General features: G+C 69.3%; 42 protein-coding genes and 2 tRNA genes (1 of these 44 only partly in view). 35 read left to right on the top strand and 9 right to left on the bottom strand.

The window, feature by feature from the left end:
• From ABVF28_RS06170 to ABVF28_RS06200, 7 genes are all read left to right on the top strand, one after another.
• On the top strand, positions 1-585 hold the end of the coding sequence (locus ABVF28_RS06170; protein ID WP_371029836.1) for a proline dehydrogenase family protein. It extends 4,002 nt beyond the left edge of the window; the window shows 585 of its 4,587 coding nt (coding positions 4,003-4,587); its start codon lies off the left edge, out of view; it ends in the stop codon at positions 583-585.
• A 410-nt stretch (positions 586-995) separates the two neighbouring features.
• On the top strand, positions 996-2,411 hold the full coding sequence (locus ABVF28_RS06175) for an FAD-binding oxidoreductase (RefSeq protein WP_371029837.1): 1,416 nt from the start codon (positions 996-998) through the stop codon (positions 2,409-2,411).
• A 120-nt stretch (positions 2,412-2,531) separates the two neighbouring features.
• Entirely contained in the window at positions 2,532-4,322 is a 1,791-nt protein-coding gene (locus ABVF28_RS06180; RefSeq protein WP_371029838.1) for a circularly permuted type 2 ATP-grasp protein, read from the top strand.
• Positions 4,316-5,257: an alpha-E domain-containing protein gene (locus ABVF28_RS06185; RefSeq protein ID WP_068478330.1), complete on the top strand. Its 942-nt coding sequence runs from the start codon at positions 4,316-4,318 to the stop codon at positions 5,255-5,257. The genes ABVF28_RS06180 and ABVF28_RS06185 overlap by 7 nt, the downstream gene beginning before the upstream one ends.
• Entirely contained in the window at positions 5,254-6,102 is an 849-nt protein-coding gene (locus ABVF28_RS06190; protein ID WP_104254567.1) for a transglutaminase family protein, read from the top strand. The genes ABVF28_RS06185 and ABVF28_RS06190 overlap by 4 nt, the downstream gene beginning before the upstream one ends.
• A 2-nt stretch (positions 6,103-6,104) precedes the next feature.
• A complete protein-coding gene (locus ABVF28_RS06195) occupies positions 6,105-7,070 on the top strand; it encodes an alpha/beta fold hydrolase (RefSeq protein ID WP_371029839.1) in 966 nt (321 codons plus the stop codon).
• A gap of 77 nt (positions 7,071-7,147) precedes the next feature.
• Positions 7,148-8,197, top strand: coding sequence for a lipoate--protein ligase family protein (locus ABVF28_RS06200; RefSeq protein WP_371029840.1), 1,050 nt, complete (start codon positions 7,148-7,150; stop codon positions 8,195-8,197).
• 66 nt (positions 8,198-8,263) lie between these two features.
• Here ABVF28_RS06200 and ABVF28_RS06205 read toward each other — a convergent pair whose 3' ends face one another.
• The gene (locus ABVF28_RS06205) at positions 8,264-8,695 is read right to left on the bottom strand and encodes a hypothetical protein (RefSeq protein ID WP_371029841.1); all 432 of its coding nucleotides are present in this window, start codon (positions 8,693-8,695) and stop codon (positions 8,264-8,266) included.
• A gap of 275 nt (positions 8,696-8,970) precedes the next feature.
• On the opposite strand from ABVF28_RS06205, the gene ABVF28_RS06210 reads away from it, so the two are divergent.
• The 10 genes from ABVF28_RS06210 (at position 8,971) to ABVF28_RS06255 (ending at position 17,065) form a co-directional block, all read left to right on the top strand.
• Positions 8,971-9,915 (top strand): DUF6177 family protein, encoded by a 945-nt coding sequence (locus tag ABVF28_RS06210; protein WP_371029842.1) that lies wholly within the window; start codon positions 8,971-8,973, stop codon positions 9,913-9,915.
• Between the two features lie 186 nt (positions 9,916-10,101).
• The gene (locus ABVF28_RS06215) at positions 10,102-10,338 is read left to right on the top strand and encodes a hypothetical protein (protein ID WP_371029843.1); all 237 of its coding nucleotides are present in this window, start codon (positions 10,102-10,104) and stop codon (positions 10,336-10,338) included.
• A gap of 163 nt (positions 10,339-10,501) precedes the next feature.
• Positions 10,502-11,029: a DUF6301 family protein gene (locus ABVF28_RS06220; protein WP_371029844.1), complete on the top strand. Its 528-nt coding sequence runs from the start codon at positions 10,502-10,504 to the stop codon at positions 11,027-11,029.
• A gap of 85 nt (positions 11,030-11,114) precedes the next feature.
• Positions 11,115-11,507 (top strand): DUF6301 family protein, encoded by a 393-nt coding sequence (locus tag ABVF28_RS06225; protein WP_371029845.1) that lies wholly within the window; start codon positions 11,115-11,117, stop codon positions 11,505-11,507.
• 173 nt (positions 11,508-11,680) lie between these two features.
• Positions 11,681-12,778 (top strand): DUF6177 family protein, encoded by a 1,098-nt coding sequence (locus ABVF28_RS06230; protein WP_371029846.1) that lies wholly within the window; start codon positions 11,681-11,683, stop codon positions 12,776-12,778.
• Positions 12,779-12,780: 2 nt separating this feature from the next.
• Positions 12,781-13,116 carry a hypothetical protein gene (locus ABVF28_RS06235; protein WP_371029847.1) on the top strand — a complete coding sequence of 112 codons (336 nt, stop codon included), beginning with the start codon at positions 12,781-12,783 and terminating at the stop codon, positions 13,114-13,116.
• A gap of 1 nt (position 13,117) precedes the next feature.
• A complete protein-coding gene (locus ABVF28_RS06240; protein WP_104254572.1) occupies positions 13,118-13,486 on the top strand; it encodes a DUF6507 family protein in 369 nt (122 codons plus the stop codon).
• Entirely contained in the window at positions 13,483-15,942 is a 2,460-nt protein-coding gene (locus ABVF28_RS06245) for a hypothetical protein (protein ID WP_371029848.1), read from the top strand. The genes ABVF28_RS06240 and ABVF28_RS06245 overlap by 4 nt, the downstream gene beginning before the upstream one ends.
• Before the next feature lie 8 nt (positions 15,943-15,950).
• The gene (locus ABVF28_RS06250; RefSeq protein ID WP_371029849.1) at positions 15,951-16,460 is read left to right on the top strand and encodes a DUF6301 family protein; all 510 of its coding nucleotides are present in this window, start codon (positions 15,951-15,953) and stop codon (positions 16,458-16,460) included.
• Positions 16,461-16,597: 137 nt separating this feature from the next.
• The gene (locus ABVF28_RS06255; RefSeq protein ID WP_371029850.1) at positions 16,598-17,065 is read left to right on the top strand and encodes a hypothetical protein; all 468 of its coding nucleotides are present in this window, start codon (positions 16,598-16,600) and stop codon (positions 17,063-17,065) included.
• 185 nt (positions 17,066-17,250) lie between these two features.
• Here the strand turns inward: ABVF28_RS06255 and ABVF28_RS06260 are convergent, their stop codons facing one another.
• Positions 17,251-17,559, bottom strand: a complete 309-nt coding sequence (locus ABVF28_RS06260) for a hypothetical protein (RefSeq protein ID WP_104310929.1) — start codon at positions 17,557-17,559, stop codon at positions 17,251-17,253.
• A gap of 39 nt (positions 17,560-17,598) precedes the next feature.
• A complete protein-coding gene (locus ABVF28_RS06265) occupies positions 17,599-17,946 on the bottom strand; it encodes a hypothetical protein (RefSeq protein WP_371029851.1) in 348 nt (115 codons plus the stop codon).
• A gap of 141 nt (positions 17,947-18,087) precedes the next feature.
• Between ABVF28_RS06265 and ABVF28_RS06270 the strand changes: the two genes are divergently transcribed.
• The 5 genes from ABVF28_RS06270 to eccCa all read left to right on the top strand — a co-directional run bounded on the left by ABVF28_RS06270 (position 18,088) and on the right by eccCa (position 25,541).
• Positions 18,088-18,819 (top strand): hypothetical protein, encoded by a 732-nt coding sequence (locus tag ABVF28_RS06270; RefSeq protein WP_371029852.1) that lies wholly within the window; start codon positions 18,088-18,090, stop codon positions 18,817-18,819.
• On the top strand, positions 18,816-19,316 hold the full coding sequence (locus ABVF28_RS06275; protein WP_104310931.1) for an OCRE domain-containing protein: 501 nt from the start codon (positions 18,816-18,818) through the stop codon (positions 19,314-19,316). Before ABVF28_RS06270 ends, ABVF28_RS06275 begins: the two co-directional genes overlap by 4 nt.
• Before the next feature lie 68 nt (positions 19,317-19,384).
• Positions 19,385-20,719 carry an EsaB/YukD family protein gene (locus ABVF28_RS06280; protein WP_371029853.1) on the top strand — a complete coding sequence of 445 codons (1,335 nt, stop codon included), beginning with the start codon at positions 19,385-19,387 and terminating at the stop codon, positions 20,717-20,719.
• Positions 20,716-21,567 (top strand): hypothetical protein, encoded by an 852-nt coding sequence (locus ABVF28_RS06285; protein WP_371029854.1) that lies wholly within the window; start codon positions 20,716-20,718, stop codon positions 21,565-21,567. The genes ABVF28_RS06280 and ABVF28_RS06285 overlap by 4 nt, the downstream gene beginning before the upstream one ends.
• A complete protein-coding gene (gene eccCa / locus ABVF28_RS06290; RefSeq protein WP_371029855.1) occupies positions 21,564-25,541 on the top strand; it encodes a type VII secretion protein EccCa in 3,978 nt (1,325 codons plus the stop codon). Before ABVF28_RS06285 ends, eccCa begins: the two co-directional genes overlap by 4 nt.
• A 43-nt stretch (positions 25,542-25,584) precedes the next feature.
• On the opposite strand, the gene ABVF28_RS06295 is transcribed toward eccCa, so the two are convergent.
• Complete coding sequence (locus tag ABVF28_RS06295; RefSeq protein ID WP_371029856.1) at positions 25,585-25,872, bottom strand: GNAT family N-acetyltransferase; 288 nt, start codon at positions 25,870-25,872, stop codon at positions 25,585-25,587.
• Between the two features lie 131 nt (positions 25,873-26,003).
• Here ABVF28_RS06295 and ABVF28_RS06300 point away from each other — a divergent pair, with 131 nt between their 5' ends.
• Together ABVF28_RS06300 and ABVF28_RS06305 are read left to right on the top strand one after the other, a co-directional pair.
• Positions 26,004-26,963 (top strand): D-alanyl-D-alanine carboxypeptidase family protein, encoded by a 960-nt coding sequence (locus ABVF28_RS06300; RefSeq protein ID WP_371029857.1) that lies wholly within the window; start codon positions 26,004-26,006, stop codon positions 26,961-26,963.
• Between the two features lie 150 nt (positions 26,964-27,113).
• The gene (locus ABVF28_RS06305; RefSeq protein ID WP_371029858.1) at positions 27,114-29,636 is read left to right on the top strand and encodes a hypothetical protein; all 2,523 of its coding nucleotides are present in this window, start codon (positions 27,114-27,116) and stop codon (positions 29,634-29,636) included.
• A gap of 130 nt (positions 29,637-29,766) precedes the next feature.
• Here the strand turns inward: ABVF28_RS06305 and pgm are convergent, their stop codons facing one another.
• Entirely contained in the window at positions 29,767-31,395 is a 1,629-nt protein-coding gene (pgm, locus tag ABVF28_RS06310; protein ID WP_271986437.1) for a phosphoglucomutase (alpha-D-glucose-1,6-bisphosphate-dependent), read from the bottom strand.
• A 67-nt stretch (positions 31,396-31,462) separates the two neighbouring features.
• Here pgm and pheA point away from each other — a divergent pair, with 67 nt between their 5' ends.
• Positions 31,463-32,410 (top strand): prephenate dehydratase, encoded by a 948-nt coding sequence (gene pheA / locus ABVF28_RS06315; RefSeq protein ID WP_179555376.1) that lies wholly within the window; start codon positions 31,463-31,465, stop codon positions 32,408-32,410.
• 3 nt (positions 32,411-32,413) lie between these two features.
• On the opposite strand, the gene ABVF28_RS06320 is transcribed toward pheA, so the two are convergent.
• Entirely contained in the window at positions 32,414-32,716 is a 303-nt protein-coding gene (locus tag ABVF28_RS06320) for a hypothetical protein (protein WP_371029859.1), read from the bottom strand.
• A gap of 438 nt (positions 32,717-33,154) precedes the next feature.
• Between ABVF28_RS06320 and ABVF28_RS06325 the strand changes: the two genes are divergently transcribed.
• The gene (locus ABVF28_RS06325) at positions 33,155-34,588 is read left to right on the top strand and encodes a hypothetical protein (RefSeq protein WP_371029860.1); all 1,434 of its coding nucleotides are present in this window, start codon (positions 33,155-33,157) and stop codon (positions 34,586-34,588) included.
• A 159-nt stretch (positions 34,589-34,747) separates the two neighbouring features.
• Positions 34,748-35,059: a hypothetical protein gene (locus ABVF28_RS06330; RefSeq protein ID WP_371029861.1), complete on the top strand. Its 312-nt coding sequence runs from the start codon at positions 34,748-34,750 to the stop codon at positions 35,057-35,059.
• 24 nt (positions 35,060-35,083) lie between these two features.
• Here ABVF28_RS06330 and ABVF28_RS06335 read toward each other — a convergent pair whose 3' ends face one another.
• From ABVF28_RS06335 to ABVF28_RS06345, 3 genes are all read right to left on the bottom strand, one after another.
• Complete coding sequence (locus tag ABVF28_RS06335) at positions 35,084-35,398, bottom strand: hypothetical protein (RefSeq protein ID WP_371029862.1); 315 nt, start codon at positions 35,396-35,398, stop codon at positions 35,084-35,086.
• 125 nt (positions 35,399-35,523) lie between these two features.
• Positions 35,524-35,772, bottom strand: coding sequence for a helix-turn-helix domain-containing protein (locus ABVF28_RS06340; protein WP_179555371.1), 249 nt, complete (start codon positions 35,770-35,772; stop codon positions 35,524-35,526).
• A gap of 166 nt (positions 35,773-35,938) precedes the next feature.
• Positions 35,939-37,108 (bottom strand): diacylglycerol kinase family protein, encoded by a 1,170-nt coding sequence (locus ABVF28_RS06345; RefSeq protein WP_104310946.1) that lies wholly within the window; start codon positions 37,106-37,108, stop codon positions 35,939-35,941.
• 84 nt (positions 37,109-37,192) lie between these two features.
• Between ABVF28_RS06345 and serS the strand changes: the two genes are divergently transcribed.
• The 8 genes from serS (at position 37,193) to ABVF28_RS06385 (ending at position 44,975) form a co-directional block, all read left to right on the top strand.
• Entirely contained in the window at positions 37,193-38,458 is a 1,266-nt protein-coding gene (serS, locus tag ABVF28_RS06350) for a serine--tRNA ligase (protein WP_104310947.1), read from the top strand.
• Positions 38,455-39,309 carry an HAD family hydrolase gene (locus tag ABVF28_RS06355; RefSeq protein WP_371029863.1) on the top strand — a complete coding sequence of 285 codons (855 nt, stop codon included), beginning with the start codon at positions 38,455-38,457 and terminating at the stop codon, positions 39,307-39,309. Before serS ends, ABVF28_RS06355 begins: the two co-directional genes overlap by 4 nt.
• 8 nt (positions 39,310-39,317) lie before the next feature.
• Positions 39,318-40,799: an LssY C-terminal domain-containing protein gene (locus tag ABVF28_RS06360; RefSeq protein WP_371029864.1), complete on the top strand. Its 1,482-nt coding sequence runs from the start codon at positions 39,318-39,320 to the stop codon at positions 40,797-40,799.
• 98 nt (positions 40,800-40,897) lie between these two features.
• A tRNA-Ser gene (locus ABVF28_RS06365) sits at positions 40,898-40,985 on the top strand.
• A 29-nt stretch (positions 40,986-41,014) separates the two neighbouring features.
• A complete protein-coding gene (locus ABVF28_RS06370) occupies positions 41,015-42,361 on the top strand; it encodes an LCP family protein (RefSeq protein ID WP_371029865.1) in 1,347 nt (448 codons plus the stop codon).
• Positions 42,362-42,466: 105 nt separating this feature from the next.
• Positions 42,467-43,762, top strand: a complete 1,296-nt coding sequence (locus ABVF28_RS06375) for an LCP family protein (protein ID WP_371029866.1) — start codon at positions 42,467-42,469, stop codon at positions 43,760-43,762.
• 102 nt (positions 43,763-43,864) lie between these two features.
• Positions 43,865-43,954: transfer RNA gene (locus ABVF28_RS06380), tRNA-Ser, on the top strand.
• A gap of 172 nt (positions 43,955-44,126) precedes the next feature.
• On the top strand, positions 44,127-44,975 hold the full coding sequence (locus tag ABVF28_RS06385; RefSeq protein WP_371029867.1) for a Cof-type HAD-IIB family hydrolase: 849 nt from the start codon (positions 44,127-44,129) through the stop codon (positions 44,973-44,975).
• The last annotated feature ends 495 nt before the right edge of the window (positions 44,976-45,470 follow it).

A 45,470-nucleotide genomic window follows, 5' to 3' on the forward strand; every position in this document is an offset into this window, starting at 1 on the left:
CTCCGCCGCGCCTCCCTCAGCGACCAGATCGCGTTCAACGAGGAGTTCGGCGAGGTCTCCGACGTCTCGAACCTGAAGTTCGAGCGCAACCTCATGCGATACATCCCGGCGCGCGCCACGGTCCGCGCGGCCGAGGACGCGACGCTCGCCGACCTCATCCGCGTCATCGTCGCCGCCCGCATCGTGCGCTCGAAGCCCGTCATCACGTCGGGCATCGAGGTGCCGGATGCGGTGCTCGCAGAGCTGCACGCGCAGGGCCTGGCCGTGCAGCGCGAGACCGACGCCGAGTTCGCCGAGCGCGCCCGCACGGGTGGCATCGAGACGCTGCGCGTGCGCCTCATCGGCGGCAGGCGGCGAGAGTTCTGCGACGCCCTCCAAGGCGACCCGGACATCTCCATCTGGTCGGACGCGGTCACGCCCGCCGGCCGCATCGAGGCGCTCCCGTTCCTCCGCGAGCAGGCGATCTCCATCACCGCGCACCGGAACGGGCACCCCGACGCGCGCATGCAGCAGCTGTTCCCGTACGAGCAGACCATCGACCCGGACGCGCCCATCACGCAGGGCCCCATCAAGTCCCGCGGGTAATGCGCTCAGGTGTCCCGCGAGCGCTGTCCAACATCAGTGCGATTTCGAGCTGAAATCGCGGTTGGAAGGTTTCAGTCGAGGATTTCGCACTGATGCTGGTCAGGCGTGGGGCGGATGTCGCAGAAGCCGCGCCGAGGCAGCGCTTCGTGTGATGAGGGCACGCCGATCAGCTGGGATGTGCCGAGCGCGTCCATCCGAGGACCGTGCGGACTTTTTGCGAGCGTGATGGGTTTTTGCCCATCATCGGTCGGAGAAACCCCGCACGCGCATCCGTAGAACCCATCACAGTCGGAGAAATCCCGCACGCGGCGGCAGACCGCGCGTGGGAGGGCCGCCACGACCTCGCTCATCAAAGGACTGAGCGAGCGGATAGGGGGTGTCCTCCGTGCCGGTCGCCTACGATCGAACGCATGACTGTCGACGCCGACGGACCCCCCGACTCCCCGCGAACGCCTGACCCTGCGCGAGCCTTAGAGGCCCTGTCCCGCGAGCTGCCTGGCCGAGTGGTGACTGACCTGGCGGCGCTTGAGTTTCTGCGCGTCGACCGCTCCGGCGTGGTCGCGGCCGGAGTCCCGCTCGCGCTGGTCGAGGCGGAGTCGGTTGAGGATGTGCAGGCGGCGTGCCGCATCGCGAGCGAGCTCGGCGTCCCCATCGTCACGCGCGGAGCCGGCACGGGCCTCGCGGGAGGTGGGGCTGGCGGCGAGGGGGAGATCGTGCTCTCGACCCTGCGCATGAACCGGATCCTCGAGGTCTCGCCCGCCAACCAGCTTGCGGTCGTGCAGCCGGGCATCCTGAACGGCGCGCTCAACGAGCAGCTCGAGGGGCACGGCTTCTGGTGGGCGCCCGACCCGGCTTCCAAGCACATCTCGACGGTGGGCGGCAACATCGCGACGAACGCGGGTGGCCTGCTGTGCGCGAAGTACGGGGTGACGCGGGAGGCCGTGCTCGGGCTCAAGGTCGTGCTCATCGACGGCTCGGTCATCGAGGTCGGCCACCGAACGGTCAAGGGCGTCACGGGCCTCGACCTGTGCGCGCTCATGGTCGGTTCGGAGGGCACGCTCGGCGTGATCGTCGAGTGCACGCTCAAGCTGCGTCCGCTCGTGCCCGGGGTCGTGCCGACGATCGGCGCGTACTTCACCGACGTGGGGAGCGCGGCCCGTGCATCCGCCGCCGTCACCGCGTCCGGCATCCAGCCGGCCATCATGGAGCTCATGGACAGGGGCGTGCTGGCCGCCGTCTCCGCCTACACGGGTGTCGATCTCGCCTCGCACGGTGACTCGTACCTGCTGATCCAGACCGACGGCGCGAACGCGGTCGCCGAGGCCGAGGGCATCGTCGAGGTGCTGCGAGCCAGCGGCGGCACGGTCGAGATGACCACGGATGCGCAGTCGGCGCTGACGCTCGTGGATGTGCGGCGCCAGGCGTATGCGGCGAAGGAGGCGCTCGGGAAGGTGCTGGTCGAGGACGTGTCCGTGCCCCGCGACCGGCTGCCGGACATGTTCGCGAAGATCGACGAGGTCGCGGCGCGCACCGGCACGACGATCGTCACGGTCGCGCACGCCGGCGACGGCAACCTGCATCCGACGTTCATCTACGACCGGGCGGAGACTGTCGTCCCGCAGGCGGTGTGGGATGCGGCCGACGAGCTCTTCACATACGCCATCTCGATCGGAGGCACGCTCACGGGGGAGCACGGGGTCGGTCTCCTCAAGCGCCAGTGGCTGGGTGAGGAGCTCGGCGAGCGCCAGTACGAGCTGCAGCGCGGCATCAAGCGTCTCTTCGACCCGCAGGGGCTTCTCAACCCGGGCAAGGTCTTCGCCGAGTAGTCCGCGCCGCCGCTCGGTCGCCTCCCAATTGACGGGAAATTTTGCGGGACCTCGGGCGTGCCGTCCAGGAGGATCGTCCGCGAAACAAGGGCGTCACATTCCGTCCACTAGTCTCGGGACATGGGTGACCTCTTCGACGGCTACAGCCAGGCTCTGACCAGGCAATCCCAAGCGGCGCTGTCGCCGCCATTCGACGAGATGTTCATGGGGGAGGCGCCCGAGGGCGAGCTGGATCCGCGGCGCACGTACCGAGATCTCTACGACGTCCTCTCGGGGATGACGCAGGAGCAGATCCGGCACCGCTCCGATTCGCTCGCCGACTCGTACCTCGCGCAGGGCGTCACGTTCGACTTCGCGGGCGAGGAGCGTCCGTTCCCGCTCGACGTGGTCCCCCGCGTCATCGAGCGCGCCGAGTGGCAGAAGACCGAAGCCGGCATCAAGCAGCGCGTCCGCGCCCTCGAGGCGTTCCTCGACGACGTGTACGGCGACCAGCGGGCCATCGCCGACGGCGTGATCCCGGCGAGCCTCATCGCCTCCTCGGTGCACTACCACCGCGTCGCGAAGGGCATCCGCACGGCGAACGGGGTGCGCATCCACGTCTCGGGCATCGACCTGATCCGGGATGAGCACGGCGAGATGCGCGTGCTGGAAGACAACGTGCGTGTCCCGTCGGGCGTCTCGTACGTCATCTCGAACCGCCGCGCCATGGCGCAGACGCTCCCGGAGCTCTTCTCCCGCATGCGCGTCCGCCCCGTCGGCGACTACCCGAACCGCCTGCTCGGCGCGCTGCGTGCATCCGCGCCGGACGGCATCGAGGACCCGACCGTGGTCGTCCTCACGCCCGGCGTCTACAACTCCGCGTACTTCGAGCACACGCTGCTCGCCCGCCTCATGGGCGTCGAGCTCGTCGAGGGCCGCGACCTCTTCTGCTCCGGCGGCAGGGTGTGGATGCGCACGACGGCCGGCCCCCAGCGCGTGGACGTCATCTACCGCCGCGTCGACGACGACTACCTCGACCCGCTCCAGTTCCGCCGCGACTCGATGCTCGGCTCGCCCGGCCTCATGATGGCGGCGCGGCTCGGCAACGTGACGATCGCGAACGCGGTCGGCAACGGTGTCGCCGACGACAAGCTCGTCTACACGTACATGCCCGACCTCATCCGCTACTACCTGTCGGAGGAGGCGATCCTGCCGAACGTCGACACGTGGCGTCTGGAGGAGCCGGACGCGCTCGAGGAGGTGCTCGATCGCCTCGACGAGCTCGTCGTGAAACCGGTCGACGGCTCGGGCGGCAAGGGCCTCATGATCGGCCCGAGCGCCAGCAAGCAGGAGCTCGACGAGATGCGCGTGCGCCTGCTCGCCGATCCGCGCGGCTGGATCGCGCAGCCCGTGGTGCAGCTCTCGACCATCCCGACGCTCGTGGAAGACGGGATGCGGCCGCGTCACGCCGACCTGCGCCCGTTCGCCATCAACGACGGCCACGACGTGTGGGTGCTGCCCGGCGGCCTCACCCGCGTCGCGCTGCCGGAGGGGCAGCTCGTCGTGAACTCGAGCCAGGGCGGCGGCTCCAAGGACACGTGGGTGGTCGGCGCCGAGCGCAGCTTCTCCAAGCCCCAGCCTCACGGCGTCGAGGAGCTGCTCGACGACCAGGCCGACATGTCGGAGACGCCGCACCCCGTGACGGGTGTGCTTCGCGTCATCCCGCACCGCCAGGACCACATGCCGCAGGACGCCCCCAAGCGCGGCGACCAGCAGCAGACGCAGCAGCAGACGCAGGGGCGGGCCTCCCCGGCCCAGTCGCATTCGCACGCTCAGTCAGAGCAGATCCAGCAACAGCAGCAGGCGCGCTCGGAAGCGCCCGTCGCGGCTGGGCCTGCCGACACGAACCAGAAGGGAACGGACGCATGCTGAGCCGTATCGCCGAGTCGCTCTTCTGGATCGGCCGCTATGTCGAGCGGGCCGACGGCACCGCGCGCATCCTGGACGTGCACCTGCAGCTGCTGCTCGAGGACCCGTGGGTCGACGAGGCTACGGCCTGCCGCTCGCTCCTGAGCGTCATGGGCGCTGCGGATGTGCAGCCGGATGCCGAGCTGACCCGCTCTGACGTGCTGAACCTCATGGCCGTCGACCGCTCGCAGCCCGCCTCGATCGCCTACTCGGTGAACGCGGCCCGCGAGAACGCTCGCCGCGCCCGTGAGATCGTGTCGACGGAGCTGTGGGAGTGCCTCAACGCCACCTACTCGCGCATGCCGTTCAGCGTGCGCCAGGAGAAGGTGCACGACCTGTTCGCGTGGGTTCGCGAGCGCTCGGCGCTCGCGGTGGGTGTCGTCAACTCGGCGGCGAGCCGCGACGACGCGTACCAGTTCATGATGCTCGGCCGCTCGCTCGAGCGCGCCGACATGACGGCACGCCTCCTCGCGACGCGTTCGCTCACGGAGGCGTCCGGCGCATCCTGGACGACGATCCTCCGCTCGTGCGGCGCGTATGAGTCGTACCTGCGCACCTATCACGGCATGCCCTCCGCGGCGAACGCGGCGGAGTTCCTGCTCCTCGACCGTCTCTTCCCACGGTCGATCCAGTACTCGGTGTCGACGGCGCTCTCCTGCCTCTACGACATCCAGCCCCGCCACGAGCGCGGCGGCCGCGTCGGAGTCACCGACCAGGCCCAGCGCCTGCTCGGCCAGATCTCGTCCGACCTCGAGTACCGGCCCATCCACGACACCCTGGCCGACCTGCCCCGCTACATGGATGGCGTGCAGGACGCGGTGTCTCGGGCCTCCGAGGCCATCCGCCAGCGCTACTTCCCGTCGATCACAGCCCCGAGCTGGGTGGGAGACAACTCATGAGCCGCATCCGCATCCGCCACTCCACCGGCTTCCGGTACGAGGGCGACGTCACGACCTCGTACAACGAGGCCCGCATGCTGCCGATGGCCAACAACGGCCAGTTCGTGCTGTTCGGGCACCTCGACGTCACGCCGCACTCGTCGACGCACAACTACTCCGACTACTGGGGTACGAAGGTGACGGCGTTCGAGGTGCTGAACCCGCACTCGGAGCTGTCGCTGACGGCGTCGAGCCTCGTCGAGGTGCGGCAGCGTCCCGAGGCCGGGCAGCTGTCGCTGAGCTGGGATGAGCTCGCGCGCGAGCGGCTCCGCAGCGTCGAGCTCGTCGAGCAGACGGCGCAGACGCGCCTCACGATGCCGCCGGAGGATGTCAAGGCGCTCGCGGCTGAGGTCAAGGGCGCGAACACCGGACCGGCATCCACGGCGATGGAGATCCTGCACCTCGTCTACGAGGCTGTCGCCTACGAGGGCGGAGTGACGGGCGTTCGCACGACGGCCGCCGAGGCGTGGGAGCACAAGCGCGGCGTCTGCCAGGACATCTCGCACATCGCGCTCGGAGCGCTTCGAGCAGCCGGCATCCCCGCGATCTACGTGTCCGGCTACCTGCACCCCCGGCCGAACGCCGAGATCGGCGAGACCGTCAGCGGCGAGTCGCACGCGTGGATCGAGTACTGGGACGGCGAGTGGCGCGGCTGGGACCCCACCAACGACATCCCGATCGGCGAGCGCCACGTGCTCGTCGGCCGCGGCCGCGACTACAACGACGTGCCTCCACTGCGCGGCGTGTACGCGGGCCCGTTCTCCTCGCAGCTGTTCGTGAAGGTCGACATCACGCGGGAGGCCTAGTCATGCCGGGCTCGGGCACTGGCCCGCAGGGCGGATCTGCCGGAGGTTCGCCCGGCGGCTCGCAGGGTCGTGCGGATGCGCGCGGTCCGGCTGCCCCGGAGCCCGACCGGACCGGTGCGCCGGCGACGTTCGTGGTCCCGACGGGTCATGGCGTGGACGTGCACGTCTACGAGTGGGCCTGCGTGTCGCCGCGCGGCGTGGTCCACCTGTCGCACGGCTCGGGTGAGCACGCGAAGCGCTACGACGCGTATGCGCGCGACCTGGTAGCTGCGGGTTACGCGGTTGTCGCGCACGACCAGCTCGGGCACGGGCGGACGGGCCTCGGCTCTCTTGGGCTCTCAGTGCTGCCGGCGACCGAGAATCGGGCCGCGCTCGAGGCGCTCGAGGACATCTCCGCCTGGGTTCGGGACCGCTACCCGCAGCTCCCGCTGATCCTGCAGGGCCACTCGTGGGGCTCGTTGCTCGCGCAGCAGCTCCTGGTGCGCGATTCGGCGTTCTTCTCGGCGTGCATCCTGACCGGCACGGCCCTCGCGTTGCCCGGTTTCACGAACCCGGGCAACCTCAACAAGCGGTTCGAGCCCGACGAGACCGGCCTCATGTGGCTGAGCCGCAACCCGGAGGCGCGGCGAGCGTTCGCCTACGACGAGCTGTGCTTCGACATCGCGAAGACGCCCGTGTGGTCCACTCGAGGCGCGTTGCAGCTCATTCACGTCCCACCCCGTGCCGCCTCGGGGACGCTCGACGACGTGCCCGTGCTGATCCTCGCCGGCTCGGAGGATTCGGTCGGTTACGGCGAGCGTGGGCCTCGTGCCCTCGCGCGGTTGTATCGGAAGCGTTCGAAGCTCAGCGACGTGACGCTCAAGATCTACCCGGAGGCGCGGCACGAGCTGCTCAACGAGCTGAACCGTGACGAGGTCATCGCCGACATCGTCGCGTGGCTGGATGCGCGCATCCCGCCGCTTCTGTAGCTCGGCTGCGGCGTAGCGCCAGGGCCGCGAGGATGTGCGTGCGCCTGGGTGGCGTCCGCTCGCCGTAGAGTGCTTTCATGCACGGTGAGTACAAGGTTCCTGGCGGGAAGCTCGTCACAGTCGACCTCGAGGTGGAGGGTGGGCGCATCGTCGACGCGCACCTCGCCGGTGATTTCTTCCTCGAGCCCGACGAGGCGCTCGATGACATCAACGGTGCGCTGAACGGGCTACCGGCGGAGGCGAGCGCTGAGGAGATCACGGCCGCGGTGCGCGATGGCCTGCGCGCCGACGCGCAGCTGCTCGGCGTCACGCCGGAGGCGGTCGGCGTCGTCGTCCGCCGGGCCGTGCTCGGTGCCCGCGACTGGCGCGCGTACGACTGGCAGATCCTGCATCCGGGCCCCCTGACGCCTCGCGAGCACGTCGCGCTCGACCAGGTGCTGACCGAGGAGGTCGGCGCGGGCCGTCGCCCGGCCACGCTGCGCCTGTGGGAGTGGGAGGAGACGGCCGTGGTGCTCGGCTCGTTCCAGTCGGTGAAGAACGAGGTCGACCAGGAGAACCTCGACAAGTACGGCGTGCAGCTTGTGCGGCGCATCACGGGTGGCGGCGCGATGTTCATGGAGGCTGGCTCGGTGGTGACGTACTCGCTGTACGTGCCGAGCGATCTTGTGCACGGCATGTCGTTCGCTGAGTCGTACGCGTTCCTCGACTCGTGGGTGCTGGATGCGCTGCACGGCCTCGGCATCAACGCCAGGTACGAGCCGCTCAACGACATCGCGAGTCCGTCCGGCAAGATCGGCGGGGCCGCGCAGAAGCGCCTGGGTTCCGGCGCGGTGCTGCACCACGCGACCCTCAGCTACGACATCGACGGCGACCGCATGACGGAGGTGCTGCGCATCGGCCGCGAGAAGCTGAGCGACAAGGGCACGCAGTCCGCCAACAAGCGTGTGAGCCCCCTGCGGTCGCAGACGGGCATGGAGCGCTCGGCGATCATCGACCACTTCAAGACGACGTTTGTGGAGCACTACGGCGGTACGCCGGGCGAGGTCTCCGACGAGGAGATGGCGCGGGCTCGTGAGCTGGCGCAGTCGAAGTTCGCGTCGAGGGAGTGGACGCACCGGGTTCCGTAGATTCGGACGCTGCGGTGGTCGCGTGCAGTACCGTCATGCGCAGCTGATTCGCCGTGCTGGCGCGAATCAGCGTGAGCGGGTCTCGATAGGAGATGTCCCGTATCGAGCCATGAGCAGGAGGACAAGCGCGCTCCCGGCGAGGAGCCCGTCGGCGATTCCGGCCGGGAGCATGAACATCATGAGCGTCAGCGTGATGACGCAATTCAGGAGGGTGAGCGCGAAGCCCCACATGCGGTTCCGCAGAAGACCGATCGCGCCGACGATGCGCAGGGCCGCGAAGACTCCGCTCATGGCCATCATCAGGTACAGGTGCTCGTCGAAGAACGGCACGATGAACGAGAAGCCGCGCTCCATGACGGATGCGTCGGCATCGACGGCGAGCAGGACGATCAGGCCGAGGAACGGGATGCCCTCCATCAGGACTCCCTGCACGAGCTGAAGGATCGCCGCCCACTTCAGGTGCGGGCCGGTGCTGGATTCCGTGCGGCGTTCTCTCACGGGGCGAGTCTAGACGCGAGCGAACGACGGGGTGCTCGTCGGGCGAAGAACGCGAATTCACTCCTGTGGTCTGCTTTCAGGCTTACAGGCGGGTAGAAGTCCCCATCGCGCGGATCCGCCAAGGCCCGTAGCCTGTCCAGGCGATTCACTTGGGGGCCGATGGGCGCAAGATTTTGGGTTTTCGCGCGTCCGCGCGCCGTGGGGGTTGCTCGGCATCCGCTGCCACGTGGACGATCAGGTGAACGTGGGCAAGTCGCCTCGGCCGGGGGCCCGCGATGAAGCAGTCGCATCCGATCGCTGACGAGTTCACGGCTGAGTGCAACGTCTTCCGGGCGTCGTCGTCGAGGGTGACGTTGTCGATGCCGCTGTGGGCGTTCATCATGGACAGCCGTTCGGCGAGCCTGCGGCCGGTGCTGGTCACGAGAGTCGACGCGCACGTCTCCCGCTTCGTGTTGGAGGAACTGCGCGCCGCGAACGGCCAGTGGGCAGTCGATACCGGCTCGGGGGTGTACGACACGCGTTCGGGGTATCGGCTGCGCGGGTTCTCGGAGCTCTGGATGGGGGTGCCTGCTGGTCGACACCGTCTCGAGGGTTTCGAGGCGACTCGGTCGAGCGGGCTTGGGGCGCTGAGTTTCGATGTGCATGTGCGCACACGGGCGGAGAAGCAGGCTCGGGTGGGGGCGGTGTTGCACCATCTGTTTGCTGGCCTGGGTGGCGAGACCCCTGAGCGGTGGGGGCGCTATGACCCGCTGACGCAGCCGTGGTCGGAGGACGCGCTCACGGAGGAGCTGCGTCGCGAGATGCCGGTAGCTCGGCGGCGATACGTCGCCGGGAGTGGCGGTGCGGCGGGCAGTGTGTCGGCCGCGCGTTCCCGCGACGGTGTTCTGGTGCAGGCGCGCGGCGTGGTGCCGATCGGCACGTGCGAGCGGCCTGGAGACGGTGCGGGGTTGTCGTTGGAGGCGGTGCCTACAGTTCTGCCGACGCTGGTGGAGCTGGCTGAGCGCTTCGTGCCGAACGTCGTGCTGGTCTCCTACGTGCAGGTGGAGGAGCGGCTGGGCTCAGTCGGGCAGTCCGTGGGTCTTCGGCCTGCGGATGTGCCGGTCGCGGCCCTGCTGGGCGCGAGGGCGGTGCGCGACCTTCGCATCGACGTGGATCGGGTTCGCGAGGAGTTCGGTGCGGTGCCGGTTGGTTCGCGGCGTGCTCCGTCGTTGATTGTCTGACGGTGTACGAGACGGTTCCGGTGTTCGATTCGGTGGGGGCGCGGGCGTCGATTCGTGGTGCTCCGGCGTCGTTGTCGTTGTAGACGGAGATGACGGTGCCAGCGGGGGAGCTGGCGCGGGGGCGCGAGTTGGCGGAGCGGATCGCTGCGGCGACTGCAGGTGTGATCAGAGAGCGAGTGTGACGCGATGGCGGAGTGGCAGATCAACCCGGGCGGTGTGAAGACAGTGCTGACCGCGGTGATCGGGGCAGAGTCTGAGGTGCTCCCCGCGGTGAGCGCGGAGAACGTGGCCGGGGTGCTGAGCGCGCTGGCGTGGGGCGGCGAGTGGACGGCGTGCGTGGCCTCGGCCGTGCAGGGGCTCGTGACAGACCAGCAGGCGAGTGCGGACAATTGCAACAGCACCTTGCCGAAAACTCAGCGCTAGCTGATGGGCTCGCGAGCGCGGAGATCAAGGTGTCTTACCAGCTTGTCAAGGCGAAGGCAGACCCAGCTTGTCAAGGCGAAGGCAGACGGGACCGTGACCGTGCAGGAAATCGTATTGAACCCGAGCGTGCTCGACCTCGGACTCGGAAAGTAGGAGAGAACACGTGGCGGAACTGGTGGTGGCCGATGAGGCCCGTGTGCAGGAGATCGTCTCGGCGTTTCGTGAGGTTGCCTGGCCGCTGGCCATTGAGGACGGCAAGCGCCTGGCGGATGGTCTCGGGTGGCGGATGAAGCGAGACCTGAGCAATGGTGCAGACTACTTTTCGGGCATGCTCGACGCTGCTGGTGGCACGTCGGACGTGAATGTCTCGTACTTGGATGCCCATGTCGCCGAGGTCCAGGTCGAACTATGCAATTACTCGAAAGAGCACACGCGGAAGGACCTGCTCGCCGTCCGCAAGCAAATGACCGCATGCGTGAAGGCAACTCTTGGCGAGCCGTCGGGCAAGCAGGACGGGAATGCATACTGGGAGTTGGGGAACCGGGGGCGTGTCTGGGTCAAGACACTCAAGTCCACGGTGCTCCTCAAAGTGCTGCACCCGCGTTACGCGGACATCGAGCGGGCCGAGCAACACTTCGGCATTCCGGAGGACCGCATCCCGGGGACCGGTGACGAGAACGATTACTTGTAGGAACAGGCAATAGTGGAACTCGTTGTCGCGGACGTTGCCGCGGTCGGGCGGATTGCCGCTGCGTATCGAGACGTCGAATGGCCGCTTGAGCAATGGCGCTCAGTATTATTCGGGTTTGCTCGACGCTGCCGGTGGCACGTCGGACGTGCTCGTCGCCTACTCGGAGGGTGACGTCGCCGAGGTCGACGTGCGGCTGTGCAAGTTCTCGAAGCAGCACGGGCGGAAGAACATGCTCGCGGTGCGCAAGCAAATGACGGCGTGCGTGAAGTCGGTGCTCGGGGAGCCGTCGGGCAAGCAGGACGGGAATGCCTACTGGGAGCTTGGGACCCGAGGGCGTGTGTGGGTCAAGTTGCTGCAATTCACCGTGCTCCTCAACGTGCTCCACCCGCGCTACGCGGACATCGAACGGACTGAGGAACGCCTCGGCATTCCGAACGACCGCATCCCAGGAACCGGAGACGAGAGCAACTACCTGTAGGCGCCCCTCCCCGTTCCTCGGCACGCGCCGTATTCAACGACCCGGTGAGGGGAGAAGTCCCCATCGCGTAACGCTGGAAGCGTGGTTACGCTGGCGATTCATCCGAGAATTCTCCGGAGGATCCCCGTGCCGCACATGTGCAATCCTGCTCCCGTCTCCCAGGACACAGTTTCGTGACCGCGTTCATCGACCCGCTCTCCGACGAGCGCGGCCCTGACGGCGCGGGCGGCGGTTACACCGTCTACTGGGCATCCGCTGAGCGGGTCACCCTCTCGAAGCCCCTGCAGCGCTTCCTCATCGACGCGCAGTTCTCGCGCCTCCGCCCGATCCTCGTGACGACCGACCAGGCGCACGTGTCGAGCTTCGTCGCGGATGCGTTCCAGGCTGCTGGCGGCTACTGGGCCGTGTCGCACGGCAGCGCGATGTTCGACGCGTTCCGGGGAACGCGCATCCGCAGCTTCGGGGACTTCTGGGCACCCAAGCCCGGCGTCCTGCCCGAACCGCACCCCACGCTCTCGCGCCTGCGCGAGCAGACGACGCCGTCGTTCGTCTTCGACGTGTACGTGCGCGACCGCGCGGACGACCGCACGCTCATCGGCGGCACGGCCGACCTCCTCGTAGCGGGACTGGGCGGGGACGCCCTCGAGCGCTGGGGCCTCGTCGAGCCGCTCGCGCAGCGCTGGTCGCACACCGCTGTCACCGAGTCCATGCGCCGGCAGATGCCCGTCACCGAACGCCACTACGCGGCGGGCGGCGACGGCTCGGCCGTCAGCTTCGCGGTCTCGCGCACGAAGTCGGGGATCCTTGAGCACGTGCGCGGCGCCGTGCCCATCCGCGGCGCCGAGCTCACGGCGCTGGCCCGCGACCCCCGCGGTTCCCTCGCCGCGCACCCGCGCGTGCTCGACACGCTGCGCGAGCTCGCCGAGACGAGCCGCGTCAACGTCGCGCTCCTCTCCTGCGGCGAGGTCGAGGAGCGCGACGGCTCGTTCGGCCGCCTGCCCGGTGTGCGCCGCCCCGAGCAGCCGCTCGCCGTGCTCCTCGGCGCACGCGCCGTGCGCGACCTCGCGATCGACGTGGACGCGCTGGCCGAGCACCACGACGTCACCACCGTCGGCCTCCGCCGGGCGCCAGCGCTCATCGTGCGGCTCTCCGGCGGCGACCCGCTCTGGTACCAGCTGCGCGCGTTCGCGACGGACCTCGACCAGGAGCGCCTCGCATCCGCCCTCGCCGTGGAGTTCGCCACGGGCGACGCGAACGTCGGAAGGAGCTGACCGTGCCCATCGAACTGGTCCTGCTGAGCGAGGTCGCACCGAGCGACGAGGCCATCGCGCGCGCCATCGCCGAGACCCACCCGGAGGGGCAGCTCGTCTCCTTCGAGGACGGCGCCGTGCGCCACGCGGTCGACGGGACCGGAGCGTCCCTGCTGACGGTGTTCGAGAGCCAGCCGATCGTCGACCCGACGAATGCGGTCGCCGCCATCGCGCATCCGCCCACAGCGTTCGGGTTGTGGACAGACGTGACCGTGCCGAGGGGCGAGCCGCAGCGCGGCCGTGCTCTGGCCGAGCAGATCGCCGCCGCTGTCGGCGGAACCGTGACAGAGAGGGTGTGACGTGTCGGATTGGAAGATCGACCCCACCGGGGTGCAGACGGTGCTCACGAGCGTGCAGACCACGCAGGGCGAGCTCGCGACCGTCATCACGGAAGCGGGCATGAACGGCGTCATGGCGGGCGTCGCCTGGGGCGGCGGCATCACCGCTGGCGTCTCCGAGGCCCTCGCTGGCCTGCTCACCGAGCAGCAGTCGAACGTCACGGCCGTCGGCAACACCGTCAACGCGAGCGTCACGGGCGTCGCCAACGCCGTCTACGCCTACAACAACGGGCAGGAGCAGATGGCGCTCGAGTTCCAGGGCGCCATCGCGGACGGCTCCGACGGCGACTTCAGCTTCTTCGAGCAGCACGGCTACCGGGGGGACGCATGACCATCGAAGTCTGCACGGGAGACGGTCTCATCGACCCGTCGGCGTTCGCCCTGAAGAGCGCCGATCTGGACACGTCGCTGATCGAAGGATCTGCCACGGCCCTCCAGGGCATGGGGTCTGGTCTTGTCGAGAAGGTGTCGACCATCAGCACGACGTGGTCTGGCATCGGCGCCTCCTATCAGGCGCCGGAGCAGGAGTCCGTCTATGCGGCGATCACGCCCGCGACGAACGCGGCGGCGGATGTGGAGACCAGCTTCTCCAGCGCGGCCGGTTACCTGAACACCTACGCGGAGGCGCTGGAAGCGGTGAAACCGACGCTCAAGGACCTCGAGGACCGCGCGGTGGCGTTCCGTCAGGAGGCGCTGGCCGGTTACAACGTGACGGTGTGGGATGCGCACGGCCTGTCGATGGAGTGGATGACCACTTCTTTCAGCGACATGGATGAGAAGTCCGAGCACATCCCTTGGACAGAGCACGGCCCGGCGAAGGAGAAGAACACGGAGCTGCTCGCCGAGTATGCGGCGATCATCGAAACGGTCTCGGCGGCCGCGACGACCTGCGCCGCTGGCCTCGAGACGCTCAGCACCGGAAGCTACGTCACCGAGGACGAGGCCATCACCGCCGAGGCGATCATGGCGTCGACGGAGCTGCCGTGGGGCTACCCGTCTGAGGAGGACCGCAACTGCTCGGAGTCGGTCGCGCACGGCGCCGGGAACTTCTGGCACGGCACGTGGACGGGGGCGGCGTCGCTCATCGGCCGCGACCCCGTCACCGGCGACTGGGGCTGGGACAAGGCAGGAGCCGCCTGGGGTGGGCTCGGCAACTTCGCCCTCTCGACGGCCGTCGTGCTGTCCCCGACGACCTGGGCCGTGAAGGTCGTCGCACCCGGCTCGGAGGCAGACCAGTGGTTCGACGACCGCGTCAACGTCGCCGCGACCGGCTGGGGCAGCCTCATCGGCTACGACCACCAGGCCGCGCTCGCGGGCGAGAACGGCTTCCACGCGTGGGAGGAGGACGCGGTCGCGACGGGCACCGAGACGCTTGCGAACATCGGCACCTTCTTCATCCCAGGCGCGAACGTCGCGAAGGGCGTGTCGACGGCCGGCAAGGTCGGTTCGATCGTGACGCGTGTCGGCGGTGTCGCCGCCGACTTCGCGATTCCGGGCGGCTCCCTCGCGGTCGGCCTCGTGACAAAAGGCATCAAGTTCTCGCCAGAAGGCCTGAAGATCACGCCGTACGTGGGCGCGACGGGGGTTGTGGATGCGCTCTCGCCGTCCGGCGGGGTGCCTCCCGTCTCGAACGCCTTCGGACTGGACGCGCCGGGCGGTGTTCCCGGCGGGCCGAAGGGCGGAACGCCGGAGCTGCCGACGGAGACCAGTACACCGGGAACCGGGCAGACGCATCCGGGCGCAGGGGAACCGGCGCAGCCGGGGGGACAGGGCCAGCCGGGTGGCCAGGGCCAGCCGGGTGGCCAGGGCCAGCCAGGGCCGTCGTCCGCAGGTGCGACGCCCGGCGCGGGCTCTGGAGGTTCGCCCGGAGGTCCCTCGACGTCGCCGACCGGTGTCCCCGAGGTCCGGGAGCCGGGTTCGGCCCCGGAAGGTGCTGGCGGCCAGGAGCCTTCAGGCGACGATCGGTCGCCGGATGCGACGGGCAAGCCCGCATCCACCGGCGGCGTGGACGACCCCTCGAGCATCGATCCGAAGGGCGTGACGAAGGGGACCAACGACACGGTCCCCGTGCTCTCCGAGGACTACCACGGTGCGGTCGCGGATCGCGTCGAGGCGGTCGCGGCCCACCAGGAGGCCGTCGGGGCGCAGCAGTCGGTCATCGAGAAGCTCGGGGAGCAGGGTGTCGATGTGGATCCCAAGGGGTTGACGAAGGGGAAGATCGACAGCACCATCGACGCGCTCCTCGAAGAGGCCGAACTCGACACTTCGCTGACGGACGCGCAGTTCGAAGCTCGCGTCGATGCCCTCGAAGAGCTGAGGGACACGTCCTGGGATGAGCGCGATACGGCGGTCACACAGGTGGAGAAGTCGGAGGCGATGGGCGATCAGGCTGCGCTTGACGTCATCGCCTCGCAAGACGCGACGGTCGTCGTCGACGGGTCTGGGGGAGGGAAGGGCACCTTCGACCAGGTCGGACTCACGAACGACGGCAGTACGCTCATCGTCACCGAGGCCAAAGGTGGCACCGCCACGCTCAGCAAGGACGGGCGTCTGCTGCCAGACGGGACTCGCGCGCCGCAGGGATCGACCCACTATTTCAACGACGTGTTCCAGAACGATCCGAACCTGGCTGCGTATCTCCGGGACAACCCCCACATCGCGCAGGGACTCGCGGACGGTTCCGTGACCGTCTCCTATCAGCTGGTGAAGGCGACTCCCACGGGAATGGTTAAGATCAACGAGCTGGTATTGAACCCGAATGAGCTCGACCTCGGGCTTGGGAAGTAGACGACGCCATGACGACGCAGAACATCGCGGACCGAAGCAGCGTTGCCCGCCTGAGTGAGGTGTTGACGGGGCTCAGCTGGCCGGTTTCGAAGCAAGAGCTGACCGGGGTAGCCGCAGAGCTGGGATGGTCGGAAGCGCGGTCGACGAGCCGCAGCGCCCGCTACCGGACCGGATACATCGAGTCGCCCGAACGCGTCTCGAACGCCTCAGCGTCCGTCAAGGACGAGTCGGTCACCGAGATCCAGGTGAAGCTCAGCGGCGCGGACGCCCGTGGTGCAGTCGATGTCGCAGGTGCCCGGCGCCAACTCGGCGCGGAGCTTGCGGAGATCCTCGGTGAGGGATCCGCACGCCAGGGCAGCGACATCGCCTGGGACCTCGACAACGGCGGGCGCCTGTGGCTGAAGTCGCTCGACACGAGCGTGGCGCTCATCGCGCTCCAGCCGGCATACGCTGAAATCGAGCGCCGCGAGGAGCGGACGGGCATCAGCCCGGACCGGGTACCGGGCGAGGCCATCTGATTCCGGGCACAGCACCGGTCGAGGTCACCGCAGTCGACGACGAGCGGTCGGTGGGGACGACGAGCACAGCGGCGTCGGCGCACGGGTGGTGGAGGACTCGATCAATGGCGATCTGCCAGCGGAAGTGGAGTTCAGCAATGTCAGATGGTGGCGGAATCATTGCAGAGAAGGCGGCCTTCGACGCGCTCGGGCGTCAGTTGCTCGCGCTGCTTGCCCCGGGGGACGTTGATGTGCGCCTCGACGCCTCGGTGCTGGCGCCGGTCGCGCTTCTCCAGGTTCGGGCGAGGAACCCGCGAGGCAAGTACAAGACCGACGAGGGTAGCTTCAACGCACCCCGCCTGAACTCGCAGGTCAGTGATGCCGTCACGGCTCTTCGCGCTGCCGCGTACCGCGAGGGGGCGGGCACGTGGTTCAGCGCACGTATCGCCGTGACTGCTGACGGTGCCGCTTCGGCCGAGTACAACTACGACGATGAGCCGCACTGGGATGCTCCGGTCGACTCGGTCGCCTACGTGACCGACTTCAAGCACTTCCCACGAGATGAAGCGCACCAGCCAGATTGGTTGAGAGCCAAGCTCGCAGAGGGGCGCGCGAAACACACTTGACCCGAGAGGTGCCGAGCACTGGGATCGACGTGCTTGCCACAGCCGGACCACGGTATTCGGTCTCATCGATCTCGGCAGCGGAGCCCGATCTCGGATTCGGACTGATCCCATGGTCCGACGAAGCGACGGCGAGCATCCAGTGCCGGATGCTCGCCGCCGCTCATGTCGGTGCGTTGAGTCGCTGCCTAGCTCGGGATCGACGCCCGTGCCGCGGACAGGGCGCGGCGGGCGACGTCGTCGTTCTCGACCAGCGAGTTGCGGATGGCGGCGATGACGTCGCGCACCTGCTGTCCGGCTGAGTTCCACTGCTGCTCGAGGTGCGCGTACTCATCCGAGACGCCGTCGGCCTGGTAGTCGGCCATAGCCGACTTGACGTCGGCGTCGCGGCGGTCGAGCGCCGACTCGAGACGGGCGGCGACCTGCTCGAAGTTCGCCTGCGTCGCCTCGGACGAGCCGATGTTGTAGTCGTTGCGATCCATCTGGTTCGTGAACATGCGTGTTCTCCTCGTTCTCGTCGCGTCGGTGTCTGAGCGCTAGGCCTGCGGGCGGATGCGTGTCAGGAAGGACTCAGAGCTGAAGTCGGTCGAGCCGGTCGCGGCCTCGTGCGTCGCGGCTCCGTCGTCGGCGGCGGCGACGAAGGCCTTGTTCTGGCCGCTGATGGAGGTGACGATGCCGACGAGCGCCGAGTTGAGGGCGTTCGAGATCTCGTCGGTCTTCGACTTGAAGTTGTTGAAGCTGGCCTTCGCGGGCCCGTTGAAGGTCGAGGAGAGCGGCTCGGCCGCGTCGAAGAGCTGCTTCACGAGCTCGCCGAGGTCGTCCGATTCGGTCTGCGACTTGTTGCCGAGCGTGACCAGTGTCTGGTCTTCCATTGCGAACTTCATGGCATCCTCTCCAGCACCGCGATCGGCGCGCGTTCTTATCGGGAGACGTCAGTCCAGCACGGGATGCCCGCCGTCGTCCAACTTTTCACCGGGGAGTTCTCCCCTCCCGGCGTCAGGTTTGGCCGACTAGCCTTGCGACTCGTGTGGAAAACGGCCGATCTCCCAGCGGCGACCGCCCAGCTCGCCTGGTCGATCGCGCTCGACGTGGCGCTCGGGCTCGCGGTGGTCGCTGGCTTCTCGCTGCTGGCCGCGGCCCACAGTCTCGCGTTCGCGGTGCTCGTCGGAGTGGTCGTGTCGCTCGTCCTGCTCGCGGTCTGGTGGTGGATGCGCGCTGCGCTCGGCACGAGCGCGGGCCACGCCCTGCTGGGGCTCCGCACCGTCGCCCGGTCGACGGGCATGCCTGCGCATCCGCTCACGGGCGCACGCGCGACGATGAACGTCCGCACGGGGCGTGATCCGCTGCATCTGGTGCCGGCCGCGATCGAGCTCGCCCCGCCGACTCGCGTGCCCCAGCGTTTCTCGAGCCCGGACCTCGAGCTGCACTTCGATGACGGCTCGCGTCACGTCGTCCGCGGCGTGATCGTCGTGGGCCGCGCCCCGCAGGTCTCGTCGAGGAGCCAGCGGCCGGTCGCCGTGCCCGACTTCTCACGGAGCCTCGCCCCGACCCACGTGCGCCTCGAGCCGAACTTCGAGGGCGTGCTCGTCACCGACCTCGGCAGCGTCTCCGGCACGTGGGCGTTCGCGGGCGGCGACCCGCAGCGGTTGCAGGCGGAGACGGCCGTCACCGTTCCGTTCGGCACGGTGCTGGCCCTCGGCTCGAGGCGCGTGCGCCTCGGTCGGCCCGGCGTGCCAGGAACGGGGGTGGCCGCGTGAGTGAGACGGACCGCACGCTCATCGACACGACGCGCGCGCACCGCGAGCGGATGCTCGGCGCGCTCGCGCACGGGCCGCAGGCGACGAGGCGCACCGTCAACACGAACGTGGGTCGTCTGCTCGGCTCGGTGATCCTCGGCGCCGTCATCTGCTGCGCGTGCCTCGGCACGAGCTTCGTCGTGAACCTGCTCGAGGATCGCAAGCAGCAGGAGGCGATCTCCGCGTTCCAGGCGGCGGCCGCGGCGAACCCCGTCCAGCCAGGCGGCACGGTCGTGCAGGACGAGGCGACCGGCTTCCTGCTCGACCAGGCGACGGGCCAGTACACCGACCCGCGCACGGGTTTCGTTGTCGACCCCGCCACCGGTTACGCGACGGACCCGGCCGGCAAGCTCATCGACACGAGGATCGGCTGGTACATCGACCCGGCCACCGGGTACTACACGAACCCGACGAGCGGCATCACGATCGACCCGCAGACGCTGACGGTGGTCGAGTGAGCAGCGACAGCCCTGGCATCCGGCAAGCGAACCCCGACGTCCGGCGACCGAACCCTGAGGAGCACTGAGTGTCGTACACGCGACTCACCGTCATCGGCAGCGAGCGGAAGGCAGAGCTCGCGCTGCCGAGCACCGAGCCCGTCGGGGCGCTCCTCCCTCACGTCCTCGAGCTGCTCGACGAGCACCCGCACGGCGGTGACGTGCTGATCCTGACGACACTCACCGGTTCATCCCTCGATTTCGACGCGACCCTCGAGGAGCAGGGGGTGCGGCCGGGCGCGATGCTGCGCGTGACGACCGCCGACGACGCCCCGCAGGCGCCAGAGGTCATCGACATCACCGACGCCATCACGGAGGCCGGGGCCAGGAGGCGGGACGCCTGGGGGGAGGGGCACACGCGCACGACGCTGGCCGTCGTCGCCGGGGTCGCCGCCGCGGGTGCCGCCATGTGGGCCATGGGCGCGTTCGCGCTTCCGGGGCAGTGGATGCTCGCCGCCGTGGCACTGCTCGCTGCCGTTGGCGCGGGACTGGCTCGGTCGGGCCAGCGGTTCGCGGCGGTCGCCGTCGCGAGCACAGCGATCGGGGTCTCCCTGCCCGCCGCGTTCGGGCTCGCTGCGGAAGTCGGCAGGGACGGTGGCGCCGGCGGCGTCGCGGGTCTCCTGCCGAACACGGTGCTCGTCGCCGCCATGTCTGCCTGGTTCGTGCTCGGACTCGTGTGGGGCATCGGGTTCCAACGGGGGTCTGCGAGGTACGGCGCCGCAGTCGGGCTGCTCGCCAGCAGCATCCTCTTCTTCCTGAGCCTTGCTGGCTTCGATCGCGGCGGCGTGGCGGTCCTCGTGTCCGTGCTGAGCGTCGCGGCCCTCGGCGTGCTTCCTGGCGCCGCTCTCTCCCTCAGCGGCCTCACGTCCTACGACGACCGCATCATGCGTGGTGAGCGCGCCTCGACGGTTGACGTGCGCGCTGCCATCAGCGAGTCGTTCGCGCAGCTCACCTGGACGGTCATCGCCGTGTCGGTCGTCGCCGCGCTGTCGCTCACCGAGCTGCTGCTCTCGGCCGACCCGTGGCGGCAGGGGCTCGCGGGGGCCCTCGCCATCGTCGCGCTCCTGCGCATGCGCACGTTCCCACTCGCGCCTCCCCGTCTCGCGCTGCTGGCCGCCGCCGTCGTGCCCGGCATCCTGTGGCTGGTCTCGACGCCGCTCCTCGGCGACGGTGAGAAGGCCCTCGCCGCGGGCGTCGCGGCGCTGGTCGCGGTCGCCGCCGCCGCGTGGAGCCCGAGCGGGGTCGTCGCCGCCAAGCTCAGGCACTGGGCCGACATCGTCGAGCTGCTCGTGGTGCTCACTGTTGTGCCCCTCGCGCTCGGTTCGTTCGGGATCTTCGCCGACCTTCTCGAGGCGTTCCGTTGAGCCGACCGAGCGCCCTGAACCTCGCCTGGCCCCACGCGCTCACGGCGCGCGGGGCGGCCGAGCTGCGCGACCTTCGAGAGCACGCCACCGTGCCGCTGGCGCTCCGCCGTCGTGTCGGCGTCGCCTCGCTCGCGGTCGGCGCCGGATGCACGACGGTCGCCGTGGAGCTCGCCAGGTTCCTGTCGTCAGTGCGGCGCGACCGGGTGCGCTTCGTCAGCGCGCAGGGCGGCAGCGCCCGCCCGGAACGCGGCCTCGATGGCACGGCCGTCGAAGCGCTCGAGCTGTCGCCGGCGGAGTGGCCCGCCGACGTCGACGCCTGGTGGCGGCTGCACCGCGCGTCCAGCGACGCCTACGACCTCACGGTCACGGACTGGGGCGCGACTCCGCTGGAGCGCATCCGCGACCTCGCGGAGCACTCGCACGTGCTCTGCCTCGTGACCCCGGCGGACCGGTCGAGCGTCCAGCAGGCGCTCGACGTCGCCGCCGCCATCGGCGCGCACACCAGGGTCGTCCTCGTCGCGGTCGACGTGCAGCGCGTCGCCGGCCTCGCGACCGAGATGCTCGTCGACAACCTGCCCTTCGCGTCTGTGCTCCTGCGACACGACCGGAAGCTGCGCGAGAGCGCGCGGCGGGGCCTCGACGGCGTGCGCATGCTGCGCCTCGGCGCCAGGGTCATCGATGCGGCAGCGGGGGTGGCGGCACCGCCGGTGCCCACCCCGGTCGCGCCCTCGGCTCCGGTCCCGCACGCGCCGCCGGCACCCGTCGTGCCGCCCGCGCAGGCGCCCGTGTTTCCCCCAGCGCCCAACCGACCCGCATCCACCTCCGACCGATCAGGGAGGCGACCGTGAGCATCCGCGACGCCCACCGGCCCACCCGAACTGTCTTCCCGGCCCAGAGGCCCGCGCCCCGCCAGCTCGCCTCGCCGCCCACGCTGAGCGACGAGGCCAGCGCGACACCATTCCAGTTCCTGCTGCCGGTCGTCGGCGCGCTCACGTCCGTCACGATGATGGTCGTCATGCGCAACGGGCAGCCGCTGTTCCTCTTCATCGCCGGCATCGTGTTCGTCGTCGCCATCGTCTCGGGCGTCGGCTTCGCGATCTCGGCCAGGGGTCGCGCCGGCCGGGCGCTGCGCATCCGCCGCAAGCGCTACCTCGATTACCTCGAGCGGCAGCGCACCGAGCTGCGCGACGAGGCGGCCGGGGCGGCGCGGGCCGCGAGGCTCGTGCATCCCGACCGCAGCGGCCTTGCCTCCCTGGTGCAGGATCCCGCTCGCCTCTGGGACAGGCGCCGCGGCGACCCCGACCACCTGCAGGCCCGCGTGGGCACGGCGACCGTGCCGTGGTTCCAACTCGGGGTCTCCGCTGAGGACTCGCCGACCGAGCCCGCCGACCCCATCCTGCTTCGCGAGGCGCAGCTGCTCGCCGAGACGCACAGCGAGGTGCCGGGGATGCCCGCCGTCGCGGAGCTTCGGGGCGCATCCGTCGTCGCGATCATCGGACCGCGGGCGCGCACCGTGCCCCTCGTGAGGGGGCTCGTCGCCCAGCTGGCCAGTCACCAGCTCCCGGACGACGTGCAGCTCGCCGCCGCCTTCGCTCCGGACCGCGGAGACGACTGGCGTGGCTTCGACCTGCTCCCGCACGCGCAGAACCCGCGCCTTTTCGACGGTCCGATGCCGGCGCGCCGCGTCGCGCCGGACCTCCGCCAGCTCGCCGCCGTCATCGGGAGCGAGCTCCTCGACCGCACCCAGACGGCCGCCGCCGCGAGGCGCCGCGGTGGCACGGCGACGACGCTGGCCAGTCTCGTCGTGGTCGACGACCGCCACGGCGAGCCCGCCCGCCCGCTGCAGCTCCCCGACCGTAGCTACACGCCGAGCGAGATCGGCGTGACCATCGTCCACCTCGTCGACGATCGCCTCCACGAGCCGGACGACGTCGACGTGCGCATCGAGCTCGACGCCGACGGCGGCGCGGCGATCACGCACAACGCGGGCGGCAGCGAGCAGCGCACGCTCTCATTCGAAGCCGACGAGGTGACATCGACCGCGTTCGAGGGCCTCGCCCGCACCCTGGCCGCGCGGCGCACCTTCGCCACCGCGGGGGCCGGAGACGACGAGGGACCCGCGGCCGACATCGCCGAGATCCTCGGCGTCCCCCTCGACAAGCCAGTCGCACTCGAGCGCGTCTGGGCGCCGCGACAGCCCTCGGAGTTCCTCCGTGTCGCGTTCGGCGTCAACGATCAGGGCCGCCCGGTGCACCTCGACCTCAAGGAGAGCGCCCAGCAGGGCATGGGCCCGCACGGCATCTGCATCGGCGCGACCGGCTCCGGGAAGTCGGAGATGCTGCGCACGCTCATCCTGTCGCTCGCCGTCTCCCACCCGCCGGAAGACCTCGCGATGATCCTCGTCGACTACAAGGGCGGGGCGGCCTTCGCGCCGTTCGAGGGACTCCCGCATCTCGCGGGCCTCATCGACAACCTCGCCGACGACCCGCAGCTGACGGTGCGAGCGAAGGCCTCGCTCCAGGGCGAGGTCGTGCGCCGACAGCAGCTCCTGAAGGCCGCGGACTCGTCACCGTCCATCTCGCACTACCGCGAGCTGCGCCGCACTCGCCCCGAGCTCGCGCCCATGCCGCACCTCTTCGTCGTCATCGACGAGTTCGGCGAGCTGCTCACGGCGGAACCCGACTTCATCGACCTGTTCCTGCAGATCGGCCGCATCGGCCGGTCCATCGGCGTGCACCTGCTGCTCTCGAGCCAGCGCATCGAGGGCGGCAAGCTGCGCGGGCTCGACACCTACCTGTCCTACCGTCTCGGTCTGCGCACGTTCAGCGAGGCGGAGTCGCAGGTTGTGCTCGGCTCCGGCGACGCCTTCCACCTGCCGCCGATCCCCGGCTACGGCTACCTGAAGGTCGACACGAGCGTCTACCAGCGCTTCCACGCCGGCTACGTCTCCGGTCCCATCGACGAGGTGGCTGAGGCGCGCCCGGTCACGGACCACGAGCAACCGCGCATCGTCGAGGTGCCCCTCTTCAACGGCATCGACAGCGGGGGAGACCCTGACGCACCGCTCGTGCTGCGCGCCCCGGAGACCCGCCGTACCCTCATCGACGACCTCGTCGCCCAGCTCGACCGGCCGGAGAAGGTCAGACCGGTCTGGCTGCCCCCGCTCGCCGAGCGCATCTCGCTCGGCGAGGCGTTCGCGGCCGGCGCGGACAGCTCAGCAGACCCCAGCGATTCCGGCGAACACCCCCACGGCCCCGCCAACCCCGGGGGAGCGCATCCGCTTCGCTTCGTCATCGGGGTCGAGGACGAACCCGGGAACCAGCGGCAGGAGCCGTGGGTGCTCGACCTCACCAAATCGGGTGGCCACGTCGCCATCATCGGTGGCCCGCAGTCTGGGCGGAGCACGGCCCTGCGCACGATCGCGGCATCGCTGGCCCTCAGCGGCGCACCGGGCGCCGTCGGCATCTACGGCATGGACCTGACAGGCGGCGGCCTCCGCAGGCTGGAGGCGTTCCCGCACGTCGGCGGCGTCGCCACGCGAGGAGACGACTCCAGACTCGTGCGTCTCGTCGAGGAGCTCACCGCGATGCTGCGGATGCGCGAGGAGCTCTTCAAACGGCACAGCATCGACAGCACGGCGCAGCTTCGCGCCATGCACGCCGCGGGGAAGCTGCCCGGACTGCCGAACGCCGACATCGTCCTCCTCGTCGACGGCTACGGCGCCCTCCGCCAGGACTTCGAGCACCTCGACGGGCCGTTCGCGAAGCTCATGCTGCAGGCATCGAGCTACGGCATCCACCTCATCGTGACGCTCGGCCGCTGGAGCGAGCTGCGCATGGCGCACCAGTCGCTGTTCGGGACGCGCATCGAGCTGCGCCTCAATGACCCGTCCGACTCGGCCATAGACCGCAAGCTCGCCAAATCGGTGCCAGCCGACTCCAGGGGGCGCGCGCTCACCGACGCGAAGACCCTGGCGCAGTTCGCGCTCCCGACGCTGGAAGCCGTCGACCCCGACCAGGTCGGCGACGCCCTCGAGGAACTCGCGGCCAGAGCGGCGGAATCCTGGAGCGGGCCGGCCGCAGCGCCCATCCGCCTCCTGCCGAATGTCGTCGACCCGTCGAGCCTGCCCGACGCGGCCGACGAACCCGCCGCCGTGCCCCTCGGCCTCCGCCAGGACACCATGGACACCGCGCTGTGGGACTTCCTCGACTCCGACCAGCACCTGGTCGTGCTCGGGGATGCGAAGAGCGGCAAGTCGACGGCGCTGCGCGTCATCGCGAAGGGCCTCGTCGAGCGGTTCACTCCAGACGAGCTCGCGATCGCCGTCGTCGACCCGCGCGGCAAGGTGCCCGGCGTGATCCCCGAGGAGTACCTCGCAGCCCACGCCAAGTCGGCGGCGCAGGCGAGCGGGCTCGCCGCGTCCATCGCAAGCGAACTCGCCGAGCGGCCAGGCCGCACCGCCGAGGAGCTCAGGAAGACGCCGAGAGTCGTGCTCCTCGTCGACGACTACGACATCGTCGCGGCCGGCGGCACCGACCCGCTCGGGGCGCTGGTCCCTCACCTGCCGGCGGCTCGCGACCTCGGCATCCACATCGTCGTCACGAGGCCCGTCGCCGGGTCGACGAGGGCCATGTACGCGCCGTTCCTGCAGAGCACGCGGGACACGGGCGGGGCGCTGCTGCTGCTCTCCGGCGATCGCAGCGAGGGGCAGATCGCGCCGCGCCTCTACGCCGAGCGGATGCCCCCGGGCCGAGGCAAGTACGTGCGACGCGGAGAGGCTCCCGCGGTCGTGCAGCTCGCGAACCTCCCCGAGCGCGCCTGACGGGTCGGCGGCTGCTCGGTGGGTGTCTGGCCTGCTGCGTCGCTCAGCGGGTGGTCAGCGGCTGGTACTCGGGATGCTTGCGGATGAACGTCGCCACGTACGGGCACTGCGGGACGATGGTGAGCGCCGACTGCTCGCCGAGCGTCGTCAGCGCCGCATCCGTCAGGACCGCGGCGAGTCCCTGCCCCTGATAGGCGGGGTCGACGACCGTGTGATCGATGACGATCGCGTCGGCCGTCGTGACGTAGCTCAGGAACCCGATCTCGGTGCCGTCGCCGTCGTTGAGGGCGAAGCGCGAACGATCCTGCTGGTGCTGGACGGAATTTGACATGCGCAGAGGCTACGCCGTCCCACCGGCAGAAGACTCAGTGATTCCGCCGACGATGCCGAGTGCGAGCATCAGTGTCCGCACCCTCGGCCAGTCCCGGACGACCCCGCCAGCGCCTGTGCGAGGGTTGACCGGTGACTGAGGAGCAGCAGAACCATACGCCGGACGGCCGAGCGTCGGAGGCTCAGGCGCCGGATGATCAGGGGCGGCGCGCCGAACGTGCCGTGCGGAGCAAGCGCAAGGCCTCAGCGCGTGTGCGCCGGAACCGGAAGATCGCGGCGGCGGGTCTCGCGGTTGTCGTGCTCCTGGGAGGCGGCTTCATCTACTGGGCCGTGACCGCCGCATCGAACGGTGACGCGAGCGTGCCGACCATCGCATCCACCTCGGCCCCCGCGACGCCGACGGCCACCCCGACTCCCACCGCCACACCGACCCCGGAGCCGACCGCGACGGCCGAGCCGACTCCGACCGAGACGCAGCCACCGGCCTCGGCGCTCGACATCACGGACCCAAACAGCATCACGGTGCTCGTGAACAAGCAGACACCGCTGGTTCCCGCCGACTACGCGCCCGCCGACCTCGTCGCCATGTCGGAGATCGGCGTCCCCTCCGCCAACGGGCACTCGCTCCGCTCGGAGGCGGCGACCGCGGTGCAGACGATGTTCGCAGCGGCCAGCGCCGAGGCGGGGCTCACCCTGGACATGACCAGCGGGTACCGCGACTACGGGCTGCAGACCGAGCTCTACACCGGGTACGTCGCCGACCTCGGCCAGGAGGCAGCCGACCTCACGTCGGCTCGTCCCGGGTACAGCGAGCATCAGACCGGGCTCGCCGCCGACATCTCGTCGCAGGGCGAGGGATGCGTGCTGGAGCAGTGCTTCTCGACGACGGCGGGTGGTCAGTGGCTCGCCGCGAATGCCCACCGCTTCGGCTTCATCCTGCGCTTCCCGGACGGGGCGACCGCCACCACCGGGTACGAGTTCGAACCCTGGCACTACCGCTACGTCGGCGCGGAGACGTCCACCGCGATGCAGGCGGCTGGCACCAGCACGTACGAAGAATTCCTGGGCGCTCCCGCGGCGCCAGGCTACTGAAGAGGCCGGGCTCGGTAGAGTTCTGCCAGAGCTTTGGAAGCAGAAGCACTCCAAGACCAGGAGGTCGAGATGGCAACGTGCCCCACGTGTGGTGCCGAAGCGCAGGTCGGACAGAGATTCTGCGCCGAGTGCGGTACCAAGCTGACGGCCGTGCGCCCTCGCGCCGCCGAAAGCGACGGCAGCAACGCTGCTCCGCGCCGACCGGCTGATATCGGTGCGGGCGGGTTCCGCTGGAACGCCTCGGCACCCACTCCTCCGTCGGAGGTCGTGGGCCGCGCTCGCGAAGAGGCGGAGCAGAAGACGGCGCCCACTGACGGCGACGACTTCTTCGCACGGTACCGCCCGAAGGCCTCGTCGCCGAGCGCGCCGGAGACGGACGACGCCGGCAGCGAACCGGAGCCCGTTGTTCCGGAGCCCCCGTCGTTCCTCCGCTCGCGCCGCCGCTTCAACCCCGACCTGCGCGCGACGGGTGAGCGAGGAATCGTCACGCCCGAGACGGTCATCCCTCCCACTCCGGCGCGCCCACGCACCCCCGCGCCAGCTGAGCCGCCCGTCGAGGCGCCGACCGCTGAAGAAGCTGCGAGCGCTGAGGAAGCTGCGAGCGCTGAAGCTCCGCAGGCTCCTGCAGCGTCCACGCCGAACACGACGGGGCCGGTGCGGGACGCGTTCGCGTTCGAGCCGCCGACAACCGAGTTCGACGTGCTCCCCATGAACACCCCGCCGGCACGTTCGTCCCAGCCCGGCATGCCCGACGCAGACGACAGCGAGCCGCGCGGACAGGTGCCGAGCTGGTTCTCCGACCTCAAGGGCACGGGCGACCCCGCACCCGTGGAGCAGGCGGCATCCGCCGTGAACGCCCCGTCCGCGCCCGCACCGCGCCGTGAGTCGCCATCGGAGACCGCTGCTCCGGAGAGCTCTGCACCAGCCAGCGCCGCGCCGCAGTTCGGGAGGCCCCCCGAGCGGGCAGCAGCGGCGCCGACAGCCGACTCCGACCAGCGGGCAGCCGCTCCCAGCTCATCAGCTGACTCTGCGGCGCCGGTTTCGACCGATTCGGGTCTCGAGGGTGCCGGTGCGCAGCCGGGCGCCACCAACGATGCCCCGCGTATCCCCTCGTTCCGCGCCGAGCCGCCAGCGCTCCCGACGCCGCGCGTGGTCCCCTCACCGCCGCCGATGCCCGCCACGGGCGACCCGTTCCGCGGCGCATCCGCTGCCCCCGTCTTCCCGAGCGGTCCAGCGGTCGTGCCCGGCGAGCCGCCCCGCGCGGCACCTGCCGGGAAGAGCGCCTTCGATGAGCTCCTCGCCGGTGAGCGCAGCGACGGCAGCGTCCTCGACGACTCCGATCGCCCGATCGTGTCGCGCGACTTCGAGCAGACCGGCATCGTGCCGCTCCCGTCTCGCAAGCGCGAGAGCTTCGGTGAAGCGCGCGACTCCGAGCGACAGGATGCGGCCGAGCTGTTCGGTGCCTCCGACGCCCCGGCAGCGCAGACCCCGCAGATGCCCGAGCCCGCAGCCCAGGTCCCGAGTGCAGCGCAGGCACCGAGTGCGCCGGAGGCTGAGCCGCCGACGCGTGCGCTGCCGAAGCAGCACACCGGGGCCGCCTACGGCGAGGACGTCGACCAAGGCCAGGGTGTCAGCCACGGCCGGGGCTTCGCGCAGGATCAGGATTCCGCGCAGGATCAGGACTTCGCGCAGGATCGTGACAGCGACCGGGATGCGCGCTTCGCTCCGCCTGAGACGCCTCAGGGAGGCCAGCGCGAGCAGGACCCTGCCAAGGAGCTGCTCTCCAGCTGGTTCGACGAGGACGACGCGGACGAGTCGTCGTCCGCCCCGACGTCCGCTGGCGTGCGAGCGCCTCGTGCGCCTCGCCGTCCCGGGCCCGCGCCGCGTGGGGCCGGTGCGCCTGCTGCCGCCCCGCCGCGGTCCACGGGGCCTGTCTCCTCGGGACCGGTCAGTGACGAGCCCGACGTCCAGCCGTCCGATCGGAATCCGTTCGACCGAGTGGGTGCCGCGCTCGGCGGCGGGAGCGGCGGAGGCGGTGGACGCGTCGGTGCGGCCGTGCGTGGCCTCGACAACCGCAACCGTCGACGACTCGGCATCATCGCCCTCTCGGTGGTCGGCTCGATCCTGCTGATCCTCTCGGCCATCATGATCGGCAACGTCGTCGGAGCGAACCGAGACGACCCCATCGCTGGCGGCGACCCCTCCGCGAGCGAGACCGCCGCTGAGCAGCCCGCGACGGAGGAACCGGCACCGCCCGCCGGACCGGCCGCCGTCGCCGACCCCAACTTCGCGCCGGTCACCTTCACGAGCGAGACCGGCAACATCCGCTGCCAGATCACCCCGGAGACGGGCGTCGCCTGCCAGCAGTACACGGTCGACTTCCCGGTTCCGGAACAGGCGTGCGAGGCTGGCGCGACGGGCGTCGTCGTTGGGCTCGACTCCAACGGCTACACGTTCCCGTGCCTCACGGCCGACATTCCGCTCGAGGGTGCCGTCGTGCAGCCCTACAACTCGCCCGTGGTGCTTGGCGAGTTCGTGTGCGAGATCACCTTCGAAACCGGCGTGACCTGCTTCAACGCGTCGGGGGACATCGTGAGCGTCGAGTTCTCGGCCGGTGTCGGACAGGCCGGCCGCCTCAGCGCGACCAACCCAACGCCCGCCGAAGGTCAGTAGCCGCGCGTCAGCGCAGCGCGAAGACTTCGACGAAGCAGAACGCTGCCTGCGTTTCCAACCTCTCGAGTTCGTCGAGGAGCTGGAAACGCAGGCAGCGTCGCTGCGGCGGGTGGTGCGCTGCGGTGCGCGGTCAGGAACCGAGCGCCGCGTCGACGATCGCCTTGGCCTCCGCCTGCACGAGCTTCAGGTGCTCGGGGCCCTTGAACGACTCGGCGTAGATCTTGTAGACGTCCTCGGTGCCGGACGGGCGGGCGGCGAACCATGCGTTCTCGGTGGTGACCTTCACTCCGCCGATCGCCGCACCGTTGCCAGGTGCGTGGCTGAGGCGAGCCGTGATGGGGTCGCCGGCGACCTCGACCGCGGAGATCGCGTCGCCGTCGAGCTTGCCGAGCACCGCCTTCTGGGCGGGGGTGGCCGGCGCGTCGACGCGCTCGTAGGCGGGGCGACCGAACTCGGCGACGAGCTCCTCGTACCGCTGCGACGGCGTCTTGCCGGTGACGGCGATAATCTCCGCGGCGAGGAGGGCGAGGAGTATGCCGTCCTTGTCGGTGGTCCAGACGGTGCCGTCCTTGCGGAGGAACGAGGCTCCTGCGGATTCTTCGCCGCCGAACACGATGGAGCCGTCGATGAGGCCCGGCACGAACCACTTGAAGCCGACGGGCACCTCGACGAGCGTGCGGCCGAGCGATGCTGCGACGAAGTCGATCATGGTGCTCGACACGAGCGTCTTGCCGATACCGGCCGACTCGGACCACTCAGGGCGGTTCGCGCACAGGTAGTCGATGGCGACGGCGAGGTAGTGGTTGGGGTTCATGAGCCCCGCGTCAGGGGTGACGATGCCGTGGCGGTCGGCGTCGGCGTCGTTGCCCGTGAGGATGTCGTAGTCGTGGCGGCGTGCGAGCACGGAGGCCATAGCGGACTGCGACGACGGGTCCATGCGGATCTTGCCGTCCCAGTCGAGCGTCATGAACGGCCAGCGCGCGTCCACGTCCGGGTTCACGACCGTGAGGTCGAGGCCGTACTCGTCGGCGATGGCCTGCCAGTAGCGCACGCTGGCGCCTCCGAGCGGGTCGGCGCCGATGCGCACACCCTCGCGCTTGATGGCGTCGACGTCGATGATGTTCTTCAGGTCGCGCACGTAGTCGCCCTTGAAGTCGTGGCGGCCGACGTTGCTCGTGTCCGGGGTGCCGCGCTTCACGCCTTCGAGGCCGGCCTCGATGAGCTCGTTGGCGCGGTTCGCGATCCAACCGGTCGCGTCGCTGTCCGCCGGCCCGCCGTGAGGGGGGTTGTACTTGAAGCCGCCGTCTTGCGGGGGGTTGTGGCTCGGGGTGACGACGATGCCGTCTGCCTGCTCGGTGTTGGCCGGGTCGGCGTTGTAGCGGATGATCGCGTGCGAGAGCGCGGGGGTCGGCACCCATTCGTCGTCGAGGTCGGCGAGCACGGTGACGCCGTTGCCGACGAGCACCTCGAGGGCGCTGCGCTCGGCCGGCTCGCTGAGTCCGTGCGTGTCACGTCCGATGAAGAGCGGGCCGGTGATGCCCTGAGCCGCTCGGTACTCGACGATGGCCTGCGTGATGGCGAGGATGTGCGTCTCGTTGAACGAGGAGTTCAGGCTCGAGCCGCGGTGGCCGCTCGTGCCGAACGCGACGCGCTGCGTCGAGACGGCGGGGTCGGGGATCTTCTCGGCGTACGCAGCGATGAGTGCGTCGAGATCGATGAGGTCAGTTTCAAGGGCGAGGCTGCCAGCGCGATCGTGCATGCCCTCAGTCTGGCACCGCGCGGTGTCTCGTGGGGAGGAACTCATGCATCGGCATAGGCTGAACCCCATGACCGATGCCAGCACCGTGCCAGATGAGCGAGAGACGTACTCCTACCTCGGGCCGGCTGGCACGTTCACGGAGGCGGCGCTCGGCCAGGTCGCCGCCGCCGAGGGTCAGATCTGGCGTCCCGTGAGCAACGTCGGCGAGGCGCTCGCCGATGTCACCTCCGGGCGCAGCGTGGCAGCCATGATCGCGATCGAGAACAGCATCGAGGGCGGCGTCACGGCGTCTCAGGATGCGCTCGCGACGATCCCGGGGCTTCGTATCGCGGGCGAGTACGAGGTGGCGATCTCGTTCAGCCTCGTCGTCCGGCCCGGAACGCGTCTCGAGGATGTGCGCACGGTGTCGGCGCATCCGGTTGCGTACGGCCAGTGCCGCAGGTGGCTGCACGGCAACATCCCGGGGCACGAGCACGTCGTCGCGAACTCGAACATCTCGAGCGTCAACGCGCTGTTCGACGAGCGCGGCGACATCGACGCCGCGATAGCGCCGCGCGGGGTCGAGGATCGCTTCGACGTGTCGGTGCTGGGCGAGGGCATCCAGGACAACAAGACGGCGCGCACACGGTTCGCGCTCGTGAGCCTCAGTCGTGAGCTTCCGGCTCGGACGGGAGCCGACAAGACGAGCCTCATCGTCGAGCTTCCTGAGGAGTTCCCGGGGTCCCTCATGGTGATGCTCGAGCAGTTCGCGACTCGCGGCGTGAACCTCTCGATGATCACGTCTCGCCCTCTACCTGACCGCATCGGCTCGTATCGCTTCGTGCTCGACCTCGATGGCCACATCGACGACGCGAGGGTTGCGGATGCGCTGCTCGGCCTTCGCCGCTTCAGCCCGCACGTCATCTTCCTCGGCTCGTACCCGCGGGCGGATCGCAAGCCGGTCGTCGTCGACCCCAAGTGGGGTGACGAGCACTTCGGTGAAGCGGTCGACTGGCTGAGCTCGCTGCGCGGCTGAGGTTCATCGCGCGCTGGCCTCGGTGAGGTTCGCGCCGAGACGGCGTGCGCTGTCGACCGTGAGATCGAGCACCGGGCCGCCTCGCAAGAGGACCGCGAGCCAGGGAACACGTTCGTGGCGTTCTTGATGCTGGACGAGCACCAGCGTGTCGATGGCGAACGCATGCTGACGTTCGCGGTGGGACGCCGGCGCTCGCGTCACCACGGAGACCTCTCTGCTTGCGCCGTAGTGCAGGGTCTCATCGGCCTCGAGATGCAGGGCGATGCACCATGCTGGGCAGAGCGGGGTGCCGGATCGCGTGATCATGCGCGTTCTCCTCTGGTGTGCACGCGGCAGGCTGCCCCGGTCCGGCACAGCCGGGGCGGCTGCCGCGCGAAGCGGATGCTGGGCTGTTCGGACAACGTAGAAGTGACCGCCGACATTCTGTGTCGTCTGCCACTCGGCCGGTCTCACACGCCGCCACCGTGCACCACGTAGCGCACCGCACACCCCAGCGCCAGGGGGAGAAGTACCCGAAATTCGCCCCTTGAAAAAAGTCACGTTCCTGTTACGGTGGACAAGCACTTTGCTGGCTCCCATCTTCGCGTGCTAACCAACCCCGGTTTCGGGACGGCGACGGTGGGTTGGCGGGACACCGCCTCAGCGCCGCAGAGCCGGAGTGCGATCACCACGCGGCTGGTCGCCTCTTGCGAAGCAGTGCCTCGCAGCACCGACACGACCCGCAACCAACGAAGGGGCCCACGCTTGAAGAAGCAGCTCGAACAGCTTGAGTCGGAGACGGGCTCGCGCTCGATGTCGGCTCGCGGCGGCGTCCGCAAGACGCTCGCATCCATCGGACTCATCGGCGGAATCGTCGCCATCTCTGCCGGTCTCGGCTCGGCCCCTGCGCTCGCAGACACCCCGAGCGAAGACCTCACCGGATCTCGGACGGAGCCGGTCGCGGCACCGTCGCGCCACGGCGACGACACCCGCTCGCACCTCTCGCGCTCGACGGAGCCCGTGCGCAACTACGTCATCCAGCCGGGAGCGGAGCTCCCAGCGGGTGTCACGCCCGACGAGGCCGCGATCTGGGAGATCTACGTCAAGATCGCGACGCCGTCGTTCATCAACGAGCACATGTCGACGTACGAGACCTACAACAACCCGAGCAGCAACACCGCCGCTTCGGTCAACCAGGACAGCACCGACCCCTCCAAGTGGCAGCTGAAGGTCAACCTCGCCTACGCGGACGACCAGGCGATCCTCACCGAGACCCTCATCCACGAGTTCGCCCACGTGCTCTCGCTCAACACGGACGAGGTCGACCTCACCTACGCGTCCTGCGAGAAGCTCGAGCTCTGGGAAGGCTGCCCGCAGCCCGACTCGCAGATCCTCGGCTTCCACGAGAACTTCTGGGAGCCCTACGGCGACGCGGCTCCGCCGCAGGACAACTACGACTGGAACGTTGCCAACGCCTGGTACGCGACCCACGAGTCGGACTACGTCAGCAACTACGCGGCGATGAACATCGTCGAGGACTACGCCGAGACCTGGGCGGCGTTCGTCGTCACCGACGTCCAGCCCACGGGTGACACGGTGCTCGCCGACAAGTTCGAGTTCCTGTGGAGCGACGCAGAACAGCTCGAGTTGCGCAAGAACATCCGCATCGCCCTCGGCTTCGACGTGGCCCCGACCCCGACGGCGACGCCGACGGCAACCTCCACGGCTACGGCGACGCCGACCGCGACGGCAACCCCGACGCCCACGGCAACCGCAACGACGGAGCCCACGGCGACGGCGACGACCGAGCCGACGGCAACCACGGAGCCCACGGCCACCGCGACGACCGAGCCCACGGCTACCGCGACGACGGAGCCCACGGCTACGGCAACGACGGAGCCCACGGCTACGGCAACGACGGAGCCGACGGCAACCGCGACGACCGAGCCCACGGCTACGGCAACCACCGAGCCGACCGCGACGCCCGGCACGACCATCACGGTCACGCCTTCGCCTTCGGCATCCGCGTCGACGTCGGCGACCCCGACTGAGACTGCGGTGGCCGCTGGCAGCGACGACACGCTCGCAACCACGGGTGGAGAGTTCGACGCCGCGCTCGCGTTCGGCATCGCCGGTTCGGTGCTGCTCGCCGGTACCGTGCTCCTCCTCGCGCAGAAGAAGCGCAAGCAGGACGCCTAAGCGCCAGCAGATCCAGGTCCGGCGCACGCCGGTCTGAGAGACTGGGCGGCCTACCCCGACACGGGGTGGGCCGCCCTTTTTCGCGCGCGGAAGGACGCAGCTGTGTTTCCGGATGCGCGTGTCCTTGCGTCCGCAGTCGTACCCGGAGAAGAGACAGACGTGTCGTCAGCTATTCGCCACAGCCCTCGCCAGACCCCACGTCAACGCGTTCGTCGCGTCGGGCTCGCCGTCATCGCCGTCCTCCTCGCTGCAGCGCTGCTCCTCTGGGGGGCCATGCAGGCGCAGGCCGTCGAGGTCGCCTCGGCTGCTGCGGAGCAGTCCGTTCCCCGCGCTGCGGTGGTCACGATCGCCGTGCTCTCCGGGGTGATCGTCGTGCTGCTCGTCGCCTTCGTCGTGTGGATGCGGCGGCGTGCGCGCTCGGAGCGGGATGAGATCGATGAGTCGGGTGGGGGAGCGGCCCGTTCCGACTGACACCCTCGGGTGTCTTCGCGACGTTCAGCGACGCGCGTCGGCTGCGAGGTCGCGGAGTGCGGCGGCGAGGTGCTCGGCGCTCAGTGTCGTGAGGTCGAGGACGGCCGCGCCCTCGTGGAGAATCGCGATCCACGGCGCAGGCTCACCCGTCTCCTGGTGGGCGACGAGCTCGAGCGTCATCGGCGTCGCGGACAGCTCTGGGCGGAACAGGCGCTCGCCGGGGCTGGGGCGCCGCATGACCGCGAGCTCGATGCTCGCTCCGTGGTGCAGGGTGTCGCCGTCGAGGTGCAACGCGATGCACCAGGTCGGGCAGGTGTTCGTGCCGGTGGTGTGCGTCATCGATCGCTCCAGGTGTCGGCGGATCAGCGGGAGGGAAGCGAGGGGACCCGGCACAGTCTGTTCTCGCTGCCCTGCACCGACAAGCTACGGCTTGCCACCGACATTGGTGAGGTGAGGCCGCGAGGTCAGGCGCTGGGGGTCGCATCCGTTCGCGCTGAGGTGTCGTCGTCTAGGAGTTCCATGGGGGCCACGCCGAGGAGCTCCGCCATGCCCTCGAGCGTCTGAAGGGTGATGTTCCGCTCGCCTCGTTCGACGGAGCCGATGTAGGTGCGGTGCAGTCCCACGACCGCGCCGAGGGCCTCTTGGCTGATGCCGCGCGAGAGCCGGATTCGACGGATGTTCTTGCCCACACTTCGCTGGAGTTCACCGACCATGTCCCAAATGATGGAGGAATGCTACTCATGAGTCTACAGAGTTATAAGTAGCATTCTTGCGCCCGATTCCGTGAGGATGCAAGCATTCCCGGCGGCGTCGGCGTAAAAGTGAGCCGCGCGACCGCGGCGCGCGCCCGACTCGAGCGTGCTCCCCGGGCGCGCCGCCTCAGCTGAGCGCGGGCTTCTTCGGCGAGTTCTCTTCTGCAGCCAGGCCGAGCCGTCGTGCGAGCGTGCGCAGGCCCTCGTTCTCGGGGATGGGCTTCGGGGTGCGCACGGTGAGGCTCGCGGGCTCGATCCAGATGCGCGCAGCCGTGATCCGGCCGGCCGCATCCCCGTCGACCTCGAACTCCTCCGGGCCCGAGTCGAGGCGGAAGGTGACTTCCTCGACCTGGGCGTACGTGAGCGCGCGCACGTGTTTGCGGCCTTCCAGCAGGATGCGCCGGCCGACGTCGGTGCGACGCATGATGCCGGACTGCACGACGATGCGCCCGTAGATCTGCAGCCAGCCGAGGAGCCCGTTCGGGCGCATGATGGCAAGGTCGAGTCGCCCGTCGTCGATCTCGGCGTCCGGGAGCAGGTGGAGCCCGCCGGGCATCAGTCCGCAGTTGCCGACCATCACGGTGGCGGCCCGCAGCGTGCTGGCGTGCGACTTGCCGTCGACCCGCAGCCGCAGGTGGAAGTTGGGCCCGTTGGCCACGGAGCGGATGATGCCCCCGAGGTACGCCACCCACCCGACCTTTTTCTTGAGGTCCTCTGAGGTGTTCGCGATCATGCCTGCGTCGATCCCGACGCCGCCCATGACGGTGAAGGCCATGCGCTCGCGGGTCTTGTCCTCGCGTTCGACGGCGGCCCAGCCGAGGTCGATGCGAGCATCCACTCCGCCGAAGGCCACTTCCACGGCACGCGCGACCGTGGTCATGGGCAGCGAGGAGGGCTTTGCGCCCGGCAGGATGGTGGAGGCGCTCTGCACCATCTCCGAGACCGTGTCGGTCACACCCCCGGCCACCTCGATGCCGATGTTGCGGGCGAGCAGGTTGCCGGTTCCGCCTGGCACAACGCCGAGGGCGACATCGGTGCCCGCGAGCGTCTCGGCGACGAGCCGGACGGTTCCGTCGCCTCCGGCGGCGATGACCATGGTCGCGCCGGCGGCGATGGCTTCCTTCGTCTGCCCTGCACCAGGATCCTCGACGGTCGTCTCGAACCAGAGCGGCTCCGGCCAGTCGTACCGCTCGGCGCTCTCGGCGGCAGCTGCGCGCAGCGCTTTCGTGTCGACTTTCACTGGGTTGACGACGATGGCGGCGAGCTTGTCTGAACCCTGTCGGGCGGTATGCGGCATGCAGTGAGCTTAAGTCAGCCATGGTGTGTGTCAGCGCCGAGCTCTGCTCGTGCCCGTGTCACCTGCGCCAGCTAGGCTTGGCCCGTGATCGACGCCCAGCTTCTCCGTGACCAGCCCGACCTTCTCAAGCGCTCGCAGCTCTCGCGCGGCAACGACCCGGCGACGGTCGACGCGGCCCTCGAGGCGGATGCGGCTCGCCGGTCGGCGATCTCCGAGTTCGAGCGTCTGCGTGCTGAGCAGAACGCGGCGTCCAAGCTGGTCGCGAAGGCCAGCAAGGAGGAGAAGCCGGCGATCCTCGCCTCGGTCAAGGAGCTCGCTGCGAGCGTCAAGGCCGCGAGCCAGGCCGCCAACGAGGCCAGCGCCGCCGCGGACGTCGCGATCGGGCGCATCCAGAACCTCGTCATCGAGGGGGTCCCCGCCGGTGGCGAGGAGAACTTCGAGGTGCTCAAGACCGTCGGGGAGCGGCCGAGCTTCGACTTCGAGGCGCGCGACCACCTCGAGCTGGGCGAGCTGCTCGGCGCGATCGACATGCAGCGCGGCGCGAAGGTCTCCGGTGCACGTTTCTACTTCCTCCGCGGCATCGGCGCGCGCCTGGAGCTGGCCCTCATGTCGTACGCCCTCGACGTCGCGATCCGCAACGGCTTCGTGATGCTCACGACGCCGACGCTCGTGAAGCCCGAGATCATGCGCGGCACCGGGTTCCTCGGCGAGCACGCCGACGAGGTCTATCACCTGCAGGACGACGACCTGTACCTGACGGGCACCAGCGAGGTCGCGCTCGCGGGCTACCACTCGGATGAGATCCTCGACCTCGAGGCCGGCCCGCTTCGCTACGCCGGCTGGTCGACCTGCTACCGCCGCGAGGCCGGCTCGCACGGCAAGGACACTCGCGGCATCATCCGCGTGCACCAGTTCAACAAGCTCGAGATGTTCGTCTACGCGAAGCCGGAGGAGGCGGAGGCGGAGCATGAGCGGCTCCTCGGCTGGCAGGAGGAGGTGCTGCAGTCGCTCGGCTTGAGCTACCGCGTCATCGACACCGCCGCTGGAGATCTCGGCTCTTCGGCTGCTCGCAAGTTCGACGTGGAGGCGTGGGTGCCGACGCAGGACGCGTACCGCGAGCTCACCTCGACGTCGAACTGCACGACCTACCAGGCGCGGCGCCTGTCGACGCGCCACCGCACCGAGTCGGGGAAGACGACGCCGGTCGCGACGCTCAACGGAACGCTCGCGACGACTCGCTGGCTCGTCGCCCTGTTCGAGACGCATCAGCGCGCGGACGGCTCGGTGCTCATCCCCGAGCCCCTGCGCCCGTACCTCGGTGGCCTCGAGGTCATGGAGCCCGTCGCGTGAGCGCGGAGAGCCTGACGGGCCTGGGCACCTCGAACGAGGCGGATGCCGCAGGCGAGCGGATGCTCGTGGCGCTCGACATCGACGGAACGATCCTCGGCATCGACGGCGCGATCCCAGACGCCACGTTCGAGCAGGTTCGCCGCCTGCAGGCGGCAGGTCACGAGGTCATGCTCGCGACGGGCCGCAGCTGGGCGGACACGCGCCCCATCGCGGAGCGGCTCGGCCTCGACTCCCGGTTCCACGTCTCCGCCAACGGGGCCATGACGCTCGAGCAAGATGCCGTCGCCCAGGGCGGATACGCGACCCGGTGGATCGAGACCTTCGACCCCACCGAGGTGCTCGTGAGCCTGCGCGGCGCACTCGAGAACGCCATGTTCGCGGTCGAGGATCCGCACGGCGTGTTCAAGTACAGCGGGCACTTCCCCGACGGCAGCTTCGAGGCTCGGGGCCAGGAAGTCCCCTTCGAGCAGCTGCTCAACGCCGAGGCGACGCGTCTGGTCGTCATCTCGCCCGACCATTCGATCGAGGAGTTCACGGCGGTCATCGAGCGGCTCGGGTTGCACGAGGTCAGCTACTCGGTTGGGTGGACGGCGTGGCTCGACATCGCGCCGGACGGCGTCAACAAGGGCACCGCGCTCGAGCGTGTGCGTCGCGAGCTGGGCATCCCGATGGAGCGGGTCGTCGTCGCTGGCGACGGCCGCAACGACATCGAGATGCTGCAGTGGGCGGCCAACGGGGGAACGGCCATCGCGATGGGCGACGCGCCTCAGGAGGTCATCGACGCCGGCAACGTGCTGGCGCCGGACTTCGCCCACGACGGCCTCGGCGTGGCGCTGAGCAAGCTCAGCTAGGCACGAGCGTGACCGTCGACGTGCCACGGAGGCGGAAGCGGCCGCTCGCCGCCATCGGGCAGGGGCTCGACGGCTTCTTCTTCGTGTTCGCCGGGCTCGCCGCGATCTGGCTCGCGTTCCTCGTCGCCGACGACTCCTTGCAGGTCGGCTGGTGGGGGATCCTGCTCCTGGTCATCTTCTGGGCGCTCCTCGCGTACCTGGTGCTGCCGCGCATGCACCGCATCCTGACGACCGTGTACGTGCCCGACTACTTCATCGGCAGGGCCCGCACGAGCGACGGCCTGCTTGGCGACCCCATCAACCTTGGGCTGCTCGGTCACGAGGCCGAGCTGCATGAGGCCATGCGGGCTGCGGGCTGGACTCGGGCCGATGACATCTCGCTGCGCACGAGCCTCGGGATCATCTCCTCGACCGTCACTCGGCGCAGCTACGACGAGGCGCCGGTGAGCCCGCTCTTCCTCTTCGGTCGGCAGCAGGACTTCGCCTACCAGCAGGAAGTCGCCGGGAATCCCGCGAAGCGGCACCACGTGCGGTTCTGGAAGTGTCCGGAAGGCTGGCTCCTCCCAGGCGGCACGCGCGTCGACTGGCTCGCGGCCGGCACCTTCGATCGTGCCGTCGGCTTCTCGCTCTTCACGCTGCAGGTCACGCACAAGATCGATGCGGACACCGATGTCGAGCGGGACCACATCGTCGCGACCGTGCTCCAGGGCACGCCGCGGGCGTCGGTCGCGATCCTGAAGGACTTCTCCACCGGGTACCACTCGCGCAACGGGGGTGGTGACTCGATCCGCACCGACGGCAACCTCCCGGTGCTGCAGCTGCCGAGCGCCGTGGATGCTGCGACGGGCGTCTCGTCCCCGGTGCTCGAGCCGCTGACGAACGCCGCGTTCGAGCTCCAGCCCACGGTCGCCCCTGCCCCTGCCCCCCCCCCCGTGACCCCCGGCCCCGCAGTCGCTCCGGCTCGTCCGGAGCGCTCGGCGAGGAAGCGGGCGGCGTTCGAGCCCCTCAGCTCGTCGAATCCGGTCGAGGCCTCCGTCGGCGAGGCCGTGCGACGGCACGGCCGGCCGATCACGACGACCTTTGGTGCCATCGTCGTCTTCGGGCGAGGGGTGCTCGCCCTGCTCTTCTTCGGGGCGCTGGCCCTTCTCGGGCCCGACGGCATGCGTGAGGTGCTCACGGATGCCGACCTCTCCGGCACCGATGCGGCGACGCTCGCGGAGCCCGCCTGGATCGTGGCGATGATCGCGGGCGCCATCATCGTCCTCACCTCGCTGCTGCTTGGTGTGCTCGTGCTGCGCGGCGTCAACTGGGCCCGCATCACGCTGCTGCTCTACGCGGCGGCGTCGATCGCACTGCAGTTCGGCAGCTGGTGGGCCGGCGACGAGGAAATCAGGTTCAGCACTACCCTCGCGTTCACGGCTCTGGATATCCTGTCCCTGCTGGCTCTGTCAGGGAAGCCGGCGCGTCATTACTCGCGGCAGCGTCCGTGAGGTCGCGGGTCCTGCCCGGGTAACCAGACATTCCACTTTCGGTTACCATGGACACGCGACAAGCTCGAAAACGATACTGAATCGTTGTGAGCAATCCTGGAGGGCTGTCCGAGCGGCCGATGGAGCTGGTCTTGAAAACCAGTGGGCAGCAATGTCTCGTGGGTTCGAATCCCACGCCCTCCGCCACCAAGCCCCTGACGTGAGGAACCCCGCCTGTGACGCACTCCGGACCTTCCCGCGCACGGCGCGGCTTCGTCCCGGGCCAGGGCGTCAAGGACGAAGCGCCGAAGGTCACCTCGGCACGCCACGGCAAGCTGCACGTGACGACGCCGACGAACTCCGTGGTGAAGACGGGGACGATCGCCCTGTGCGTCGCGCTCGTCAGCGTCATGTTCGTCGGGGCGCTCGCCTGGATCAACCTGCAGTCGAAGGTCACGACCTTCGACATCGCCGACCCGTCAGGTTCGGAGGAGCCCGCGAGCTTCGCCGAGATCGAGGGCGGCATCAACGTGCTGCTGGTCGGCAGCGATGACCGCACGGGGCAGGGTGCCGAGTTCGGCGAGGGCGAAGCGGATGCGGACGGCGTGCTCAACGACGTCAACATGCTCCTCCACATCGCGGAGGACCGCTCGAGCGCATCCGTCGTCAGCATCCCGCGAGACACGATCGTGAACAAGCCGGCTTGCACCAACGACCAGGGCGTCGCCATGGAAGAGGCCTACGAGGTCCCCATGAACAGCATCCTCGGCGAGGGCGGCATGAACTGCGTCGTCTCCACGGTCGAAGCGATGAGCGGCATCGAGATCCCCTACGCCGCGATGGTGAAGTTCCGCGGCGTCATCGAGATGTCCAACGCCGTCGGCGGCGTCGACGTCTGCGTGGCGAACGAGATCAACGACGACTACGTCGGCCTGTACCTCCAGCCGGGTGACTACACGCTGCAGGGCGAGGACGCGCTGAAGTTCCTCCGCACCCGCCACGGCGTCGGTGACGGCAGCGACCTCACCCGCATCGCGAACCAGCAGGTGTTCCTGTCCTCCCTCATCCGCGAGGTGAAGAGCGCGGGCACGCTCACGAACCCCGTCAAGCTCTACGGTCTGGGTGTCGCGGCGACGCAGAACATGACCATGTCGAGCTCGCTCACCGACCCGAACACGCTCGTCAGCATGGCGATGGCGCTCTCGCAGGTGCCGCTCGACAAGATCACGTTCGTGCAGCTGCCGACGGCCGACTACGACTCGGCGCGAGTGCAGCCGCTCGAACCGGACGCGACGGCCATGTGGGAGCTGCTGCGCACCGACCAGTCGCTCGAGGTCGCCGGTGCTCCAGAGGCGACGGAGACACCGGACCCGAACGCGACGGTCAATATCGATCCGGAGACGGGCTGGGTGATCGACCCGACGACGGGCTTCCCGATCGACCCGACCACGGGCATCCCGGTCGACCCGGCAACCGGCCTTCCGGTTGAGACGGCGCCAACGACGGCCGTGCCGCAGCCGACGCTCGCCGGTCAGCGCGCCGATGAGGAGTCGTGCTCCAACGCGAGCACGTCGCTCTTCTGAGCTCGGTGAACAGCGGCGAGCGCTGCTCGGGCGTGGTCAGGTGATCCACGTTCGCGAAGCCTATGCTGACGAACTCCACGTACGCTTCGGGGGAGGCCCGCACCTGTGACGACTTCTCGACGACGGGGGAGCAGCGCTCAGCGCTTCGACCGGGCCGGCGACGACGGCATCCTGCACCCGGATGCGCGCGGCGGGGTCGCCCAGCACGGCCGGCTGCCCGTGACGTCAGCGGCTCGCTCGCTTGGCAAGGGGCTGCTCATCGCGTTGTCGGTGGCGCTCGTGAGCGTGCTCGCCATCGGCGGCATCGCTGTCGCCGGCCTCTGGGGGCGGCTCGACGTGCTGCCGAATCCCGGCGGAGACGACGAGGACACCGTGGCGTTCGATGAGATCGAGGGCGGCTTCAACATCCTCCTTGTCGGCAGCGATGACCGCACGGGTCAGGGCGCCGAGTACGGGGAGGGCGACGAGGACGCGTCCGGCGTGCTCAACGACGTGAACATGCTGCTGCACGTCTCTGCCGACCGCACGCACGCATCCGTCGTCAGCATCCCCCGCGACACGATCGTCGACCAGCCGGCGTGCACCAATGACCAGGGTGTTGCTCAGGAGGAGCGCTTCGAGGTGCCCATGAACAGCATCCTCGGCGAGGGTGGCATGGGCTGCGTCGTCGAGACGGTCGAGGCGATGAGCGGCCTCGACATTCCGTACGCGGCGATGGTGCAGTTCCTCGGGGTCATCGAGATGTCGAACGCGGTGGGCGGTGTCGACGTGTGCGTCGCGAACGAGATCAGCGACGACTACGTGGGCCTCTACCTGCAACCCGGCAACTACACGCTGCAGGGCGAGGATGCGCTGAAGTTCCTCCGCACCCGCCACGGCGTGGGCGGTAGCGACCTGCAGCGCATCGCGAACCAGCAGGTGTTCCTCTCATCGCTCATCCGTGAGGTGAAGAGCGCTGGCACCCTCGCGAACCCGACGAAGCTGTACGGCCTCGGGGTCGCGGCCACGCAGAACATGAAGATGACGAAATCGCTCGCCGACGTGCCGACGCTCATGGGCATGGCGTCAGCGCTCAACCAGGTCGATCTGTCGAAGATCGCGTTCGTGCAGCTGCCGACGGCCGACTACGACGGTGCTCGGGTCATGCCGCTCGAGCCCGACGCGACCGCCATGTGGGAGCTGCTAGCGGCCGACCAGCCGCTGTCGGTCGCTGGTGCGCCGACCGGTGAGGACGGCGCGGCCGGTGAGGATGGCGCGGCCGGCGACGGCACGACCGGTGAGGACACGGCCACGGATGCGCCCGTCGACCCGAACGCGCCGGTCGCGACCCCGGCGCCGACCTTCGCAGGCCAGGCAGCCGACCAGGAGTCGTGCTCCAACCCGACGACGCTCTTCGGATAGTCGCTCGACTCGGCTTGGCCGGCGCGTGCCACGAGCAGTCCCACGCCAATTTCCCGCTCGGTTCGGAACTTGGCTCGCGACCCGCTACGATAGGTGAGTCTTGGAGACGTCGCATAGTCCGGCCGAGTGCACCACCCTGCTAAGGTGGAGTCCCCTTTGAGGGGACCAGGGGTTCAAATCCCCTCGTCTCCGCTCTGCAGAGAACACCAAGATGAAGCCCCGGTCCGAGCCCAGCTCGGAGCCGGGGTTTCGTGTTTCCAGCGGCGGCACCTGTGGTGCGACCACCCGCCGGTCTTGGAGAGTCGCGCACGGCATAGGGTTGGTTGGTCAGTGCCCCTGCACTCCCGAACCAACGTGAGGTCACATGCCGCCAGAACGCTCGAGCAGTCCCAAGATCGCCTTCCTCGATGTCGACGGCACGATCCTCGACCACGGGCGTCGGATCGCTCCTTCGACGGTGCGCGCGGTGCGTGAGGCACGTGCCGCGGGGCGCCTCGTCTACCTCTGCACCGGCCGAGCGGCCGGGCACATCCCGCAGGCGGTGCTCGATATCGGGTTCGACGGGGCTGTCACCAACGGCGGGGCCTTCGCGGACGCGGGAGACGTTCGCGTGCACCAGGAGACGATGCCGCGGGCCGAGCTCGACGCCCTCATCGCGCACTTCGAGAAGCACGACCTCCACTACTTGCTGCAGAGCGACAAGCGCGTCTACGCACCTGCAGCCACCCGGGCGGCGCTCGTGCAGCACCTGCAGGCCGCGCGGGTCGGCAAGGTCGAACCGCAGACGTCGCCGCAAGAGGGGTTCTCTGCCGAGCCCATCGAGGACGCCCCGCTCACCGAGATCGCGAAGGCGGTGTTCTTCACGGAGCAGCCCGGCGCCGTCGACCGGGCGAAGGCCGAGTTCGGCGGGCGCTTCCACATCGTGCGCGGGAGCATGCCGCTGCCTGGTGGTTCCGACGGGGAGGTCGGTCTTCCGGGCACCACGAAGGGTGCCGCCATCGAGAAGGTGCTCGAGCACCTCGGGCTGGACCGTGCTGATGCCATCGGCATCGGCGACAGCTGGAACGACATCGAGATGTTCGACGTGTGTGGCGTCGGGATCGCGATGGGGAACGCCGACCCCGAACTGCAGAAGCTTGCTGATGAGGTCACCACCACCGTGCTGGAAGACGGCATCTCCACGGCCTTCGCCCGCCACGGCCTGGTGGAATAGCGCCCGGAGCCGCCCGCAGGCGCTAGGTCCGCGAGCCCGACCACGGGCGCGACACGCCCGGGTTCAAGGGTGGTTTGACCTCTGGATCAAAACGCGGGTAAGTTACACAGGTTGCTTCCGAGCGGCAGGGAAACCGGCCAGGAAGAAGCGCACATAACTCAACATCAGGACCAGGAACGTCCAGTAGCAATTGCGAATCTCGCACAGCTCAAGTTGACAAGGTTCCAAGCCTGATGTAAGTTAGAGAGGTTGCTCTCGGGAGATGGTCGAATAGGCCGGAAACGAGAAGCGTCCGATTCTTGAGAACTCAACAGCGTGCACTATGTCAAATGCCAATTTGATCCCGTGCCTCTCCTTTTTGGAGGGGCAAGGATTCCTTTTGGAAACATATTTGGACAATACAAGTCAGTACTGAGCCTTCGGGTTTGGTGTTGTTTTGTTTTTTGTCAGTTTCAAACTTGTCATCGCACTTCGGTGTGGTGGCGTGATGTTTAT

This window comes from Pseudoclavibacter sp. JSM 162008 (genome assembly GCF_041366455.1).
GTDB lineage: Bacteria > Actinomycetota > Actinomycetes > Actinomycetales > Microbacteriaceae > Pseudoclavibacter.

Bases quoted from the DNA above. Each gene is read 5' to 3' on its own strand.
- ABVF28_RS06180 (WP_371029838.1), top strand. From the start codon at position 2,532: ATGGGTGACCTCTTCGACGGCTACAGCCAGGCTCTGACCAGGCAATCC.
- pheA (WP_179555376.1), top strand. From the start codon at position 31,463: ATGACCGATGCCAGCACCGTGCCAGATGAGCGAGAGACGTACTCCTAC.
- ABVF28_RS06175 (WP_371029837.1), top strand. From the start codon at position 996: ATGACTGTCGACGCCGACGGACCCCCCGACTCCCCGCGAACGCCTGAC.
- ABVF28_RS06210 (WP_371029842.1), top strand. From the start codon at position 8,971: ATGAAGCAGTCGCATCCGATCGCTGACGAGTTCACGGCTGAGTGCAAC.
- pgm (WP_271986437.1), bottom strand. From the start codon at position 31,395: ATGCACGATCGCGCTGGCAGCCTCGCCCTTGAAACTGACCTCATCGAT.
- ABVF28_RS06385 (WP_371029867.1), top strand. From the start codon at position 44,127: ATGCCGCCAGAACGCTCGAGCAGTCCCAAGATCGCCTTCCTCGATGTC.
- ABVF28_RS06195 (WP_371029839.1), top strand. From the start codon at position 6,105: ATGCCGGGCTCGGGCACTGGCCCGCAGGGCGGATCTGCCGGAGGTTCG.
- ABVF28_RS06265 (WP_371029851.1), bottom strand. From the start codon at position 17,946: ATGAAGTTCGCAATGGAAGACCAGACACTGGTCACGCTCGGCAACAAG.
- ABVF28_RS06245 (WP_371029848.1), top strand. From the start codon at position 13,483: ATGACCATCGAAGTCTGCACGGGAGACGGTCTCATCGACCCGTCGGCG.
- ABVF28_RS06335 (WP_371029862.1), bottom strand. From the start codon at position 35,398: ATGACGCACACCACCGGCACGAACACCTGCCCGACCTGGTGCATCGCG.
- ABVF28_RS06185 (WP_068478330.1), top strand. From the start codon at position 4,316: ATGCTGAGCCGTATCGCCGAGTCGCTCTTCTGGATCGGCCGCTATGTC.
- ABVF28_RS06190 (WP_104254567.1), top strand. From the start codon at position 5,254: ATGAGCCGCATCCGCATCCGCCACTCCACCGGCTTCCGGTACGAGGGC.
- ABVF28_RS06215 (WP_371029843.1), top strand. From the start codon at position 10,102: ATGGCGGAGTGGCAGATCAACCCGGGCGGTGTGAAGACAGTGCTGACC.
- ABVF28_RS06295 (WP_371029856.1), bottom strand. From the start codon at position 25,872: ATGTCAAATTCCGTCCAGCACCAGCAGGATCGTTCGCGCTTCGCCCTC.
- ABVF28_RS06320 (WP_371029859.1), bottom strand. From the start codon at position 32,716: ATGATCACGCGATCCGGCACCCCGCTCTGCCCAGCATGGTGCATCGCC.
- ABVF28_RS06345 (WP_104310946.1), bottom strand. From the start codon at position 37,108: ATGCCGCATACCGCCCGACAGGGTTCAGACAAGCTCGCCGCCATCGTC.
- ABVF28_RS06340 (WP_179555371.1), bottom strand. From the start codon at position 35,772: ATGGTCGGTGAACTCCAGCGAAGTGTGGGCAAGAACATCCGTCGAATC.
- ABVF28_RS06255 (WP_371029850.1), top strand. From the start codon at position 16,598: ATGTCAGATGGTGGCGGAATCATTGCAGAGAAGGCGGCCTTCGACGCG.
- ABVF28_RS06200 (WP_371029840.1), top strand. From the start codon at position 7,148: ATGCACGGTGAGTACAAGGTTCCTGGCGGGAAGCTCGTCACAGTCGAC.
- ABVF28_RS06260 (WP_104310929.1), bottom strand. From the start codon at position 17,559: ATGTTCACGAACCAGATGGATCGCAACGACTACAACATCGGCTCGTCC.
- ABVF28_RS06250 (WP_371029849.1), top strand. From the start codon at position 15,951: ATGACGACGCAGAACATCGCGGACCGAAGCAGCGTTGCCCGCCTGAGT.